This window comes from Microbacterium sp. LWH3-1.2 (assembly GCF_040675855.1).
Classification (GTDB): domain Bacteria; phylum Actinomycetota; class Actinomycetes; order Actinomycetales; family Microbacteriaceae; genus Microbacterium.
The window spans coordinates 786015-843685 of sequence record NZ_JBEGIK010000001.1 but is presented as its reverse complement, the minus strand read 5'-3'; the positions used below and the strand labels follow the sequence as shown (position 1 = coordinate 843685).

The window sequence follows — 57671 nt, the reverse complement described above, 5'->3', positions numbered from 1 at the left end:
TTGTCGGGGTTGACCTGGTACGGCAGCTCGGTGATGACGAGGCAGGTACGGCCCTGGAGCTCCTCGATGGAGACGACGGCGCGCATCGTGATCGAGCCGCGGCCGGTGCGGTACGCCTCGCGGATGCCCTTGGTGCCGAGGATCTGCGCGCCGGTCGGGAAGTCCGGGCCGGGGATGCGCTCCATGAGCGCCTCGAGCAGCTCTTCGCGCGATGCCTCGGGGTGCTCGAGCGCCCACAGCGCGCCGGCGGAGACCTCGCGGAGGTTGTGTGGCGGGATGTTGGTCGCCATGCCGACCGCGATGCCGACCGAACCGTTGACGAGCAGGTTCGGGAAGCGCGCCGGCAGCACCGACGGCTCCTGGGTCTGGCCGTCGTAGTTGTCGTGGAAGTCGACGGTCTCTTCCTCGATGTCTCGCACCATCTCGAGCGCGAGCTGGGCCATCTTGGTCTCGGTGTACCGCGGGGCGGCTGCGCCCATGTTGCCGGGCGAGCCGAAGTTGCCCTGACCCTGCGCGAGCGGGTAGCGCAGCGACCACGGCTGCACGAGCCGGACGAGGGCGTCGTAGATCGCGGTGTCGCCGTGCGGGTGGTACTGACCCATGACCTCGCCGACGACGCGCGCGCACTTCGAGAACGACTTGTCGGGACGGAACCCGCCGTCGTACATGCCGTAGATGACGCGGCGGTGGACCGGCTTGAGGCCGTCGCGCACGTCGGGGAGCGCGCGGCCGATGATGACGGCCATCGCGTAGTCCAGGTAGCTGCGCTGCATCTCGAGCTGCAGGTCCACCTGATCGATGCGGCCGTGGTCGTGCTCGGCGTTCGGGTCGGGACGCTCTTCGTCTGCCATGTGTTCTTCGATTCTTCTGTGCGTTTCGAGATCGTCTTGTGGCGTTTCGACTCGCTGCGCTCGCTCAACGACCGGGGCAGCTCGCTGCGCTCGCCTGTGCTAAATGTCGAGGAAGCGGACGTCCTTGGCGTTGCGCTGGATGAATGTGCGGCGCGACTCGACGTCCTCGCCCATCAGCACCGAGAAGATCTCGTCCGCGGCCGCCGCGTCGTCGATGGTCACCTGGCGGAGCGTCCGCGTGCTGTGGTCCATCGTGGTCTCCCACAGCTCCTTGGCGTTCATCTCGCCGAGACCCTTGTAGCGCTGGATTCCCTCCTTCGGGATCCGCTTGCCGTTCGCGAGGCCGTCGGCGAGCAGCGCGTCCCGCTCCTTGTCGGAGTAGACGTACTCGTGCGGGGAGTTGGTCCACTTGAGGCGGTACAGGGGCGGCATCGCGAGGTACACGAAGCCGGCCTCGATGAGTCCCCTCATGTAGCGGAACAGCATGGTGAGCAGCAGCGTGGTGATGTGCTGGCCGTCGACGTCGGCATCCGCCATCAGCACGATCTTGTGGTAGCGCGCCTTGTCGATGTCGAAGTCCTCGCCGATGCCCGTGCCGAAGGCCTGGATCATGGCTTGAACTTCGCGGTTGCCCAGCGCCTTGTCGAGGCGCGCGCGCTCGACGTTGAGGATCTTGCCGCGCAGGGCCAGGATCGCCTGGGTGTGCGGGTCGCGGCCCTGCACCGCCGAACCGCCGGCCGAGTCGCCCTCGACGAGGAAGATCTCGCTGATCGACGGGTCCTTGCTGGTGCAGTCCTTGAGCTTGTCGGGCATCGCGGCCGACTCGAAGACACTCTTGCGACGCGCGGTCTCGCGCGCCTTGCGGGCCGCCATGCGGGCGGTCGCGGCATCGATCGCCTTGGTGATGACGCGCTTGGCCTGCACCGGGTTGCGGTCGAGCCAGTCCGCGAGCTGATCGCCGACGACCTTCTGCACGAAGGCCTTCGCCTCGGTGTTGCCGAGCTTGGTCTTGGTCTGCCCCTCGAACTGCGGCTCGGAGAGCTTGACCGAGATCACGGCGGTGAGACCCTCGCGGATGTCGTCGCCGGTGAGGTTGTCGTCCTTCTCCTTGAGAAGGTTCTTGTCGCGCGCGTAGGCGTTGATCCGCGTGGTCAGCGCGGCGCGAAAGCCCTCCTCGTGCGTGCCGCCCTCGTGCGTGTTGATCGTGTTCGCGAAGGTGAAGACGTTCTCGGTGTAACTCGACGTCCACTGCATCGCGAGCTCGAGCGAGATGTGTCGAACGGTGTCCTCCGACTCGATCTCGATGATCTCCTCGTTCACGACGTCGGCGTGACGCACCTTGTTGAGGTACTCGACGTAGTCGACGAGTCCTCGCTCGTAGTAGAAGTCGTCGAACGGCTGGCGCTCCTCGGAGCCTCCGCCCTCGGCATCCGTCACATACGTGGACTCGGGGCGCTCGTCGGAGAGCGTGATGCGCAGCCCCTTGTTGAGGAACGCCGTCTGCTGGAAGCGCGTGCGCAGCGTGTCGAAGTCGAAGTTCACCGACTCGAAGATGGTGTCGTCGGGCCAGAACTGGATGATCGTTCCGGTCTCTTCGGTCGGCTCTCCCTTGGCGAGGGGCGCCTGCGGCTGCCCGCCGTCGCGGTAGGACTGACGCCAGACGTGACCCTGGCGCCTGACCTCCACCTCGAGGCGCGTCGAGAGCGCGTTCACGACCGACGAGCCCACGCCGTGCAGGCCCCCCGAGACCGCGTACCCGCCGCCGCCGAACTTGCCGCCGGCGTGGAGCACGGTCAGCACGACCTCGACGGTCGACTTGCCCTCTGTCCGATGGATGTCGACCGGGATGCCGCGACCGTTGTCGACACAGCGGATGCCGCCGTCGGGCAGGATCGTGACGTTGATCGTGTCGCAGAAGCCGGCGAGAGCCTCGTCGACGGAGTTGTCGACGATCTCGTACACCAGGTGGTGGAGGCCGCGCTCACCGGTCGAGCCGATGTACATGCCGGGGCGTTTGCGGACGGCCTCGAGGCCCTCGAGCACCTGGATGGCGTCTGCCCCGTAGTCGTTGGGTGATCCGTGGGGAGCCGGAGTGGGCGTTTCGGGTTCCTCGGAAACGTTATCGGGGTTGTCAGACGTCATCTTCGCGAGGGCTCCAAATCCTTCGACACGGGCCCTGACAGTCTATCGGGTAACGGCCCGATCACAGCGCTCTACGCCCCTGTAAGGGGATGAAACTCGCTTGGATGTCTCCCGACGTGGCTTATCCGTAGGTATCGCGCGGACCCCGCCCTGGAATCGTTCTGGGACCCCATTTCCAGGAGGGGACGTCCGGCCCGATGAAACGGACCGCGTCCACCCCCGCCTCGGGGTACCGCCGGACGATCTCCGAGAGGATCTGCGCGCGCATCAGCTGGAGCTGCTTCGCCCATGCCGTCGAGTCGGCCTGGATGGTGAGCGTCCCGTTCGAGAACGCGACGGGCCGGGTGTGCTTCGCGGTGTCCTCGCCGGCCACCTGATCCCACGCGCGCACCACGTCCTCCCGTGCGAGCTGAGGGTCCCAGCCTGCCTCGCGGGTGAGGTCTGCCAGCACGTCGCCGACGCCGCGAGGGTCGCGCCCCGGGGCGAACGGGATGTTCTCGTCGTCCTCGGTGCGACGGCGGCGCTTGCGGTACGACCGTGCGGAGGGCTCCAGCCCGCGCAGGCGCAGGTAGGTCGAGATCGTCTCCGGGACGGCTGTGCGATCGAGGGGAGCAGGCTTCGCGGGCACGGATGCTGCGTCCCGCGGCGGCTCGGGCCCCGAGCTTGTCGAAGCGTCAGCCATCCATCTCCTCCGACTGGACGGGGCCGAGGATGCGGCCGGCCTCGACGCGCACCATCCGCGCGCGGAGCTCTCCGGGCACGTCGCCCTCGACCGCGGCGGTCACCACCACCTGCTCGTAGTCGGCGGCCAGGTGCGCCAGGCGGGCGCGGCGATCGGTGTCGAGCTCGGCGAAGACGTCGTCGAGGATGAGGACGGGGTCGCCGAGGCGCGAATCCGCACGGAGGAGTTCGGCCGAAGCCAGCCGCAGCGAGAGTGCGACCGACCAGGACTCGCCGTGGGACGCGTATCCCTTCACCGGAAGACCGCGGATCCGCAGGAGCAGGTCGTCACGGTGCGGTCCCACCAGCGTGATGCCGCGCTCGAGCTCGGACGCGCGCTTCGCCGCGAGCGCCTGACGGAAGAGCTCCGCGATCCGGGTGGTCGAGGTATCCGTCCGTCCTGACTCCACGGTCGGCCCGGCGGCCGCGGGATGAGCCGAACCGCTGTCGCCGTCTTCGCCGGTGTCGGCCCCGGCGATCGAGAGAGCCCACTCGATCTCGGGGCTGTGATCGGCGCCGGCGATCGCCATGTATGCGGCCGCGAGGGGGGTCGCCAGATCAGTGGCGAGGGCGAGGCGCGCGGCGATGAGCTGCGTGCCGAGCGAGACGAGCTTGTCGTCCCACACGTCGAGGGTCGACAGGGCGTCGCCGCGGATGCCGCGGGCCTTTGCGGACTTCAGCAGAGCGGTGCGCTGCTTGAGCACGCGGTCGTAGTCCGCGATCACACCCGCCATCCGCGGCGCACGCTGCACCAGGAGCTGGTCTGCGAACCGGCGGCGCGCGGACGGATCGCCGCGCACGATCTGCAGGTCCTCCGGGGCGAAGAGCACGACCTGCGCGTAGCGAGGGAGTTCTGCCGGCTTCACCGGTGCGCCGTTGACCCGTGCCTTGTTGGAACCCTGCCGGTTCACCTGCACCTCGAGCTGCACGCGACGCTCGCCGTGGGCCAATCGAGCACGGATGATCGCGGCATCGGCTCCGTCCCGCACCATGGGTGCGTCGTTCGAGACCCGGTGCGAGCCCAGCGTGGCGAAGAAGCCGATGGCCTCGGCAAGATTCGTCTTGCCCTGGCCGTTGCGGCCGACGAAGACGTTCGGACCGGGGCCGAGCTCGACGTCGGCGGCCGCATAGTTGCGGAAGTCGACGAGACTCAGGTGCTCCACGATCACCGGACAAGCCTAATGACCGGCTCCGACGAAGGTCTGGTCAGCGCCAGACCGGTCAGCGCAGCAGCAGGTTCGGCTGCAGAAGGTAGCGGAACGAGTCCGAACCGGCGCGGTCGACCGAGGTCTGCGGCGTGATGAGCACGGGGCTGAGCTTGTTCGCGTTCTCACTCGAGGTGAACGTGATTCGCACGAACTCGCTCTTCACCGCGCCGAGGGACTCGAGCAGATACTGAGGGTTGAGACCCAGCGTGACTTCGTCGCCGCCGAGCAGCGTCGCGTCGACGGACTCGGTGGCGCGAGCCTGCTCGGTGCCCGAGGCATCCATCGACACGCTGTCGGCCGTGAAGGTGAACCTCAGCGGGGCGGAACGGTCGAGCACGAGCGACACACGGCGCACGGCCTCGGCGAGCTCGGCGGTGTTGACGACGGCGTGATGCTCGGTCTGCTCGGGGAACAGGCGACGCACCGGGGGGAAGTTTCCCTTGATGAGCAACGACGTCACCGTCTTGTTGCCGGCGGTGAAGGCGATGATCTCGCGATCGCCCGAGCCGGAGAACGCGATCGAGATGTCGCCGCCGTGTGCGAACGTCTTGCCGACCTCGGTGAGGGTGCGCGCGGGAACGAGAGCCGTGGTCGACTCGTCGCTCGCAGTGGACCCGCCGTCCCACGGGATCTCGCGGAGCGCGACGCGGTAGCGGTCGGTGGCGACGAGGCTGAGGCTCGTTCCCGAGACCTCGAGCTGCACGCCCGTGAGCACGGGGGTGACGTCGTCGCGCGACGCGGCGAAGGCGACCTGAGCGATGGCGGTGGCGAAGTCCTCGGAAGGCACGAGCCCGGAGTCGCCGGTGACCTCGGGGATCGCGGGGTACTCCTGCACGGGCATGGAGGCCAGGGTGAACCGGGCCGAGCCGCACGTGAGAAGAATTCCGCCGTCCTCGTCGACCTCGATCTGGATCGGGGCGTTGGGCAGACGGCTGGCGATGTCGGAGAGCAGCCGGCCGTGGACGAGGATCGTGCCCGGTTCGTCGACAGTGGCCTCGATCGTGGTGCGCGCAGACGCTTCGTAGTCGAATGCGGCGAGCGAGAGACCTTCAGCGGATGCCTCGATCAGCACGCCGGCGAGGATCGGCTGAGGGTTGCGCTGCGGAAGGAGTTTGACGACGAACGATACGGCTTCGCTGAACACATCGCGATTGACGTGGAACTTCACGAACGCTCCCTCTGCAGCGGGCCCTTCGACTGCGGGCTCGGGGTTCTCATGCTAGTGCCAGCCTCCGAGATTGCCAGTCCGCTTCCGGTGACGGGGGTTGTCCACCGCAAAGGTGATCGGACGGGGTTCATCTCAAAGATTTCTTGTCATGGTGTTAACGGCTGTGGAAACTGTGGACAACCGTCGCCTCACCAGTCGGGAGACGGAAACCACACGCGTGTGAGTTGTGGAGACGCTCAGGAGAGCAGTCGGAAAGACGAATGACAAGACCTGTGGATTCCGCAATCCATCCACAGGTCTCCCCCGCTCGTTCACAGCGGTTTCCGCAGCTTGGGAGAGTTATCCACAGGTTTTCCACACTGTGAAGAACCGAAATGATGGCCCTGCTCCCCGCGCGTGTCAAGAACTTCTTCAGGCATATGCGCCGAAGGGCCCGCGCGCGTCGCGCACGGGCCCCTCGAGGGTTGTGGAGGACGCTTCAGCGACCGTTGCGGCCGAGCTGAGCGGTGATCTCCGTCACCTGGTTGTAGATCGACCGGCGCTCCTTCATGAGCTCGCTGATCTTCTTGTACGCGTACATCACGGTCGTGTGGTCGCGGTTGCCGAACAGCTGGCCGATCTTGGGCAGGGACAGGCTCGTGCGCTCGCGGCACAGGTACATGGCGATCTGACGGGCGGTGGCGACGGACTGCGACCGACTCGATCCGTAGAGGTCATCGACGGTGAGCTTGAAGTAGGCCGCGGTCGCCGTGATGATGTCGGTCGGCGAGATGACGTTGGCGTCGTCCTGATCGACGATGTCGCGCAGCACGGTCTGGGCCAGCGACATGTCGAGCGTCGAGCGGTTGAGGCTCGCGAACGCGGAGACACGGATGAGGGCGCCCTCGAGTTCGCGGATGTTGCTCGACACCACGGTCGCGATGTACTCCATCACCTCGTCGGGGATATGGAGTCGCTCGGACTGAGCCTTCTTTCGGAGGATCGCGATGCGCGTCTCGAGGTCGGGCGCCTGCACATCGGTGATGAGGCCCCACTCGAAGCGGCTGCGCATGCGGTCTTCGAAGCCGGTGAGGTGCTTCGGGGGCACATCGCTCGTGATCACGACCTGCTTGTCGTGGTCGTGCAGCTGGTTGAACGTGTGGAAGAAGGCTTCCTGCGTCTCGGCCCGGCCCTGGAGGAACTGGATGTCGTCGATCAGCAGGATGTCGACATCCCGGTATCGGGCCTGGAACGCCGAGCCGCGGTTGTTGGCGATCGAGTTGATGAAGTCGTTGGTGAATTCCTCGCTCGACACGTAACGCACGCGAATGCCGGCATAGAGGCTCAGCGCGTAGTCGCCGATCGCGTGAAGAAGGTGCGTCTTGCCGAGACCCGAGTCGCCGTAGATGAAGAGCGGGTTGTACGCCTTCGCCGGCGCCTCGGCCACAGCGACCGCCGCGGCATGGGCGAACCGGTTGGACTGCCCGATGACGAAGTTGTCGAACGTGTACTTCGGGTTCAGTCGCGTATCGCTGCGCGAGACGGATGCCGCGTCCCCCGGGTCGTCGAGGTGCGGGCGTCCGACAGGCGTGTTCTGGAGTCCGATCGGCGGCGCGACGGATGCCGCGACCGACTGGACCGGGATCGGCGCCGTGAGATGCACGTCGGCGAGATCCGGGTTGACGACGACGCGGAAGTTCGACGCGGGATCCTGGACGTCCTGGGCGACGCGCGTGAGCGCCTCCAAGATCGGCGCGCGCATGCGCTTGGTGAACTGGGCGGCGGTCAGATCGTTGGGAACGTCGAGATAGAGCGTTCCGCCCATGACACCCTGCGGAACGGCCAGACTGATGAAGCCGTGCAGCTGCGGGGTGATGCGATCGTCTCGCACGAGTTCGTCCAGAACGGCCGTCCAGACCGGTACATCTGGAACTTCGTGCGGTGTCATGGCCCCCCCGGGTTGTCGATGATTCCACGGGAGGCGCGGAACGTCGGTTCAGGCCTGTGGATAACTGCCGGAGCCACGCTAGTCAGGAGGCGTCGCGTGAGCAAACTCCACTGTAGGACCGGCCTGCGTGTCGGTGCCAGGGTCGGTCGCATCGCCGGTGCATAATGACACGTTCTGCGCTCGGTTTGAGTTCTCGGGCAACTCGACGTAGCCTTAATCGGTTGACTTATGCCTTCGTGGCAGTCGCCCCTGTACACACGTCCCCGGTCTCGAGCGTCCCGGTGACACCTGATCGGAAGTAGTTCCTATGAGCAAGCGCACCTTCCAGCCCAACAACCGTCGCCGCGCCAAGAAGCACGGCTTCCGCGCCCGCATGCGCACGCGCGCCGGCCGCAGCATCCTCTCGGCTCGCCGCGCCAAGGGGCGCACCGAGCTCTCGGCCTGAGCCGAGCGGTGCTCGCGAGGCCGAACCGACTCACCCGCGGATCGGAGTACAAGGCCGTCGTCCGTCGGGGTCGCCGGTGTGCCGGAGCGCACACCATCACCTACGTGAACCGCGTCGTGACCGATGGTCCGACGCGGTTCGGCTTCATCGTGAGCAAGCAGGTCGGCGGTGCCGTCGTGCGCAATACTGTTCGACGCCGGCTCAAGGCGCTGTGCTTCGAGTCGATCGAAGCGGTCGCACCGGGCAGCGAGGTCGTGATCCGCGCACTTCCCAGTTCTGCATCCGCTTCTTTCGATGATCTGCGCAGCGACATCGTGAAGTGTCTTGCGCCGAGGGCCGCATGAGCGTTCTTCCCGCCTACGCGTTCGGAGACGCCGAGTTCTCGGCATCCGATTCCCTGCGCAGCATCCCTCTGCTCCCCCGCAACGCGGTTCTCGTTCTGCTGCACGGCTACCGTGCCACGATCTCGCACACCTACGGCGACGTCTGCAAGTACTACCCGTCGTGCTCGGCGTACGCCGTCGGGGCGGTGCAGCAGCACGGGGCCGTCGTCGGATCGGCGCTGACTGCGGCCCGGATCGCCCGGTGCCACCCCTGGGCGGCCGGCGGCGTCGATGACGTGCCGCCCCGCAAGAACTTCCGGCACGCGCTGACCCGCCACGGGTTCGTCGTGCCCGCCCCCACCGGAAAGGACTGATCCTCCGCATGGATCTCTTGTCAGCCCTCGCCTCGACGCCGTCGCCGTCCGCTCCGGCGACGAACGGCGGATTCGATCTCTTCGGGATCATCCTCTGGCCGCTCAAGTGGGCGGTCGAGGCGGTGCTCGTCTTCTGGCACTGGCTCTTCACCGCGATCGGGCTTCCGCCGGCAGACGGCATCACGTGGGTGCTGGCGATCGTGGGTCTCGTGATCGTCGTGCGCTCCGCGATGATCCCTCTGTTCGTTCGGCAGATCAAGAGCCAGCGCAAGATGATGGAAATCGCTCCTGAACTGCGGAAAGTCCAGGAGAAGTACAAGGGCAAGAAGGACCAGCTCTCTCGCGAGGCCATGAGCCGCGAGACGATGGCGCTGTACAAGAAGCACGGCACGACTCCCGTGTCGAGCTGCTTGCCACTGCTCGTGCAGATGCCCGTCTTCTTCGCGCTGTTCAGCGTGCTCAACGATGTCACCAAGCACTACGCCGCCGGAACCGGCGGTGTGGGACTGCTCAACGCCGAGCTGACCGCGGAGTTCTACAACGCCAAGCTGTTCGGCGTCGCGTCGCTGCACGAGACCCTGATCCAGGCGGTCCAGACCGGCAACACTCCTGCGATCATCATCCTGGTCACCCTCGTCGTGCTGATGATCGCGTCGCAGTTCTTCACGCAGCTGCAGATCATCTCGAAGAACCTGTCCCCCGAGGCCAAGACCGGTCAGGCCTACCAGATGCAGCGCATCATGCTCTACATCCTTCCGTTGGGCTTCATCTTCTCCGGCATCTTCTTCCCGCTCGGTGTCGTCATCTACTGGTTCGTGTCGAACCTGTGGACGATGGGCCAGCAGTTCCTCGTCATCCGCGAGATGCCGACTCCCGGCTCCGATGCGGCCAAGGCACGTGAGGAGCGCCTCGCGAAGAAGGGCAAGGCGATCGACGCGTCCGGCAAGGTCGTCCCGATGGAGAAGTACCTCGCCGAGCAGCAGCGCCTGTACGAAGAGGCCGAGCGCGCCAAGGCCGCCGCACCGAAGCGTCAGCAGCCGGTGAGCAAGCAGCGTGCGAAGAAGCAGGGACAGAAGCAGCCAGGGTCCGGGCAGAAGCAGGGCGGGCAAGTCTCCGGTGGGACAGACCCCGGTGCGTCCGGAACCGGCACCGGCACCGCTTCCTGACCGCACCCGACCGACGTCACACACGAGGATCACGCCATGACCACGTCCCCTGAGTACGCCCCTGCCGATGCGCGCGAGGAGCGGATCCCCGCGACCGTCGCCCAGCTCGAGGAGGAAGGCGACGTCGCCGCCGACTTCATCGAGGGTCTGCTCGACATCGCCGACATCGACGGCGACCTCGATCTCGACGTACGCGCCGGCCGCGCCTATGTCTCGGTCGAGGCACCCTCCGGCGGATCGGTCGCCCTGATCGCGGCTCCCGACACCGTTCAGGCGCTTCAGGAGCTCACGCGCATCGCGGTGCAGAACCGCACCGGCCGCTTCTCCCGCCTGATCCTCGACATCGGTGGCTCGCGCGACGCGCGCCAGGGCGAGCTGACTGCTCTCGTCGACCGCGCGATCGCGCGTCTGGATGACGGCGCCTCGCAGGCGTCACTGCCCGCGATGTCGAGCTACGAGCGCAAGGTCGTCCACGACATCGTGGCCGAGCGCGGCTTCGTGTCCGAGTCCTACGGCGAGGGCGCCGACCGTCACACGGTGATCCGCCGCGGCTGAGCCGCTCGTTTCACGTGAAACAGTCGTGCTGAGCCACCGGAAATGTCGATGATCGAGATCGAGCAGGAACCCGCGGCCGCCGCCGAGATCTTCGGCGACCGCATCGAGGTCGCACGGAGGTTCGCGGACGCGCTCGGCCAGCACGGTGAAGAGCGCGGTCTGATCGGTCCCCTCGAGCCGCCGCGTCTGTGGTCGCGTCATATCCTGAACAGCGCGATCATCGCGCCCCTGTTCTCGGGCCGTGTCGGAGATGTGGGCTCGGGCGCCGGCCTTCCCGGGCTGGTGCTCGCGATCGCCCGTCCCGATGTCGAGTGGGTGCTGATCGAGCCGATGGAACGCCGTGTGGCGTGGCTCTCGGAACAGGTCGAGGCGCTCGAGCTCGACAATGTCGAGGTGGTTCGCGCGCGGGCGGAGGACTGGAAGCGTGGCCCCGTTCTCGACGCGGTGACTGCGCGCGCCGTCAGCGCTCTTCGCACGTTGGTCCCGATCACTGCTCCCCTGGTCCGTGACGGCGGTGAGCTCATCCTCCTCAAGGGAACGAGCGCCACCAACGAGATCGAAGCTGCACAGAAACAGCTTCGCACCTTCAAGGTGACGAACGCCCGAGTTGAGATCGTCGGCGACGGTCTGCTCCCCGAACCGTCGCGGGTCATCCGAGCCACCGTCCGCTGAAGCCGCCGGTGACCGAGGCGGCCAGGCGGCCACGCACGGGTGGGGTGATCCGGCCCCGGGTCGGGCTTCGGTGCCGGGTGGCCGGCATGCGGTCCACTGCGAGATCCGGCCGGGTGGGTCGGTGTTCCGGGTGGACTCGGCACTCGCGTGCGTAATGGGTGAAGCAGGATGGCGGCTTCGCCTGTGCACACGGGTCGTGGCGAATCAAGTCAGGGCGATGGAGCCGGCATGTTTCACGTGAAACGGAGCCGTGCCCATCCTCGATTTCGCCCCCGTCGGACGAGCGCTTCGACTTGCATGTTCATGCATGGGGCGCGCTCCGCGCCCTCACGGCGTTCTCGCTGTTGTTCCGCCGCATCAGCGCAGGCCGACCCAGGGTGCGCACGCGGCCCCTCCTTCCCCGGCTTCGCCACCGGACGCCGACGCCCTTCCCCATGATTGCCGGACACGACACGCACCGTCGGGCCGGACAGGGGCTCCGGATTTGATCTCTTGTCCCCCGTGCCCGGATGGGCGAGCGCGGGAGATGCCGATCGCCCGGAATTCGGGCTGCGGGCCGTTCGCATCACCGCTGACTGCCCAGCCTGCCAAGGCGGGCTCTCCCGGGTCCAGGAATCGGCGACGCAGACGAGCACGCATCACGGACCGCGGGGTGGCCTCGACGCGATGAGTTCTCAGCCAGGTGACGCCCAAGACGAGCTCGGGCCGCGGATAGCTCGGGCGTCTCGGATCCGCCGTGAAAGTGTTTCACGTGAAACGCTCGAGCGGTCGATCGCTCACGTCCGATAGCCACGAAGATCTTCACAGAAGCGTTGGTGTGATCCGAATTCCATCGGCCCTCGCCTCGTGTGCGCTCAGCCGCGACGCGTGGAGTGCTGAACCACTCGCCTTTGTACCGCTCTGGGAACCATACGTTTGACTCGCCGTCGCGGTTCGACCCGGGTCGCAATGCGCATCGCCGTGACATGTGTGAGGGTGAGAAGTCGGTCGGCATGCGGCGCAGATCGGGGACTCACCGCCTCACCGCCCCGGACGGCCCGCCGGGTGGCTTCGCATCCAACCGGGCGAGCGAAACTGCCGCGTCTATCGATCTCCGCTGCTCGTTGCGCCGCGATCCGACTGGTCGTGGGAACGATCGACTGCTGGTGGAGAGCTCCACGCTGGTGCAGGTTGCTCGTTCGCAGGGCTGATCTTCGCGCATGCACGCTGGCTGGGCGAGCATCGCCCTGCACCGCGACGACATCCTCGTGCGTGAGGCTGTGGCGTCTGGTGCACGCCGTCGAAAAGTTCCGTGAAGCCGCGGATAGGTGTGGGGTTCGTTTCACGTGAAACACAGCTCAGCCCCCCGTGATGTCGTGAGCGTCCATCGACGGGCGGGTGGTCGATCGCGCCGGACGACGTGAGCTCGACGGCCGGTCACGGCGGGTGGTCCAGGTCTCCAGGGTGACGTCCCCTGTGGTGGTGGAGATTCCGACGGGGCTCTCGGTGTCGTCGACGCTGGTGTGCCATCGTTCCGGCCCCTACGAACGCAGCATCGACCGGGTCGCCCTGCGCAACGGGTCCCGACCGAAGACCGTGTCAACGACCGCCGGGGACCTGGGGTTGCGGATCCCGAAGCTGCGCCACGGGTCGTTCGTCCCGTCGCTGCGGGAACGACGCCGCCGGGTCGACCAGGCGTTGTTCGCGGTGGTGACGGAGGCATATGTCCATGGCGTCTCAACCCGCAAAGTCGACGACCTCGTGGAGGCGCTCGGCGCCGACACGCGCATCTGGAAGTCCGAGGTGTCCAGGATCTGCGCGCATCTGGACGAGGACGTTGCCGCGTTTCGGGACCGGCCGCTGCCCGATTCGGCTTACCCTTATGTGTTCCTGGATGCGACCTACTGCAAAGCCCGCGTCTGCCATCGGGTGGCGTCGCAGGCGGTGGTGGTCACGGTCGGCGTCGCCGCCGACGGGCGCCGGGAAGTGCTCGGCTCCGCGGTCGGCGAGACCGAGTCGCAGCCGTTCTCCACCACGTTCCTGCGCTCCTTGAAAGCCCGCTGGCTGGGTGGCGTGAAGCTCGTGATCAGCGACGCGCACACCGGGCTGACCGCCGCAATCCAGAACGTCCTCGCCGGCGCCAGCTGGCAAAGATGCAGGGTCCATTTCATGAGGAACGTGCTCATCGCCGCGGTCCCGAGAGCGGTCGTCCCGATCGTCGCGTCCATCATCCGCACGATCTTCGCGCAGCCCGACACCGAGTACGTGTTCACCCAGTTCCACGAAGTGGTGCGCATGCTCATGAAGTCGCCCCCGACGGTCGCGGACATGCTCGAGGATGCCAAGGACGACCTACTCGCGTTCTGCGGGTTCCCGCAGGAGCACTGGCGGCAGATCTGGTCCACGAACCCGCTGGAACGGGTGAACACGAAGATCAAACGCCGCACCGACGTCGTCGGCACGTTCCCGAACCCGGCGGCGCTGCTACGCCTGGCCGGCCACGTCCTCATCGAGCAGCACGACGAATGGAACGGCGCCGACCGCCGCTACTTCAGCGAACACTCCATGGCACTGCTCGTCGCTGAGGCCGAGGAGGTGAGCATCCTCGAACTGACCGCGGCATAATCAAACAGGCTGACCCGCACGGTGTCGAGAAACTCCACCATTCCGCGGCACCTCACCGTCTCCGGGCATAAACGCATCCTGGGCGCCGGCTCAAGCACTGGCGCCCGCGGAACCGATGGTCAACGAACGGAAGACATCACCCCGACAGGAAGCGGTCGCGAGGTGAAGTCCAGCGCAGGCATCCGACGAGGAGCAACCTGATCGTCGGCGCGATCCGCCGCTCTCTGCGGCGCCGAACGTCAGAGCGGACAGCAACAGCGATTGGGATCGGGTCGCAGAGCCATCCTCTCTTTCAGTTTTGGACATTCTTGAAGCCGCAGCCCCGATCACGAGAGGTCGGTCGGCTTGGCCCTCCCGCGTCCATGAGAGTGCCGAGAGGATCCAGGAAGCGGCCGACGCTTCATCGTGGTTCCGAGAGACAGCATGTTTCACGTGAAACGGGGCGAGCAGGCCATGCGATAGGCGGCGATCGTCGACTGGCGCCGGCTCGCCAGTTCCGGCCGCTCCCCCGTCGAGGTTGCAGCAGAATCTTGTGGCCCCGGCTGAGCTCGGGGGCTCCTCAGGTCCACGCGCTGCTGCCGGCGAGAGAGACGAGCGGCGGAATGGGTGCAGCGAGCGGCCGGGTGTGCCCCGTCGGAGGTGCGACTTGCGCCCAGGTGTCGCGAGGTGCGGGAAACGGAGTGCACGATGACGCGTGGGGCACGTTCAGCAGTTCCGTTTCACGTGAAACATCGACGAAGCGGCTGGCACAGCGAACGGTTCAACGGCCGGCTGGGCGGTGCCGTCTCGCGCTCGTGATCGCGCTCCGGCGGGAATCGAACTCGCGCGCTTCGAGTCGGTGGGGTGCTGCGCCACGCCTGACTCTCCTGGTCATGTGACGAGATGCGCCCGGCGTTGGTGAGCGGGGCTGGCGGGTTGCGCAGTGCGGAGGTCGCACATCCCCGTACGCCGGCATGGTCTCCCTGGCACACACCGTGCAACTGGCGTGCCGACGCCCGGACGGGTGATCCGTTTCCCGTGAAACAAGCGAGACGTGGTCGTCTTGGCTGCCGCGCGAGTCGCACGTTGCCCACTTCGGGCTACGTCTCTCCGGCGCGGGCCGGCCGCCCGCACAATGCTGCTACGGGGCTACTCCGCAAACCAGTCGGTTCAGGTGGAACCTGAGAAACGATGGCAGCTGCTCGAGGGAAGTCGCACTTGCGGTGTGCGCTCGTGACAAGGACCCGTAGACGACCACGTGATCGCGTCCCGTACCGACGTTTCACGTGAAACGTGCTCCTGTTCACGCGGGCCATCGCCAGTGCTCGCGTGCTGACACGCGCCACATCGAGCGGGGACAACGGGGGATCGAACAGCCGAGCTCCTCTCACCTAGCGGGCAAGACGGCGGAGGCGGTGTGAACCGAACCGTCGCGGCCGATGGCGGCGTAGCAGAGTAATCGCTGGGCTCGGGAGAGGCGTTGTGCATGGCCGGTGACAGTCCGGAAGACGGCGGTCGACATCGTGCCGCCGCATCAACGAGCCGACAGGTATGCGTCGAGGGATGACCCTCACCTTCACGGTCAACTGCCCGTGGAGCGGTGGAGAGGGAGGAGCATCGTGGGAGCGGACCGGTCGCGGGAAAAGCGAGCACTCGGACGCGATTCGGCGTCACGAAAGGAAAGGCGTAGGCAGCTTCGCTCCCAGGCACCTCCGCTCTGGTTGCTGGTCCGCAGAGTGGGCCTCGATCAGGACGCGTCGTCGGGGGCGGTGGTTCGGGCGAAGTCGGGGATCTCGCAGATCCTCCGCGTCGCGGGCACGCCGCCCGGCATGGCCGGCAAACACGAGGACCCCGCATACGCGTCGACTCCAGGGCACAGGCAGAATCCGCGTGGTTCCGCTTCGTGTTCAGGCGGCGGGTTGGCGTGCCCGAACGGGCCGCCCGAGGTTGACTAGGGAGGGTGGATCATCCACGCGGAACAGTAGGGAACGCATGAATAAGTGGCTCCGACGGCTAGGGATGGGGGTAAGGCGGGATAGGGTGGAAGACGATGTTGAGCGGCTCGGGTACGGGGGAGAGTTTCACGTGAAACAACCCGACGAGATTGAGGCTCACGCATCCTTCTCGTCCGATGAGCCGCCGACGGTCTGGACGCCGGAGTCTCCCGTCACGGAGGACACCGTCACCGACGAGAACGCCGGTGACGGTGACACCACCTCGAACAGCGAACTCCCCGGGCCCGACGAGATCCTTCCCGAAGAGCCCTCGGTGCGGGGCGACGAGGACGAATTGCCAGACTCCGACGGCGATGTCGCACCGGATGAGTACAGTGACTCCATCCCCGAAGACATTGCACCGCCCGAGGGTGACACTGTCACGCAGGAAGAGGAATCCCCCATCGTGCAGCAAGACGGCGCCGCACTCGCGCAGGACGAAGACGACTCCCCCATCGCGCGAGAGCTTGCAGACCTCTCCGCCCGTCGCAAAGCCCTCGAAGAAGCCGACGTCGAACTCACCGGGCGCACTCGAGTGCTCACTGTCTCGAATCAGAAGGGCGGCGTCGGCAAGACGACCACGACCGTCAACCTGGCCGCTGCCATGGCTGAGCGCGGCGCTCGGGTGCTCGTGATCGATCTCGACCCGCAGGGCAACGCCTCGACGGCGCTGGGAGTGCCGCACACCGCTGATACGCCGAGCGTGTACGACGTGCTCATCGACGAGTTTCCCCTCGCAGACATCATCCAGGTGAGCCCCGAGTCGCCCAATCTTCTGTGCGCGCCGAGCACCATCCACCTCGCCGGGGCCGAGATCGAGCTGGTGTCACAAGTCGCCCGCGAGCACCGCCTCCGTGTCGCCGTCGACGAGTACCTCACCACAAATGCCGGAGAGCTCGACTTCATCCTCATCGACTGCCCGCCGTCGCTCGGATTGCTCACCATCAACGCGTTCACCGCCGCGAGCGAGCTTCTGATCCCCATCCAGTGCGAGTACTACGCGCTCGAGGGGCTGAGCCAGCTGCTTGGGACGGTGCGGATGATCCAGAAGCATCTGAACCCGCGCCTGGAGCTGTCGACCATCATGCTGACGATGTACGACGGGCGCACGAGACTCGCGCAGCAGGTCGCCGACGAGGTGCGTGCCCACTTCCCCACCGAAGTGCTCGACACGATCATCCCGCGGTCCGTGCGCGTCTCGGAGGCGCCGAGTTTCGGGCAGTCCGTTCTCGCTTACGATGGACAGTCGGCCGGCGCCATCGCATACCGCGAAGCGGCTGTCGAGATGATCCGGCGCGACAGCGCCTCGAATGAAAGGGGCGCGTGATGGCAGCGAAGCGCACAGGACTCGGCCGCGGAATCGGCGCACTGATCCCGACCAGCGAGCAGGTCGACGAGCGACCCGCCGATGTCTTCTTCCCTCGTGCCGTCGCCGTGGCCGAAGCGGAGCCGCCCGTCGAGGTCGTCGAGCCGGACGGACACGAGGACCTCGTCGATGTGCCCGGCGCCCGACTGGCGCACATCGACCCGCACGACATCGTGCCGAACCCGCGTCAGCCGCGAACGAACTTCGACCCCGAGCACTTCGCAGAACTCGTTCACAGTGTCCGTGAGTTCGGCGTCCTGCAGCCCGTTGTGGTCCGGCTCAACGAGAAGGGCGACTACGAGCTCATCATGGGTGAGCGGCGTACCCGCGCCGCCCGCGAGGCGGGCCTCTCCTCGATCCCCGCGATCGTGCGCGACACCGCCGACGAGCACCTGCTCCGTGATGCCCTCCTCGAGAACCTGCACCGCTCGGAACTGAACCCCCTGGAGGAGGCCTCGGCGTACCAGCAGCTGCTCGAGGACTTCGGCATCACGCAGGAGGAGCTCGCCACCCGCATCGGCCGCTCGCGCCCGCAGATCAGCAACACGATCCGCCTCCTCAAGCTGCCTATGCCGGTGCAGCAGCGGGTGGCCGCGGGGGTGCTCACCGCCGGGCACGCCCGTGCGATCCTGTCGCTCGAAGACGCGGCGGCCATGCAGCGATTCGCCGACAAGATCGTCAACGAGGATCTCTCGGTCCGTGCCGCGGAGGCGGCGGCAAAGCTTCCGGATGCCTCCCCCACCCGTTCGGTGAAGCCGCAAGCCGGTTCGCGCCGCGCACACCTCGACGATGTCGCGGGACGCCTGGGCGACCGGCTCAACACCCGCGTGAAGATCTCGTTGACTGCAAGAAAAGGCCAGATCAGCATCGACTTCGCTACAATTCAGGACCTCAACCGGATCCTCGCTGAGCTCGGTGAGACGGAATACGGGGCTCTCGAGGCCTCATAGCGTCCGGAGTGCCTCGGCGCGCCGGCGCAGGGCCTCGGCCTCGGCCGCATTGCCCGGCAGCGCTGCCGCCGCGAGGAACTCCGCGGCTGCAGCATCCGTTCGTCCGAGCCGCTCCAGAAGCTCCGCACGGACCGCGGGCAACGGGCGGAAGCCCGACAATTCGGGTGCGAGCGCATCCACCACCGCGAGAGCGGGCTCGGGGCCGCGCGCCATGGAGAGCGCGACGGCGCGATTGAGGCGAACGACGGCCGACGGTGCGAGCGATTCCAGAGCGTCGTAGAGCCGAAGGATCTGCTCCCAGTCCGTCTCGGCGAACGTGGGGGCCACCGCATGGCATTGCGCGATCGCTGCCTGCAGGCCGTAGTAGCCCAGGCCGCGGGTCGAGGCATCCGCTCGTCTCATCGCGTCGCTGCCTCGGGTGATTGCGGAGCGATCCCATCGGCGGCGGTCCTGGTCTTCGAGGGTGAGCGGCAGACCCTCGGCATCGATGCGGGCCGCGAAGCGCGACGACTGAAACTCCATGAGCGCGATGAGCGACCAGATCTCAGGCTCGCGTGGCATGAGCGCAACCAGCTGTCGACCGAGCCGCACCGCCTCGCGAGCGACGTCGGGACGAATGAGACCCTCCCCCTCGGTGGCCGAGTATCCCTCGGTGAAGAGCAGGTAGATCACCTGCAGTACGCTCGCAAGCCGCGCCGGGCGCTCGGCGCGGCCCGGCACCTCGAAGGGCACGCCTTCCGCAGCGAGTGTGCGCTTGGCCCGGACGATCCGCTGCTGCACGCTGGGCACCGTCATGAGCAGGGCCCGCGCGATCTGGTCGGTGGTGAGGCCCGCCACGGTGCGCAGCGTCAGGGCGAGGCGTGTCTGGGCGGGAAGCACGGGGTGGCACGCGACGAAGACGAGACGCAGCACATCGTCGTCGATGCGGTCGGGGTCGGCGTCGTCGGGCACCGAGTCGATCGCCTCGATCGCGAGGGCCTCCGACACGAAGAGCGGCTCGCGCTGCGACATCCGTTCGCGTCGCCGCCACCCGTCGATCGCGCGCCGCTTGGCCACGGACATGAGCCATGCCCCGGGATTGTCGGGGATGCCGCTGCCCGGCCACGCGGCGAGGGCCTCGACGAGCGCCTCCTGGGCGAGATCCTCGGCCCAGGCGAAGTCGCCGGTGTGCCGAGCCAGCGCCGAGACGATGCGGGGGGACTGGTCGCGCCATACGGCCTCGACCGCCCGGCGCGCGTGGCCAGCGTCGTCGAGAGTCATGCTGTCAGCGTAAACGGGTGGCCCACGGTGTCGGGATCGCCACGTACCCTGGATTGATGGCGAACGACGAGCAGACCCCGCGGCGACGTGCGAGCCTCGAGCTGCTCCGTGCCGAAGCCGCCGACGAGCTCTCGGTGCTGGTGCACGAGCGTCTTCGTGCCGGCGAGGATCCGTGGGAGTTCATGGACGATCTGCCGTCCGTCGACGAACTCGTCGTCTACCTGCTTCGTGCCGAGAACATCGCGGCCGACGGCGGGTCGCGTCCGAACGCCAGCCGCCATTACCGGGTGCTGAGGCAGATCGCGCTTGACTATCCCCCGCTGACTCGTGCCGTATGGTCGCTGCTCGGCGACGCCAACACGCACCGCCGGTGGGATCCGACGGTGCGTGCCGAAGCCAGCCGATGAACGCGGCCTGAGAACCCGGGTCACGTGTTGGCGGCGCGCCACTCCTTCTCCTTGGCGATCCACTCGTCGTTCTGGTCGAAGTCGCTGAGCTCGTTGACCCGACGCACCTCGAGCGCAGTGCCCGGGCCGAGCGGGCACTTGCGCGCCCAGTGCTCGGCTTCTTCCCGCGACGCGACCTCGAGGATCCAGTAGCCGGTGAAGACCTCGCGCGCCTCGGCGAACGGTCCGTCGGTCACGGCGGGGGGGACGGAGTCGAAATCGACGCGGAATCCTTCGGACGCATCCGACAGGCCCTCGGCGCTGAGGAACACGCCGGCCTTCTGCAGTTCCTCGTTGTAGCGGCCCATGGCGGCGTACGCCTCCGCCATGTCGAAGGTCTCGGGGTCGAAAGCCGCAGCAGCCTCCGAGCCGACCTGCATGATGAGCATGTAACGCATGGGATTCCCTTTCGTCGGGGCGATGTGGCCCGGTCGGAGGGCCGTTCGGCCCCTTCACCATGTCCGTCGAACAAGCCTCGCGCAGATCGACACGGGCCACGAAAGAATGTGAGGGAATCGCGGATGCTGCGGCAGGCGTGGTCCGATTATGCCCGGTAGATGCCCAAAACCCCCGCCGAACCGGTCGGCGGGGGTTTCGTGAAGAGGTGAGGCGCTCAGCCGATGTAGGCAGCGAGGTCCTGCTCGAGGGCGAACTTCGGCTTCGCGCCGATGATCGTCGTCTCGACGGCACCCTTGTTGAACACCTTCATCGCGGGGATCGAGGTGATCTGGTACTTCATCGCGAGGTCGGGGTTCTCATCCACGTTGAGCTTGAGGATCGTGATCTTGTCGGGGTGCTCCGTCTGGATCTGGTCGAGGACGGGCGAGACCATGCGACACGGGCCGCACCACTCCGCCCAGAAGTCCACGAGCACCGGACCCTCGGCCTGGAGCACGTCCTGCTCGAACGTGGCGGAAGTCGTCGCCTTGGCGGTCATCTGTGTTTCTCCTTCGGTGGGAAGTCTGTCCACGCTCATACAACGCGACACGCGCGAGAAGTGTTCCCGGCTTGCGCGACGCCGGTCCTCGCGCTACGCGGCCTCGACCTTCGCGACCGGCTCGGCACCGGGAAGCCCGTCGATCTCGGCGGCGTCCGGGGCCGGGGCGCCCGCCTCGCCGAGGGCGGCGAGGAAGTGCTCGACGTCGAGTGCCGCGACGGTTCCGCTGCCGGCGGCGGTGACCGCCTGACGGTAGGTGGGGTCGATGACGTCACCGGCGGCGAACACACCGGGCACCGACGTGCGCGACGAGCGCCCGTCGACCCAGACGGTGCCCTCGGGGGTGAGCTCGAGCTTGTCGTGCACGAGGTGGGTGCGCGGGTCGTTGCCGATCGCGACGAACACGCCGTCCAGCGCCAGCTCGCGGCGCGAGCCGTCGACGGTGTCCTCCAGGACGACACCGGTGACCGCGTCGTCGCCGAGGATGTCGACGACCTCGCTGTTCCACACGAACTCGATCTTCTCGTTCTTGAACGCGCGCTCCTGCATGATCTTCGAGGCGCGCAGCTCGTCGCGGCGGTGGATGATGTACACCTTCGACGCGAACTTGGTGAGGAACGTCGCCTCCTCCATCGCGGAGTCGCCGCCGCCGACGACCGCGATCACGCGCTCGCGGAAGAAGAACCCGTCGCACGTCGCGCAGTACGAGACGCCGCGACCGGAGAGGCGCGACTCGCCCTCGATGCCGATCTTGCGGGGCGCGGAGCCGGTGGCGAACACCAGCGCGTCCGCCTCGTGCGAGGCGCCGCTGCCGAGGGTCACCTTCTTCACGGGGCCGTCGATGTCGAGCGACACGACGTCGTCGTACAGCACCTCGGCACCGAACCGCTCGGCCTGCTCCTGCATCTTCGCCATGAGGTCGGGACCCATGATCGCCTCGGGGAAACCGGGGAAGTTCTCGACCTCGGTGGTGTTCATCAGCTCGCCGCCGGCCTCGACCGAGCTCGCCACGACGAGCGGGCTGAGGTTGGCGCGCGCGGCATAGATGGCCGCGGTGTAACCCGCCGGACCCGAACCGATGATGATGACCTGACGCACGTGCGCACCTTTCCTCGTGAAGCCTGCGAAGCGTCTGACGACACACGCGATGACTCCGGATGCCTCAACACATGGTAACCGCGTCGCATTCCGTGATCCGTCCCCCGCGCCCCACCCGGACACCTGGGCGAGCGGCCTCAGCGGCGGCCCGGCAGGAGACGGCGCACCAGGCCGGTGGCGACGGAGAGTTCCGGCGCGCGCAGCAGCGCGAGGAATCCGACGTAGATGGCGATCGCCACGACGCCTATGACAGCGGCCCCCACAGCTCCCAGCAGCTGGCTCGACGTGGTCCATCCGCCGGGGCCGCCGGACCACAGGAAGACGAGCCAGCCGACCACGGCGGCCGGGATGGCCGCCAGAACGAAACGACCGAGTGACAGCACCCATGATCCCGTCCGCAGCCCGCCGATCCGCCTTTCAAGGAGCCAGGTCGCAAGGAGCACCTGCACGATGCTCGCGACCGACTGGCCGATCGCGACGAGCGCAGCGAGGTACTCCAACCCGACCACCTGTGCATCGACGAGAGCGCGCGACCCGAGCGCCGTCGCGACGACGATCGTGCACTGCAGCAGCGTGAAGAAGAACGGTGTGCGGGTGTCGTTGTAGGCGTAGAACGTTCGTTGGATGACGAACAGCACGGCGAGTGGGATCAACCCGACGAGGAAGGCCAGCAGGACCCATGCCGCTTGCACCGCCTCGCTCGCGGTGTTGGTGAAGATGCGGGAAGCCGGCACCGCTGCGGCGGCGAGCGCGAACGTGGCGATGACGATGAAGACCCCGAGGGTGCGGATGCTGCGGCCGATGTCAGCGCGGACGTCATCGTCGCGGCCCGCGTGGGCGTGTTCGCTCAGCTGCGTGAAGTACGGGGTGCCGATCGACAGGACGATGATCGAGTACGGGAGCATGAAGAGCAGCCAGGCATAGCCCGACGCGGCGGCGGCGGGGCCTTCGCCGGAGGCGTCCGACAGGACACGGGATTGGAGCAGGCCGGCGAGCTGACCTGCGACGACCATCAGGAAGGTCCAGCCTGCCAGCCGCCCAATCTGGCCGAGACCGACGCCCCGCCAGCCGAAGTCGGGCCGCACATGCAGGCCTGTTCGGCGCCAGAAGAAGAAGAGGATGAACGCCTGCACGACGATGCCGAAGGTCGCGGTTCCCGCGAGGATCGCGATCATCGCCGGGGTCCAGGGATCCACGTCGGTGATCGGGCCGCCGAACAACGCGAGGAAGAGGAGGAACCCGGTGATGGACACGACGTTGTTGACGATGGGCGCCCACGTGTAAGGGCCATAGATGCGGCGTGCGTTGAGGGCCTCGCCGACGAGTGCGTACAGACCGTAGAACAAGATCTGCGGCAGGCACCAGTACGCGAACGCGGTGGTGAGCGCAAGCTGCTCGGGCGTGTACCCGGGAGCGTAGAGCTGAACCAGCCACGGCGCGCCGAGGGTGGCCAAGGCCGTGGCGCCGAGCAGCACGACGGTGCCGAGGGTGAACACCTTGGAGATGAAGGCGCGTCCGCCGTCCTCGTGCGACGCGGCCCGCACGATCTGCGGCACGATCACCGCCGTGAGCAGGCCGGTGGAGATGATCGCGTAGATGTTGTTCGGAAGTTGATTCGCCGTCCCGAACGCGTCGCCCGCGCGGCTGTTGACCGAACCGACAACGGCGACGAGCACGATCCCCCGGAGGAATCCGGTGAGGCGCGACACGATCGTGCCCGCGCCGATGAGCGCGCTCGCGCGTCCGATCCCGCTCACCGCTCATCCCCGTCGGTCGCTGCGGGAACCCCGGCTTCGGCGACACCAGCGCCATCCTCATCGTCGTCGGCCTCGTCCTCGGCCCGACCCTTCCCTCCGGTGCCGAGCACGCCCGCCTCGGCACCGGCGACCGTCCCGCCATCGGCACCACCCGGGGCGGCAGCATCCGTCGCCTTCCGTCGGCGGCGCACGCGCAGGACGGTACGCGCGATGCCGAACAGCAGGAGGATGCCGACGAGCGCGGCGAGGGCGGCGATGCCGACGGCCTCCCAGTCGGCGTACACGTTGACCTCGACGGATTGCGGATCGCCGATGGCGACGAACGCGGGGCTGCGCAGCTGCAGGGTCAGGGTGACGTCGCCGCGGCCGACGCGCGCCTGCACGGGCACCTCGACGCGCGTGTTGCTCTGCGGCGTCGCGACGATGGGGGTCTCGCCCTGCACGTCGAGGCGGAGGTTGTCGCGTGTCGTGTAGAGCACGAGGTTGACGGGGTACGGCAGGTCGTTGCGCACCCAGAACCGCAGTGCGGCGCTCGAGCCGTAGAGGTCGCTCGGGCTCGTGGGGAGCAGGGCGACGGAGTCGAGCGTGCCGGCAGTCGCGGCGCGGTGCTCGGCCAACACGGTCGGCCAGGTGGTGTCACCGATCCACGCGACGCCGAGGACCTGCAGGATGTCGGCGCGCTCCGGTCCGGTCAGCAGGGATGGCTGGTCGAGGATGGTCGCGAACCGCGCGAGCTCGCCTTCGTCTGCGACGAGAGCGGATGCTGCGGCCGCGCGCTCCGGCGAGGACTCGACGCCGGTCAGCTCCACATCCAACGCCTCCCCCGCCGCGACCGTCGCGATCGTCCGGGGGGTCACGTCGGGTGCGGAGAAGGCGGCGGAGATCGCCGCGCCGAGCTCGACGCGGGAGCGCCCGTCGCCGCGGCCGACGGTGACGAGGAGCGGGCCGTTCGTCTCGGCCGCCGCGAAGGCGAGATAGGCGGTCGCGGCGGTGAGCGGTGCGCCGCGCAGCCAGGAGACCTCCTGCTGCGATGCGTCGTCGAGGGCGGCGGAGACGTCGCTGTCGTAGACGAGAACCTCTCCGGCGCCGACGCGGCCGTGCGCCGAGACGGTGCGGCCGTCGGAGCCGGCGTCCGTCGTCGAGGAAGGGATGAGAGTCGCCGGAGCGGTGCCGTCGGTGGTGGCGATGTCGGTGAGGCGCGAGATGATCTCAGCATCCGCGGTGCCCTCGGCGGGCCAGTACACGCCCTGGCGCGTGGCGGGGCCGACCGTGAGCAGCTCGTCCGTGCTCGGCAGGGCGGAGTCGGGCTGCGGGGTGGGCGCGGTCGTGGGGGCGTCCGACGGGGCCGGGGTGGGCGTCGGAGTCGGCGTCGGGGTCGCGAAGTTGGACTCCGACATGTAGGCGGTGAAGGACGTGGGCTGCAGCGGCCGTGGCAGGCCCGCCTGCAGCTGCGCGGTGACGTCGGCGTCTCCGAACTGCAGCGCGAATCGCGAGTTCTGGATGCTCTCGAGGCGCGCGAGCCACTCGAGCGCGGACTCCGGCGCCGACGTGCCCAGCACCCGGATCGAAGCGGGCACAGCCGGGTCGACAGCGAGGATCGCGGCGGTTCCGGTCACGCCGTCGAGCTGGTTGGTGAGGTCGCCGTCGGGCGCGGTGAGCTCCGCGAGCTGCTCCGCGGTGAGGAGGCCGTCGCTGAGAGCGCCCGCGGTGATCGGGACGATCACGCCGATGCCGACGTCTGTCGCCTCGGCAGGAGGGACGATCATCGTGCTCGTCGACGTCACGGTGCCGTCCGTGCCGGGATACGACGCGGCGAGCGGGTAGACGCCGGGAGCGAGACCCGCGAGCGCCGGATCGTCGGCGGCGATCGTGATGCCGCGCACCTGGAACCCGCCCGGCTCGACCGCTGCGATCTCATCGGTGGCGACCGCCTCGAGAGCGACGTCGGTCGGTGTGCCGTCGAGCCAGTCGCCCAGGTCCTCGCGGTCGGCGATCGGCGTGCGCCCGAGCGACAGCGTGACGGTGGTGGGCGCCATCTCGGCGTCCGTGCCGTTCTGGATCGAGATCGACGCGCTCAGCGCGTCGCCCGGGTTCACGATGCCGTTCGCCACGGGTGACAGGGTGAACACGGTGGTCCCGGCGGGAATGGCGGAGGTCGCAGTCGGCGAGGGCGTCGGCGTGGAGTCCGCCGCGATCGCCGGGGCCGGCAGCACAAGCCCGGCGAGCAACGCCACGGCCGCCAAGCCGGCGGTCACGAGGCGCGGTGCGTGGCGCGGGGCACGCCGCGGGGCTCGCGGTGAAATCACGATCATCCTGTCGGGGGGTTCGCTCCTGTGCGATGTCCTGACCGCACGATCGAGGAGAGTCTACGGTCCGCGGCTCCGAGCCCGCCTGAGGACAGGCGGCGCGGTTGAATGGTCCCGTGCTTCCCGAACCGGATACCGACCTCTGCCGTGACCTCGCCGCCGACCTCCAGGGCGCGGGGTTCACCGCCGAAGCCCTGCGCGACGCGTGGGGCGGCGCGGCCGACGACGCGATCGCGCGAGGCCTCCGGTCGCCGGCGTCGCGCGCCCTCGGCAGTCGCGACGACGCCCTCGCCGTGCTGGGGAGACTTCTGGTGCTCGGGATGCCGCAGGCCGCGGCATCCGTTGACCAGGCGCTCTCGCGAGCCGGCGCAGCGGGACTCGTGCGGCTGGGGCTCGCCGACGTCGACGGCGGCGAGGTGCGCCCGCTCGCCGTGGTGCGGCCGCAGTCGTACGCCGACGCCTCCCGGCCCGGCCAAGATGAGATCACGGCGCAGTGGTGGATCGCGAGCGACCTCGACGAGGCGGCGCTCGGCGGGCCGCTGCCCGAGGATCACGTGCTGGGCGTCGGCGGCGCCTCGCTGACGCTCGCGGGGCTGCAACTGCCGACCCGCGCCGAGCGCGCCCTCGACATCGGGGCGGGTTGCGGAATCCAGGCGCTCCGCGCCCGCGCGCACGTCGAGCACGTGGTGGCGACCGACATCTCGCCGCGCGCTCTCTCCTTCACGCGCCTGAACGCGCTCCTCAACGGCATCGAGGGCATCGAGGTGCGCCTCGGCAGCCTCTTCGAGCCGGTCGCCGGCCAGCAGTTCGACCGGGTCGTGTCGAACCCGCCGTTCGTCATCACGCCCCGGGTCGCGGACGTTCCCGCCTACGAGTACCGCGACGGCGGCATGGTCGGCGACGACGTCGTGGCCGCCTTCGTGACGGGCGTCGGCGCCCACCTGGCGCCAGGCGGCATCGCGCAGCTGCTGGGCAACTGGGAGACCAGGGACGGCGCGCCCGGGCTCGAGCGGGTGCGCGGGTGGGTCGAGTCGTCGCCCGTGCCGATCGATGCCTGGGTGGTCGAGCGCGAGAGCCTCGACCCGCTGTCGTACGCCGAGCTGTGGGTGCGAGACGGCGGCACACTCCCCGGCACGCCCGGCTTCGCACGACTCGTCGACGCCTGGCTCGACGACTTCGCGGATCGCGCCGTGACCGAGGTGGGCTTCGGCTACCTTCTGCTGCGGCGTCCGGCCGACGGCAGCCCCACGCTCGCCCGGTACGAGACTCTCCACACGGCGCTCGCGGGCGAGGCCCTCGGCACGCACCTCGCCGCCGCTCTCGAGGCGCACGACCGCCTGAGCGTGCTCGACGACGCAGGGCTCGCAGCATCCGTGCTCCTCGTCGCCCCTGATGTCACCGAGGCGCGGCACCACCTGCCCGGCGCCGAGGATCCGACGGTCATCGAGCTGCGCCAGGGCGGCGGCTTCGGCCGGGCGCTCGGCGTCGATCCGGGCCTCGCCGCGCTCGTCGGGGCGTGCGACGGCGACCTCCCGGTGGGGGTGCTGGTCGACGCGATCGCCGATCTGCTCGACGTCGACGCGACAGCGCTGCGCGCGGACCTGCTGCCCCGCGTGCGCGAGCTGACGTTCGCCGGGTTCCTGCGATTCGCGTGAACAGCGCTCGGTAGGCTGGAGGCCATGCTCAACATGGCCGAGGGCATCGCGCGCCTCGGCGCGCTCGCCGAGTCCCCCGTCGTCGCCGCGCTCGCCCGCGCGTTCGCCGACGCCGGCTTCGACCTCGCGATCGTGGGCGGTCCCGTCCGCGACGCCCTGCTCGGCCGGCCGACCAACGACCTCGACTTCACGACGAACGCGCGCCCCGACGACATCCTGCGGATCGTGAAGCCCATCTCGTCCGCGCAGTGGGACATCGGCCGCGCGTTCGGCACGATCGGCGCGCGCGTCCTCGGCGAGCAGGTCGAGATCACCACGTATCGGGCCGACAGCTACGACGGCGTCACGCGAAAGCCCACCGTCGACTTCGGCGACACCATCGAGGGTGACCTCGTGCGCCGCGACTTCACCGTGAACGCGATGGCGCTCCGGGTTCCCGGCCAGACGCTCGTCGACCCGACCGGGGGTGTCGAGGATCTCGTCCGCGGCGTGCTGCGCACCCCCGCCGACCCCACCGTGAGCTTCGGCGATGACCCGCTCCGGATGCTGCGGGCCGCCCGTTTCGTGTCGCAGCTCGGCTTCGCCGTCGACCCCGACACCGAGGCCGCGATCCAGGAGCTGCGCCGCACGCTCGAGATCGTGAGCCCCGAGCGCATCCAGGCCGAGCTCGTGAAGCTGCTCGCGACGGACGACCCGGTGCGCGGCATCCGTCTGCTGGTCGAGACGGGACTCATGGCCGAGTTCCTGCCTGAGATCCCCGCGCTGCAGCTCGAGGTCGACGAGCACCACCACCACAAGGACGTCTACGAGCACTCCCTCACGGTGCTGCGGCAGGCCATCGAGCTGGAGAAGACCCGCAACCCGGGTGCCGCACCCGACGTCGCGCTCCGGCTCGCGTCCCTGCTGCACGACATCGGCAAGCCCGCGACCCGCCGGCTGGAGCCGGGCGGGGGCGTGACGTTCTACCACCACGACCTCAAGGGCGCGCGGATGGCCCGCAAGCGCCTGCAGGAGCTGCGCTTCGACTCCGCGACGATCACCACCGTGATCCGGCTCATCGAGCTGCACCTGCGCTTCTTCGGGTACTCCGAGGGTGCATGGACCGACTCGGCGGTGCGCCGCTACGTGCGCGATGCCGATGCCGAGCTCGACCGCCTGCACATCCTGACTCGCGCAGACGTGACGACCCGCAACGTCAAGAAGGCCGCGCGTCTCGCCCGCGCCTACGACGACATCGAGCGCCGCATCGCCGAGCTCGCCGCGCAGGAGCAGCTCGACGCGATGCGCCCCGAGCTCGACGGCAACCGCATCCAGGAGGTGCTGGGCCTCAAGCCCGGCCGCGAGGTGGGCGAGGCGTACCGGTTCCTCCTCGACCTGCGCCTCGACGAGGGCATGGTCGGCGAAGAGGAGGCCGAGCGCCGCCTGCGGGAGTGGTGGGCCGCGCGCGCGTGACCCCTCGCTGCCTCAGGGTCGGCTGTGCCCATCGAGGGCGGCGCGCACCAGGTGGGTGATGTCGATGCTCACGATGCGCGGCGGGCTGAACCAGGCGACGGATGCCGCCGCTTCGATCGCCGCGGCATCAGCAAGCTCGGCCGCCCCGGACTTCGGTCTCCCCGGGAGACCGGCATCCGTTCGCACGGTCACCTCTCCGCCCCCACAGTGTCGTTCGCGATGGGCGCCGTGGCGCCCTCCGGCGTGGGCGTCGGCGTCGGATCGGGCACCGCGTCGGTCGCCGCCCCGGGACTCGGCGTCGCGGTGGGGACGGGGTTCGTCAGCCCGTCGACAGCCGGAACGTCGGGGAACGGCGCAGCCGGCAGGATCGCGGCGGCCTGGTCGGGCTCGATCGCGTCGAACGGGAGCTCGCGCAGCGGGTAGACGTTCCACACCGGCGAGCGGCCGTTGATCACGAGCGGCACCGGGACGGGTCCGCCGCCGTAGGCGAAGTACTCGTCCCACTGCCAGGTGCTCGCGTCCTGCCCTGAGACTGTGGTGAGGGGTCTGCCATCCTGATCGAACAGCTGCACCTGCTCGATCGGGTTGCCGGCGGCGTCGTATACGAAGATGTTGCGCACCCGCGTGCCGTCGACCGCCAGGCCGGGTGTCGGCTCGTCGACGGTCGTCCAGGAGTAGTAGGCGGCGCCGACGGCGTTCTGGGCCGAGGTGACCGTCGCAGGGATCGCGAACAGCAGCGTGACGGCCGCGACAACGCTCGCCGCGGTGCGCAGCACGTGCAGAGCCCGCCCAGGCACCCACTGGCCGCGACCCCACTCGATGCTGAGCAGCATGAGGGCGCCGAGCAGCAGCCAGCCGCCGGTGTTGCGCCCGGGGAAGCCGATGATCGTGTCCCACGTTCCGAGCGGCAACGCGAGCAGAACGAACAACGCCCATCCCCGGGCGATCCACCACACCGGGCGCAGGCTCACGAAGAGTTCGATCACCCAGGTGGCCGCCTTCGACGAGTGCAGGGCACGTGCGATGCGGGCGTACAGAGCGTTCAGCCGCTCGCGCGGCGAACGACGAGAGGTCGATGCATCCGTCGTCCTCTCGGGCAGTCCGGCCGCAGACCGGAGTTCCGCGGCGTAGGCGACCGGGTCGGGAAGCTCGAAGTCGTCGCTCTCGGACGCCTGCTCGGCGAGATCGGCGTCGAGTCCGTCGACGAGGTCGTCGACGTCTTCGGCGGGGAGGTCGGAGAGCTCGGCACGCACGGCGGCGGCGAACTCGGCGATGCGGGAGTCGAGGGCGGGAGCTGTGACGTTCACCGGTTCTCTCCGATCTTTCGCAGCGGGGTGGCGGCGGGGCGTTCGTCGAGCAGTCCCGACATCGCGGAGGCGAACTGCGACCAGTCGGCGCGCTGGGCCCTGAGCAGTTCGCGGCCCTGCGGGTTGATCGCGTAGTACTTGCGGTGAGGGCCGCCGTCGGACGGAACGACGTAGCTCGACAGTGCGCCCGCCGCGTAAAGGCGTCGGAGCGTTCCGTAGACCGAGGCGTCGCCGACATCGCCCAGCCCCGCCTCCCGCAGTCGTCGCACGATGTCGTACCCGTATCCGTCGTCGTGCTGCACGACCGCCAGCACGGCGGCGTCGAGCACCCCCTTGAGCAGCTGCGTCGTATCCACGGTGGTCCCTTCTGCGGTCACCGGCCAATGGTGTTGACGGCACGGTACCACGGACTGCGCAGTAGTGCGCAAGATGCGATTGGTATGCACAACGGATGCTGGGTGCCCGCGGCTCGCGCCTACACTGGAGGCACGCTCCACCGATGTCGATCGGAGCCGCCGTGTCATCATCCTGGTCGCAGCGGCGCGAGGTCTCGCCAGAGACCTCCCGCCTGCTCATCGAGCGCGCCCATGAGGAGCTCGTGGCCGGCAACACGGCCGACGAGCGCCTGCGTGACGTCCGCCTGCTGGTTCGCGACTCCTGGCGCCGCTCGCTCGACAGCCTCGTCGGCGCCGAGGCGCTCCCACCGCTCGACCTGACGGCCGAGGAGCTCGACGCGTACCGCCGTGCGCATCCGCTGTCCGCGGTCATGGACATGGTGCGCGGGCTGCTGCTTCCGGGCGAGGCGTCCGAGTCCGGCGTCGTCGTCGCCGTGGGCGACGCCGCCGGGCGTCTGCTGTGGGTCGAGGGCGACCGCAACGTGCGGCATCTCACCGGCGACATGGGCTTCGTCGAGGGCGCGAACTGGTCGGAGGACGCCGTCGGCACGGCGGCCCCGGGCACCGCGCTCGCCCTCGACCGATCGGTGCAGATCGCCGGTGCCGAGCACTTCAACCGGCTCGTGCAGCCGTGGTCGTGCAGCGCCGCGCCCGTGCACGACCCCGAGACGCGGCGCATCCTCGGCGTCATCGACGTGACCGGCGGTGTCGAGGCCGTCACACCTCAGGCGCAGCTGCTGGTGGATGCCACGGCCCGGGCGATCGAAGGCGAGCTGCTGGTCGCGCGGCTCCGGGCGCGCGCCGAGCCGCCGCGACCCGCGCGCCGCGCGCCCGCACGGCGCGTCGAGCCCACGCGCGCGACGCTGCGGGTGCTCGGCCGCGACCGCGCGCAGCTCGAGGTGACCGGCGAGGGCTTCGAGACGGTGTCCGAGCTCGGTCCGCGTCATGCCGAGCTGCTGCTCATGCTCGCCGTGCACCGGCAGGGGCTGTCGGCAGAGCGGCTCGGCGACCTCGTATACGGAGAGTCGGCCGGGGATGCGGCATCCGTCACCCTCCGTGCCGAGATGGTGCGCCTGCGCAAGGCGCTCACGTCGGCCGCCCCCGCGCTCGTGCCGGAGTCGCGGCCGTACCGACTCGGCGTCGAGGTCGAGACCGATGCGCACCAGGTGCTGTCGCTGCTCGACCGCGGCGCGCACCGCGTCGCCCTCGCGGCCTACCGCGGCGACGTGCTCCCCGACTCGGTTGCGCCCGGGGTGGAGGAGTTCCGCGGCACCGTGCGCGTCGCGCTTCGCGAAGCACTCATGGCCGAGGCATCCGTCGACGTCCTCCTCGCGTTCGCGGATACGGACGCCGCCGCCGACGATGCCGAGCTGCTCCGGCTGTGCCTGTCGATGCTGCCCGCGCGCTCGCCCCGCCGCGCCGGCCTCGTCGCCCGCATCGAGAGGCTCGAGGCGGACGTCTGAACCACCTCGCAACGTTGTGCAACGTCGCACGGCCTACCTTCGACGCATCGCGACGACGACCGTCGCGGAACGCGTCGAAGGAGACCAGCAATGACCATCGTCGAAGAGGGCGTCTCGAGCGTCTACGCCGCACCCGGGCAGCGAGGATCGATCGCCGACTACCGCCCCCGCTATGGCCACTACATCGGCGGCGAGTTCGTCGAGCCCATCAAGGGGCAGTACTTCGAGAACATCACGCCCGTCACCGGCAAACCCTTCACCGAGGTCGGCCGCGGCACCGTGGAAGACGTCGACCGGGCGGTGGATGTCGCGTGGAAGGCGTTCGAGTCGTGGAAGCGCACGACACCCGCCGAGCGGGCGGTGATCCTCAACAAGATCGCCGACCGCATCGAGCAGAATCTCGAACGGATCGCCGTCGCCGAGACGTGGGAGAACGGCAAGCCCGTCCGCGAGACGCTGGCTGCCGACATCCCGCTCGCCGTCGACCACTTCCGCTACTTCGCGGGCGTGCTGAGGGGCCAGGAGGGTTCGCTCAGCCAACTCGACGAGGACACGGTGGCGTACCACTTCCACGAGCCGCTGGGGGTGGTGGGGCAGATCATCCCGTGGAACTTCCCGATCCTCATGGCCACGTGGAAGCTCGCCCCGGCACTCGCCGCCGGCAACTGCGTGGTGCTGAAGCCCGCGGAGCAGACGCCGGCGTCGATCCTCTTCCTCTTCGAGATCATCGGCGACCTGCTGCCGGCCGGCGTGGTCAACATCGTCAACGGCTTCGGCATCGAGGCCGGCGCGCCGTTGGCGCAGCACAAGCGCATCCGGAAGGTCGCGTTCACCGGTGAGACGACGACCGGCCGCCTCATCATGCAGTACGCGTCGCAGAACCTCATCCCGGTGACGCTCGAGCTCGGGGGCAAGAGCGCCAACGTCTTCTTCGAGGATGTCGCGCGCTCCACCGACGACGCCTACTACGACAAGGCGCTCGAGGGCTTCACCCTCTTCGCCCTCAATCAAGGCGAGGTCTGCACGTGCCCCTCGCGCGCGCTCATCCAGCGCTCGATCTACGACGGGTTCCTCGGCGACGCCCTCGGCCGCGTCGGCAAGATCGTGCAGGGCAATCCGCTCGACCCGGCGACGATGATCGGGGCGCAGGCGTCCAACGACCAGCTCGAGAAGATCCTGTCATACATCGAGATCGGCAAGGCGGGCGGGGCGAGGCTGCTCGCGGGCGGTGAGCGCGTCGACCTCGGCGGCGAGCTGTCGGGCGGCTACTACGTGGCGCCGACCGTCTTCGAGGGCACGAACGACATGCGCATCTTCCAGGAGGAGATCTTCGGGCCGGTCGTCTCGGTCACGTCGTTCGACGACTTCGACGACGCCATCTCGATCGCGAACGACACGCTGTACGGGCTGGGCGCCGGCGTCTGGAGCCGCTCCGGGGACACCGCATACCGCGCCGGCCGTGCCATCGAAGCGGGTCGCGTCTGGACGAACACCTACCACCAGTACCCTGCGCACGCGGCGTTCGGCGGGTACAAGCAGTCCGGCATCGGTCGCGAGAACCACCTCAAGATGCTCGACCACTACCAGCAGACGAAGAACCTGCTGGTGTCGTACGCCGATGGAGCCATGGGCTTCTTCTAGACCGATCAGCGAACCCCAGCGCGCATAACTCAGGCAGAATCGAGCCGCCGGTCCCCAGAGGACGCTCCGAACCCTCGTCTGCCTGAGTTATGCGCGATCTCTTCGAGGAGACACCGATGGCCCAGACCCAGATCCCCTCGCGCGTGGCCGTGACGGATGCCGCGGCCGCCCTGCTGCGGCAGCTCACGGCGGAGCACGGCACGCTCATGTTCCATCAGTCGGGTGGTTGCTGCGACGGCAGCGCACCCATGTGCTACCCGGTCGGGATGTTCCAGACCGGGCCATCGGATGTGCGACTCGGCGAACTCGACGTCGGCCTGCCCGACCCCATCGAGGTCTTCATCTCGGAGGCCCAGTTCGAGTACTGGAAGTACACGCACCTCACGATCGACGTGGTGCCCGGTCGGGGTGCGGGGTTCAGTGTGGAGGGTCCGACAGGCAGCCGGTTCATCATCCGCAGCCGCATGCTCGACGATCGGGAGCTCGTGCATTTCGGCCTCGGGACGGAGGTGTCAGAGCGCACTTCGCCCACCTGAACGGGCGTCGGCGGGGCATCCAGCTCGATCGCGGGCGGGTTTCGTTCTGGTTACGAATCGTTTACTGGATTGCCGTAACGCCTTCGCGGGGTGAAGATAGCCTCTGGCCGCGACCATCTGACGCGACTGACACCACTACGCAGAGGTAGCACTTCATGTCACTGCACCACAGCACGCGGGGCCGCATGGGCATCGCGATCGGCGCCTTCGGCGCCTCGGCTCTTCTCCTCGCCGGCTGCGCCGGCGGTGGCGGCGGAAACGACGACGACGGCGGCGCCTCGGGCGAGCCCATCATCGTCGGCACCACCGACAAGGTCACCACGCTCGACCCGGCGGGCTCGTACGACAACGGCTCGCTGGCGGTGCAGACCCAGGTCTTCCCGTACCTCCTCAACACCGACTACAACAGCACCGAGGTCGTGCCCGACCTCGCCGAGTCGGCCGAGTTCACGTCGCCGACCGAGTACACGGTGACCCTGCCCGAGGGTCTCAAGTGGGCGAACGGCAACGACCTGACGTCCTCCGACGTCAAGTTCTCGTTCGACCGCAACATCAAGATCGCCGACCCGAACGGCGCGTCGAGCCTGCTCTACAACCTCGACAGCGTCGAGACGCCGGACGACACCACGGTCGTGTTCCACCTCAAGACCGCGAACGACCAGGTCTTCCCGTACATCCTCACGAGCTTCCCGGGCGCCATCGTCGACGACGAGGTGTTCTCCGCCGACGCAGTCACGCCCGACCAGGACATCGTCGACGCCAACGCCTTCGGCGGCCCGTACGCGATCACGTCGTGGGACTTCAACAAGACCGTCGAGTTCTCTCCGAACGAGAACTACCAGGGCCTCCTCGATGCGCCGGTCAACAGTGCCGTGATCCTCAGCTACTTCGCCGAGTCGTCGAACCTGAAGCTCGCCGTGCAGGAAGGCGACATCGACGTGGCGTACCGCGCACTGTCGTCGACCGACGTCGAGGACCTCAGCAAGAACGAGGACGTCCAGATCGTCAACGGCCCGGGCGGCGAGATCCGCTACATCGTGTTCAACTTCAACACGCAGCCGTACGGTGCGACGACCCCCGAGGCCGACGCGGCCAAGGCCCTCGCCGTACGCCAGGCCGTGGCCGACCTCGTCGACCGCGAGGCGCTGTCGTCGCAGGTCTACAAGGGCACGTACACGCCGCTCTACTCGTTCGTCCCCGAGGGTTTCACCGGCGCCATCGAGCCTCTCAAGGAGATGTACGGCGACGGCGCCGGCGGCCCCGATGCCGAGAAGGCGAAGGCCACCCTCGAGGCCGCGGGCGTCGAGACGCCCGTCGCCCTCAGCCTGCAGTACAGCCCCGACCACTACGGCCCGTCGTCGGGTGACGAGTACGCCCTGGTGAAGTCGCAGCTCGAGGAGAGCGGCCTGTTCTCCGTCGACCTCAAGTCGACCGAGTGGGTGCAGTACTCGAAGGACCGCACGTCGGACGTCTACCCCGCCTACCAGCTGGGCTGGTACCCGGACTACTCCGACGCCGACAACTACCTCACCCCGTTCTTCCTGACGAAGAACTTCCTGGGCAACCACTTCAGCGACCAGCAGACCGAGGACCTCATCCTCCAGCAGGCCGTCGAGACCGATCCGGCGAAGCGCACGCAGGAGATCGAGGACATCCAGACGCGCGTGGCCGAGCTGCTCTCGACCGTGCCGCTCCTGCAGGGTGCACAGGTGGCCGTGGCCGGAACCGGTGTGGAGGGCGTCACGCTCGACGCATCGTTCAAGTTCCGCTTCGCGCCGCTCACGAAGTAACGCGGCTTCCATCGATGGGGCGGCCCGCTCACCCGGGCCGCCCCATCGGCATTCGCCCTCCGGCAGCACACACAGTTAGGCCACCACGATGACGAGCGACATCGCCGCATCCGTTGACCAGCCGCCCGCGATGCTGGCGCGCCGCAGACCCGCCACAGGCGGGACCCTGGGCCGCTACCTCCTGGTGCGGTTCCTTCTGATCTTCCCGACCGTTCTCATCCTGGTGACGCTGGTCTTCTTCCTCATCCGTCTCACCGGCGATCCGATCACCGCGGCCCTCGGCGGCCGCCTCCCCGCCGACCAGCTGCAGGAGCGCATCCATGAGGCCGGCTACGACCGGCCGATTCTCGTCCAGTACCTCGAGTACATCGGGCAGGTGTTCACCGGCAACTTCGGCACCACGATCACCGACAACCAACCCGTGACGGAGGTGCTCCTGACGTACGGTGCGGCGACGCTCGAGCTCGTCTGCTACGCCCTGCTCATCGCCCTCATCGTCGGCATTCCCCTCGGCATGGTCGCGGCCGCAAAGCGCGAGAAGGCGACGGATGCCGGACTCCGCGTCAGCGCGATCCTCTTCTATGCGACGCCCGTGTTCTTCTCCGGCCTGCTGGCCAAGCTCGTCTTCTCGGTGTGGCTGGGCTGGTTCCCGGTCAGCGGCCGGGCGAGCGTGCGGACCGAGATCGCGCTCAACCGCGAGGGCGGCACCGGCATCTACCTCATCGATGCGATCGCCTCGGGCAACCCGGCCTACGTTCAGGACGTGCTGCTGCACGCCTTCCTCCCGTCGATGGTGCTGGGCCTGTTGACCGCGAGCATCTTCCTGCGGCTGGTACGCACGAACGTCATCGGCACGCACAACATGCCCTACATCGACGCGGCCCGCTCCCGCGGCGTGAGCGAGTACCGTCTCGTGCGCCGGCACGCCTACAAGCCGGCGCTGATCCCGATCGTCACCGTGATCGGCCTGCAGATCGCGTTGCTGCTCGGCGGCGCGGTGCTGACCGAGACGACGTTCGAGTGGCAGGGCATCGGATTCCAGCTCGCCGAGTATCTGAAGGCCCGCGACTTCGTCGCGATCCAGGGCATCGTCGCGATGATCGCGATCCTCGTCGCGGTGACGAACTTCGTCGTCGACGTCATAGCCGCCTTCCTCGACCCGAGGGTGAGGTACTGACATGGCCACGCGCCGCTTCTCCGATCGGATCCCGGTCGTCCACCAGCTCCGCCAGAGCGTCGGCCTCCAGCGCGGCATGCTCATCGCGGGTCTGGTGCTCACCGCCCTGTTCCTGATCTTCGCGATCTTCGCGCCGTGGATCGCGCCGTACGGCTACAACCAGCTCCGCGACGCGCAGGGCAACTTCGGCTCGACCCAGCCGCCGAGCGCCGAGCACTGGCTCGGCACCACGGTCGGCGGGTACGACGTGCTGTCTCGCACGATCTGGGGCGCCCAGACCGCGATCCTCGTGGTCATCGTCGCACTCCTGCTGGCGGTGTTCGTCGGCATCCTGCTCGGTCTCGTCTCGGGCTACCTCGGCGGCTGGGTCGACCGCACGCTCGTCGTGATCGCCGACGCGATCTACGCCTTCCCCACGCTGCTGCTGGCGATCGTCGTCGCGATCGCGATCAGCGGCGGTCAGTCCGGACTGTGGCCGGGCATCATGGCGGCCGCGATCTCGATCACCGTCGTGTTCGTGCCGCAGTACTTCCGCGTCGTGCGCGCCGAGGTGGTGCGTATCAAGGCGGAGGCGTTCGTCGAGTCGGCGAAGGTCATCGGCGCGCCGACGAGCCGGATCATGTTCGTGCACGTGCTGCGCAATGCGACCCGCACGCTGCCCCTCATCGTGACCCTCAACGCATCGGAGGCGATCGCGACCCTCGCCGCGCTCGGCTTCCTCGGCTTCGGCATCGAGCCGTCGGCCGCCGCGGAATGGGGCTACGACCTCCAGCGCTCCATCAGCGACGTCGCCGCGGGCATCTGGTGGACGGCGATCCCGCCGGGCGTCGCCATCGTGCTGACGATCCTCGGCATGACCCTCATCGGCGAGAGCCTCAACGACCTCGCCGACCCCCGTCTGCGCGCCCGCCGCCGGGCGACCAATCAGACGCCGGCCGACGCGGTCGCCGCGAGCCAGCCGGCATCGCGCGAGTTCATGGGAGAGGTGGAGTGATGGCCTCGGCAGCCCCCGCATCCGACGACCTCGCGGTCGACATCCGCGATCTGACCGTCACCTTCGCCAGCGACGGCGGCGATGTGCATGCCGTGCGCGGCGTGACGCTCGACGTCCGCCGCGGCGAGGTGCTCGCGATCGTCGGCGAGTCCGGCAGCGGCAAGACGGTCACCGCCCGCACGATCCTCGGACTCCTGCCCGAGACGGCGGTCATGAACGGTGTCGTCGTGCTCGACGGCACCGAGATCGTCGGCCTCGACAAGAAGGAGCTCCGGGAGGTGCGCGGCTCGAAGGCCGCGATGATCTTCCAGGAGCCCTCGACCGCGCTCAACCCCGTGTACACGGTCGGCTGGCAGCTCGCCGAGGGCCTGCGGGCTCACGGCAGCTACAGCAAGGCCGAAGCCAGGGCGAAGGCGATCGAGATGCTCGGCCGTGTCGGCATCCCGGATCCTGAGCACCGCGTCGACGACTACCCGCACCAGTTCTCCGGCGGCCAGAAGCAGCGCATCGTCATCGCGATGGCCCTGGCGCTCGAGCCGACCGTCATCATCGCCGACGAGCCGACGACGGCGCTCGACGTGACGGTGCAGGCGGAGATCCTCGACCTGCTGCGGGAGCTCCGCGACCAGGACGGCACCGCGATCGCGCTCATCACCCACAACATGGGCGTGGTGGCCGATCTCGCCGACCGCGTCGCCGTGATGTTCAACGGTGAGATCGTCGAGACGGCCACCGCGCGCGACCTGTTCGCCGCGCCGCAGCACGAGTACACGAAGAAGCTCCTGGCTGCGGTGCCGCGCCTCGAGATCGTCGACCGGCAGCTTCCCGTGAGCGCGACGCCCGTCGAGCCCGTCGTCGAGGCGAAGGAGCTCGTCATCGAGTACGGCGGCCGGTTCGGTCGCGCCCCGTTCCGCGCCGTCGATCGTGTGAGCTTCTCGATCGCCCCGGGCGAGGTGCTCGGCCTCGTGGGTGAGAGCGGCTCGGGCAAGACGACGATCGGTCGCGCCATCGCCGGCCTGACGCCGGTGGCCGGCGGCTCGCTGCGGGTGCTCGGCACCGAGATGCTCGGGGTGAGGGAGCGGGAGTTCCGCCGCCGCCGCAGCGAGCTCGGGTTCGTGTTCCAGGACCCCGCGACGAGCTTCAACCCGCTCTTGACCATCGCCCGCAACGTCGCCGAGCCGCTCATCGTGCACGGCGCCGCGAAGGGCGCCGCCCAGGTGCAGGCGAAGGTCGACGAGCTGCTCGAGGCTGTGCAGCTGCCGAAGTCGTACGGCGAGCGGTACCCGCACGAGCTGTCGGGCGGCCAGCGCCAGCGGGCCTCGCTCGCCCGTGCCCTCGCGCTCAACCCGAAGCTGCTGATCGCTGACGAGCCGACGAGCGCGCTCGACGTGTCGGTGCAGGCGCGCGTGCTCGAGCTGTTCGGCGAGCTGCAGAGCCAGTTCGGGTTCGCGACGCTGTTCATCACGCACGACCTCGCGGTCGTCGACCTGCTCGCGCACAAGGTCGTGGTGCTGCACCACGGCACGATCGCCGAGGCCGGCCCGACGGCGCAGGTGCTGGGCGACCCGCAGGACGCGTATACGCGGCGCCTGATCGCCTCGCTCCCGGTGCCCGACCCCGAGGAGCAGGCCGCGCGCCGCGCCGTCTGGCAGGCCACCCGCGACCAGTGAAGTGACCCGGCGCCGGTGTGATCTCGGCGAGAGCATGTGATCCGAACGCACCTCCGTCGATAGCATGCGCAGAGCGGGCGGATGCTGTGACCCCGACCCGCGGGCGGAGGTGCGGTGAGCGGCGAGCTGATCCTGGTGCTGGTACTGCTGGCGATCACGATCGCGCTGTTCGCGATCGGACGGCCCCGCATGGATGTCGTGGCGGTGCTCGTGATCGTCGCCCTGCCGCTCACCGGCGTGCTGACGGTGCCCGAGACCCTGGCCGGCTTCGCCGATCCGAACGTGATCCTCATCGCCGCGCTCTTCGTTGTGGGCGAGGGCCTCTCACGCACGGGCGTCACCTACCGCCTCGGCGACTGGCTCTCCGCCCGGGCCGGGAAGAACACCCCGCGACTCGTCGTGCTGCTCATGCTCTCGGTCGCTGCGCTCGGCGCGGTGATGAGCTCGACCGGCGTGGTCGCGATCTTCATCCCCGTGGTGCTCAGCATCGCGGCGCGGACGGGGCTCTCGCCGCGGCAGCTCATGATGCCGCTCAGCATGGCCGGCCTCTTGAGCGGTATGCTCACGCTCATCGCGACGGCGCCGAACCTCGTCGTCGACGCGGAGCTGCGCCGCATGGGCCTCGAGGGCTTCGGCTTCTTCAGCGTGACCCCGTTCGGCATCGTCATCCTGGCGCTCGGCATCGGCTACGTCCTCCTGGCGCGCCGGCTCCTCGGCGACGATCACGGCGCCTCCGGCAGCGAACGCCGCACCTTCCGCAGCCTCCTCGCGCACTATGCGGTCGACAGCAGGACGGGGCGTTACCGTGTCGGCGCGGCGTCGCCCCTCATCGGCCGGACCCTCGCCGCCGCCGACCTCGCCCCGTCGCTCAGCTCGGTGCTGGGCCTCGAGCGCACACGCTTCCTGCGCGGGACCGCGCTCATCACTGCCGGCGAGACGATGGTGCAGCGTGGCGACACCCTCATCCTCGACATCTCGCCGTCCCCGGCCGAGCGGCGGCGGCTCGACCTCGAGCGCCTCGACGTCGTGGGCGACTTCTTCGACTCGTACGCGCGGCAGGTCGGCATGGCGGAGGTGATCGTCACCCCCGACTCGGCGGCCTCGGGGCGCAGCATCCGTGAACTGCGCTTCCGTACGGAGCACGAGGTGACCGTCCTCGGTGTGCGCCATGCGGGGCACGCCGCGGGCGAGGACTTCGGTGACCGCCGGCTGCGTCCGGGTGACACGCTTCTGGTCACGGGCGGTTGGAATCAGATCCATCGACTCCGCGAGGAGGCGCGGGACTTCGCCCCGATGGACCTGCCGACCGAGGGCGACGAGGTCGCGCCGGCAGCCGACCGCGCGCCGTTGGCCCTGCTCAGCGTCGCCGTCATGATCGTGCTGATGGTGACCGGCATCGTTCCGAATGTCATCGCGGGCCTGATCGCCGCGCTGATGATGGGCCTCTTCCGCGTGATCGACATGCCGTCGGCCTACCGTTCGATCCACTGGCCGACCCTGCTCCTCATCGCGGGCATGCTGCCGTTCGCCCAGGCGCTAGAGGTGACGGGCGGCATCGATCTCGCCGCGGACGCCCTCCTGAACGCGTTCGGCGGCGCGGGTCCGGCGATCATCCTCGCAGCCCTGTTCACGACGACCGCCGTCATCGGTCTCTTCGTCTCCAACACCGCGACGGCGGTGCTGATGGCCCCGATCGCGATCACCGCCGCCGAGCATCTCGGCGCGTCGCCGTATCCGTTCGCGATGATCGTGATGCTCGCGGCATCCTCCGCGTTCATGACGCCGGTGTCGTCGCCGGTCAACACCCTCGTCGTCGAGCCCGGACGCTACCGCTTCGGCGACTTCGTGCGGGTGGGCGTGCCGTTCACCGTGCTCGTGCTGATCGTGAGCGTCGTGATGGTGCCGCTGCTCCTGCCGCTGTAGCAGCGCAGGAGCAGCGGGTGAGCGGTCGGGCGCTGTCGCGGATGTCGCGCGCGAAGCCGTCCGCGTGCGCGCGCAGCGCCTCGATGCGCCTCTGACGGGCGGCCGCCTCATCGAAGCCGGGCTACGCCGGCGGCATCGGCCGGCGTGCGCGGGCCGGGCACTCGAACCGCTCGCACAGCAGCGTGCCCACGGTGGCGCCGTCTCGACCGGCCTTCTGTGCGCGTGATCGTGCTCAACGCAGGAACGCCGGGCCGATCTGGGTGAAGATCCAGAACAGCACCATGACGCCGCCCACGATGATCGGCACCCACGGCACGCCGCGCTGCAGGCGGCGGCCCTCCGCAGCGACGCCGGGCGGGGGGCGCAGCGCGTCGAGCGGCGGACTGAAGGGAACGGATGCTGCGCCCGCGTGGCGTGTGCCGACGCCGGCCGCGACTGCCGCCAGCCGCTCGTCGCGCCACCGCGCCCACTGCGCGAACTTCTCGAGGAGGGCGCCGATGACGGAGAAGAGCCACGCCCAGGTGGCGGGATCGAGGGTCGAGAAGTCGCGCTTGGCGTAGAGGAAGAGCCAGTCGTCGACGATCTCGACGTCGAGCGCGGCGGCGTTGTCGATGAAGCGCGCCATGATGTCGGGCGTGAAGAGATACAGTGCGTCGCGCTCGTAGTCGGCGGGGCAGTACAGCGAGAAGTACTCGTCGAAGTCGCCCTCGAGGCTGAGTCGCTGGTCCTTGTCGAAGGTGAGCGGCAGGTTCGAGCCGAACAGGCCGTTGTTGCTCGTCGCGTCGAGCACGATGTGAGGCAGCGGCGTGTCGAGCTTCACCGCGACGTAGCCCCAGTGGTGGGTCTGCTGGTTCTTGCCGGAGCCGGTCGTGTACCGGTAGTTGGCGAACTCCACGAAGCGCGGGCGGTCGCCGCGGACGAGGTCGCTGGAGTGGCGGCTGCTGCCGATGGCGAAGATCATCCCCGGGAGCCCGGGATCGTCGAGCCGGGGCTCGTACCGCATCGCGTTCGCTCGCGCGAAGCGGTCGAGGCGGTACATGCGCTCGCTGCTGCTGCGCGCGCCCCGCACGAAGAGCGTGATCCCGACGGCCGCGATGATGCCGATGACGACCAGCGGCAGGATCCCGAACAGAACGGCGATTCCCCCACCGTCGACCCCGGCGGTCGCAGCGGCGACGGCACTCGTGACCAGCGTGACGGTGACGGCGCCGAACAGCACGATCACCACGAACGAGATCAGGACGACGACGAGCGCCCCGAACACGGGCGAACCCTTGAGTCGCCCGGCGCGGCGCAGCTCCTGCACGAATGCGCGCGCGGCGCCGGGGTGCACCGGTTCGACCAGCGGGCCCGCGTCGAACGGGTACGAAACCGACGCTGCGGGAGGAAGACTCACCCGACCACGCTACCGGCGCGCGGCGTGGAGTCCACGACGTTGCCGCTGCCCTCGATGACGCCGCGGTGGAATGCGAAGTTCCCGCGACATACCGCCTGCGGGGGCTCACGAGGCGAGATCGGCTGTGCGCACGTACGAGGGCACCGACGAGGTGGACACGCTGATCCTCGGCCGGCACCTCACCGGCCTGGCGCGTTCCGCTGACGGAGGCGGGGCGCCGGTACAATCCTCGCGTGGAGTCCAGGTCGCTCGCCCCGATGGCGTGGGCGTGGCGCGACTCCGCCGTGGTGCGGGTGCTCGGCTCCTTCGTCTCGTGGGCCGGATTCGTGCTGTGCTTCTCGCTGCTCTACCACGTCTCGTACGCGGTCCTGGCGCTCGGCGGATCGTGCGCGAGCGGCGGCCCGTACGCCATCGAGGTCGAGTGTCCCGCCGCCGTGGCACTGTTCGCCCCGCTCAGCATCTTCGGCGGCCTTCTCTTCGGCGGTGTCGCGTTCCTCTTCGCCCAAGGCTTCGGCACTCCCCTCCTGGTCTGGGCGTGGCCCATCCTCTTCGTCGGCCTGAGCGTGCCCTTCTTCGTCTCCGCGGTCTCGGGCTCGATCTCGGGCATCGTCGTGGGCCTGCTGTTCCTCGCCATGGGCGCGGCTCCGGTCTGGCTTCTGCTGCGTCAGCCCGACCCGTGGCTCCTCTTGCTGGGCGGGCGCAACGCGGGTGGCCGGTCGTTCGCCGCGGCCGGCGAGGGCCCGACGACTCGCCTCATCGGCCGACGGCCCGGTGCGGTCACCGATCCGGTCGCCCCGACGGCGGCGGACTGGATGCTGTCGCTCGGCGTCCTCGGCATCGCCGTGGCGTCGGGCGTGGTCGGCGCGCAGGGGCTGTGGGACCTCGCCTCCTGACGCCCACCCGAAGCGACGACGAGGGCGGGTCGATCGTTCAGAGTGAGGCCACGTCCCACTGAGACCGCCGATTCGGCGGAGGTTGCCGCATCCGGTACCATAGGAGGGTTGTCCGCACGCGCAACCTTGCGCGGCGATTCGGACGACGTGCAACACACCCTCCTGCTGCCGGGAAATGCCCGACAGCCGTTCTAGTCCGAAGGAGGTGGGTTAGTGACGCACCAGTACGAACTCATGGTCATCCTGAACCCCGAGATCGACGAGCGCCAGGTCGGCGCCAACCTCGACAAGTTCCTGAAGGTCATCACGACCGACGGCGGCACCATCGAGAACATCGACATCTGGGGCAAGCGTCGTCTTGCTTACGAGATCCAGAAGAAGACCGAGGGCATCTACGCCGTCGTCAACTTCACCGCGACGGCTGAGACCACGCAGGAACTCGACCGCCAGCTGAACCTGAGCGAGCAGATCATGCGCACCAAGGTCCTCCGCGCCGAGGAAGCGATCGCCATGATCGCCTCGGAGAAGCAGCGTGCCGACGAGCGCGCCGCCCGCAAGACCGCCAAGGCTGCGAAGGCGTAAGGACGATGGCCGGCGAGACGATCATCACCGTCGTGGGCAACCTCACGGCTGATCCCGAGCTGCGGTACACGCAGAACGGCCTCCCCGTCGCGAACTTCACGATCGCGTCGACGCCTCGCAACTTCGACCGTCAGGCGAACGAGTGGAAAGACGGCGAAGCGCTGTTCCTCCGTGCGAGCGTGTGGCGCGAGTTCGCCGAGCACGTGGCCGGCTCGCTGACCAAGGGCATGCGGGTCATCGCGACCGGCCGCCTCAAGCAGCGCAGCTACCAGGACCGCGAAGGCAACAACCGCACCGCGATCGAGCTCGAGGTCGACGAGATCGGCCCGTCGCTGCGCTACGCGACCGCGCAGGTCACCCGCGCCGCGGGCGGCTCCGGTGGCGGTGGCGGCAGCTTCGGCGGTGGTGGCGGTCAGTCGCGTCCGCAGGTTGCCGACGAGCCGTGGTCGACTCCCGGTTCGCAGAACGCGGGCGGTGCCGGCGGCGACGCATGGGCAGCCCCTGGCGCCTACGGCGACGACACCCCGTTCTGATCGGTCAGATCTCACAACAAGTTCCGGACGCCTCGTGACGAGGCATCCGATCAAGAAAACGTAAAGGAAACACCATGGCTGGAAAGGCAACCGGCGACCGCCGGAAGCCGCGGAAGGGCGCGAAGAACGCGGCCCCCGCGAAGGCGATCCGTGTCGGTCTCATCGACTACAAGGACGTCGCGACGCTTCGCAAGTTCATCTCGGAGCGCGGGAAGATCCGCGCCCGTCGTATCACCGGTGTCTCGGTGCAGGAGCAGCGTCTGATCGCCAAGGCGATCAAGAACGCGCGCGAAATGGCGCTCCTGCCTTACGCCGGCGCTGGCCGCTAAGGAGTACCCACATGGCAAAGCTCATTCTCACGAACGAGGTCGCCGGGCTCGGTAGCGCCGGTGACGTGGTCGAGGTCAAGAACGGGTTCGCCCGCAACTACCTCATCCCCCAGGGCTTCGCGGTCGCATGGACCCGCGGTGGCGAGAAGCAGGTGGCATCCATCCGTGCCGCTCGCGAGGCGCGCGCGATCCACGACCACGAAGAGGCTGTGGCGCTCAAGAACTCCCTCGAGACCAACAAGGTCCGCCTCGCCGTCAAGGCCGGCGCCGAGGGTCGCCTGTTCGGTGCGGTCAAGACCGTCGACGTGGCGGAGGCCGTCAAGGCCGCCGGGCTCGGCGAGCTCGACAAGCGCAAGATCCACATCACCTCCCCGATCAAGTCGGTGGGCGAGCACGAGGCGACCGTTCGCCTCCGCGACGACCTCACCGCCGTGATCACCCTGCAGGTGGTCGCCGCCAAGTAATACCTGGCGCACGAACGGATGCCGCGAACCCCCAACGGGTTCGCGGCATCCGTCGTCTGCGAGGTCAGAAGGTCCGGTTCGCGCCGGCCGCGACCGGGCAGGACCACGCCGCCGAGGCTCGGCGCAGCGGTCTCGGCGGCCATCAGGCCCGAGATCGCCTCGCCGTCCGCCAGGCAGTCGGCGAAGCGGTGCTCGATCATGCCGCGGAGGATGCCGCGGCGCCGGTGCCCCGGATGCACGCCGACCCAGGTGAGCCAGCCGCTCGAGACCTCGGCTCCGGGGGACGGGATAGGCGCACGGGAGCGCAACGCGCGGGCACGACGAGGCGGATGCCGCGAGCCCCCGGGTCGCGGCATCCGCTCGTGGCATCTCCGGGCGCGGCGACCCGATCCGGGCAGTGCCCGGACACCGCACGCCGGAGATGGTGGGGAACCCCCGATCGCGGCATGCGGTCCAGGCAAGGCCGGTGCCGCGATCGGAGGCGTTCAGGGCGGGAGGGCCGCTGGGGTCGGCCCTCCCGCGTGCTCACGCGGGTCGATGTGTGGAGCACCCGGGGAACGCCGGGGTGCCCCGCCGACTCACGCGGAGCGCCGCCGCGACGCGCGTGCGATGGCGCCCGCTGCGAACAGCGAGAGCCCGAGCAGCAGGAACGGCATCACACCCGTCCCTCCCGTCGCGGCGAGCTGAGTGGCGGTGCCGGCCGAAGCCGCCGACCCGGTCGTCGCGACCGCCGAGGGAGTCGGTGCGTCGGTGCCGGTGCCACCGGGCGTGCCGTTGTCCCCCGGGGTGGTGGGGTCCGTGGGGTCGGTCGGGTCCGTGGGGTCCGTCGGGTCGGTCGGGTCGGTCGGGCCGGACGGCACCGCGTTCCCCGTGGTGCTGTCGCCGATCACCGAGATCGCATTGCCGCCGAGGGTGATGGGCAGCGAGATCGGCGCGAGGATCTGCGTCCCGCCGAGGATCGAGCCCGAGCCGACCGTGCTCCCGACGGTCCCGCCCGTGCCGGATCCCGGCGAAGCGACGACACCGGCCGATCCGCTGTCACCGACGCCCGAGATCGCGTTGCCGACCACCGTGACGGGCACAGCGATCGGTGCGAGCACCTGGGTACCGCCGAGGACCGAGTCCCCGCCGTGGGTCCAGGCGTCGTCGCCGGCGGACCCGGTCGCGGGAGCCGTGGCGGCGCCGTCGCTCGAGCTGTCGCCGATCACGGAGACGGCGTTGCCGACCGCGGTGATCGGGGCGGCGACGGGGGCGAGCACCTGGGTGCCGCCGAGGACCGAGTCCCCGCCGTCCGTCGTGCCCGTCGTGCCGCCGATCGTCGAGCCGGCCGCGGGAGCGGTGGTGTCAGCGTCCGTGGACGCACTGTCTCCGATGACGGAGATCGCGCTGCCCGAGACGGTGACCGGCGCGGTGACGGGCGCGAGCACCTGGGTGCCGCCGAGGAGCGAGTCCTCGCCGCCCGTCCAGGCGTCGGCCGCCGGGGAGGAGCCCGTGCCCGCGGGTGCGGTGGTCGCGCCCTCGCTCGAGCTGTCGCCGACGACCGAGATCGCGTTGTTCGACACGGTCACCGGTGCGGCGGCCGAGACGACCCCCTGCGTGCCGGAGAGCAGGCCGTCCTGACCCGATGTCTCAGCGCCAGGAGCCGGGGCGGGTGCCGGTGCGGCGGTCGCAGCATCCGTCGACGAACTGTCGCCGACGACCGCGACGGAGTTGCCGCTGACCGTGATCGGGACGTTCACCGATACGAGAGCCTGCGAGCCCGAGCCGACGCCGCCGGCGCCCGACGTGGACGCGGCCGGAGCCGGTGCCGGAGCGGCGGCGGCCGTGGTCGGGCCGCTCGACGAGGAGTCGCCGAGGACGGAGAGCGACGTCCCGCTGGCCGTGACCGGGACGGTGACGTCGATGACGGCCTGGCTGCCCGAGAGCAGCCCGTCGTCACCGGTGGTCTCGGCCGCGTTGGCGACCGTCGCGCCGAGCAGAGTGATGCCGCCGGCCAAGAGCGTGCCCCAGAGGGCGCGCTTGTAGAAAGTGCGCATGATGTTCCCCTTTATGGATTGATCGGTTCTCAGCGCGGGAAGGAGTCGCGCTGTTCAGCGCGAACGCGCTGATGCTCTGCCGCCCGAGCTCGGGTGAGCTGGGTGGCGGCGAGCCGATCAGTCGGGGGAGACGTCGGTGGATCCGGCGGGCGCCGGCGGGGCGTGCTCGTCCTCCGGCCCGCGGCGCCGCACCCAGGCACGGTGCGCGGCGAGCGGAAGGAGGGCAGCGAGCGCCCAGGCGCCGGGACCCGCACCACCGGGTCCCGCGGAAGAGATCGACAGGCAGAGTGCGCCTGCAGAACCGAGGAGCCCGCCAGCGACGAGCGCGGCGGACGAGACGACGAGGGCGGCACGCGTGGCCGCTTCGGAGAAGGATGCTGCGGCCCAGGGGCCGAACCCACGCGCGGTCGTCGAGAAGAGCGTGGCGGCAGCATCCGTCCGCGCTGCGAGAAGGGCGATCGCGGTCGGCGCCGACGCATCGGCGGAGCTGCCCGGAAGGTCGGGACGCTGCGGGATCCCCGGAAGAGCGGGGATGCCCGGGCCTGTTGCCGGCGGCTGACCGATGGTCGCGCCCGTCTCGTCGACAGCTCCGACGAGCCCGCCGAGCGTGTCGTCGACGGTGCCGCCGAGGTCGGTCACGGCGTCATCGAGGCCGGTGCCCGAGACGATCCCGCCGACGACCGGCACCTCGGTGACGATGTCGACGACCGGCGCAGCGATGTGGCTCACGACACCGCCCGAGGCGACCTCAGTGACCGGCCGGGTCACCGTCGTGACGACGGTGCCGACGGTCTGCACGACCTGGCTCACCGGCTGCTGCACGGGAGCGGGAGTCGCGGCGACGACTGTGTTCACGGCGCCGCCGGCGCCGGTCGTGACGGTCGAGACCGTACCGGTGACGGTCGATGCGGTCGCGTCGACCATCGAGGTCACCACCCCGAGGGCACCCCCGAGCGCTCCTGAGTCGTCTGCTTCTTCGGCGTGCGCCTGTCCGAGACCGAGGCCGAGGATCAGCGAGACGACGATCCAGGCGAACGCGGTACCGACCCCGATGAGGGTCAGCCGCACGATCCTCGGCAGCTGCGAGGTTGCGATCTCCACGTTCACCTCCCACGACGAAAGAGCCGCACGTTCCGGACGGATCGTGCGTGAGGGTGCCTGGAGTTGAGAGGCTACTCCCTCCCGTTTCGCTCTGTCCAGACCTCTTTGGACGGTGAGTTCCTTTGTCTCGGCCCGGCGAGCGCCCGGCGAGGCGGGCGACGCGCAATTGTGCACAGGACGGGGCCCGCATCCAAACCTTCAACCCTGACTTCAACCACATCTCTCTCCACAGCCTGTGAAAAACGCAAGGCCTGGCCAGGCCGATTTTCGTCGACGTAACCCCCAGAAATGGGGCGAGTTCTCCACAGGGGTTGTTCACAGGCGTGACGGCGTTTCTCCCCGACTCTCCACAAAGTTATCCACAGGGTGTGTTGCGACTGTCGGAGCCCATCCTTAGCGTGGGGTGCGGCCCATTCGGGCGGCGCGCCCCGGTGCTGGGTCCGGTGACGCGACGGCGGCCGGAATCGAACGACGAAAGCAAGTGGGGGGTGGGATGCCGAGGCATCCCTCTCTTCGCCCGTGCCCGGGCGCGCCGACTCGGCGAGCCGTCCCGATGCCGCCGACAGAGCTCGGATGATGTGAACAACGGTAGGGAGGACGCGCAGCCTATGTCGATCGCCGACATCTCTGAAGAGCGCTTGGGGGGCCCTCGCGACTTCGAGCGCACTCCCCCGCACGACCTGCTCGCCGAACAGAGCGCCCTGGGTGGAATGCTGCTGTCCAAGGACGCCGTCGCCGACGTCATCGAGACGCTGCGGGGAACGGACTTCTATGTGCCCAAGCACGAGCTGATCTTCGAGGCGATCCTCACCCTCTACTCGCACGGCGAGCCGACGGACGTCGTCGCCGTCACCGACGAACTCATCAAGACGGGCGAGCTGCAGCGCGCCGGCGGCGCCGACTACCTGCACACGCTCACCTCGATCGTGCCGACGGCCGCGAACGCCGGCTACTACGCCTCGATCGTGTCGGAGCGCGCGCTGCTGCGCCGCCTCGTCGACGCCGGCACCCGCATCGTGCAGATGGGTTACTCCGGTCAGGGTGAGGCGCTCGACCTCGTCAACAACGCGCAGGCGGAGATCTACTCGGTCACCGGTGCGGAGCAGGCCGAGGACTACGTGCCGCTCACGATCGCGGTCGACGCCGCGGTGGAAGAGATCGAAGCTGCGCGCGGTCGCGACGGCCAGATGACCGGCATCCCGACCGGCTTCTCGGGTCTCGACTCGCTGACCAACGGCCTGCATCCCGGTCAGATGATCATCATCGCCGCGCGACCCGCGATGGGTAAGTCGACGCTCGCTCTCGACTTCGCGCGATCCGCGGCGATCAAGGCGAACATGCCGACGATCTTCTTCTCGCTCGAGATGGGCCGCAGCGAGATCGCGATGCGTCTGCTCAGTGCCGAGGGCGCGATCCCCCTGCAGTCGATGCGGAAGGGCACACTCGACTCGCGCGACTGGACCACCGTCGCCGCGACCCGCGGCCGCATCAACGACGCGCCGCTGTACATCGACGACAGCCCCAACATGACGCTCGTCGAGATCCGTGCGAAGTGCCGCCGCCTCAAGCAGCGGGCCGGCCTCAAGCTCGTCGTCATCGACTATCTGCAGCTCATGACCTCGGGCAAGCGCGTCGAGTCGCGTCAGCAGGAGGTCTCGGAGTTCTCACGTGCGCTCAAGCTGCTCGCGAAGGAGCTCGGCGTTCCGGTCATCGCGCTGTCGCAGCTGAACCGCGGTGCCGAGCAGCGCGCCGACAAGAAGCCGGCGCTGAGCGATCTGCGTGAGTCGGGCTCGATCGAGCAGGACGCCGACATGGTGGTGCTCCTGCACCGCGAGGCCGCCTACGAGAAGGACTCCCCGCGCGCAGGCGAGGCCGACCTCATCGTCGCCAAGCATCGCAACGGGCCCACCGACACGATCACGGTCGCATTCCAGGGCCACTTCTCCCGCTTCACCGACATGGCCCCGGGCGACTTCGGGTAATAAGAGTTGCACTGGTCATCCTCGGTGGTCCCGGGCTGGTCTTGAGCGCGACGGCAGTCGGGATCGATGTCGCAGGGAGTGCCTTGCACACCTTGACCGTCGTTGGTCAGGATCGCGGTACTCTTCCAGGATGGTCATCGGTACGGGAGGGTCCGGAGGGGGCTCGGCGTTGCCAGTGCTGTCCGATGTCGCCGATCTTGCTGGCGTGAGCGTTTCGACGGTCTCTCGGGTGCTCACCGGAAGGACGCCGGTCAGCATCGCTCTGCGCGCGCGCGTCTTGGATGCCGTCGCCGAACTCGGCTACCGGCCCAACGCAGCCGCGCAAGCGTTGGTGAGTGGCCGCCGTTCCACTGTGGCGGTGCTCGCACGCAACACCTTTCGATTCGGCTACGCAGCGACCCTCCACGGGATCGAGGAGGCAGCGCGCGCAGCGGGCATGGTGGTGAACATCGCGGTGGTCGAGACCGACAGCCCTGCGGAGATCAGCCGCACGGTCGACCTCGTGATGGGACAGCCGCTCGTCGGAGCGATCGTCATCGAGTTCGACTCGGTGGGGGTGAGCACCGTGGAGGCGTTCCCAGAGTCGTTGCCCGTGGTGGCTGCGGCGGGTGCGCGCCGCCGACGAGGCAGTCGCCCCCACGCCTTTCTCGACGACGCGGAAGGCGGGCGCCTCGCTACCGAGTACCTCCTGTCTCTGGGGCATCGCACGGTGCATCATCTGGCCATCCCGAGCACCCGCGTGCGCAGCGGTCGCACGCAGGGCTGGCGGAAGGCGCTTCAGGATGCCGGCGCACCGGTGCCCGAGATCACACAGGCGGGATACTCGCCGACGTCGGGCTATGACGCCGCGCAGGCGCTGCTCGATCGACCGGACGTCACCGCGATCCTGTGCGGTAACGACGAGATCGCCATCGGCGCGGCACGCGCTCTCCAGGAGCGGGGGATCCGCGTTCCGGAAGACGTCAGCCTCGTCGGATTCGACGATCAGCCGTTCGCTCAGATGTGGGTTCCCGCTTTGACGACGGTGGCGCAGGACTTCGCCGACCTGGGTCGCCGCACGTTCGGATTGCTTGATCGGTGGGTGCGCACGGGCGAGCGGCCCGATGATTCCGCGGCCGCCCCCACGCTCGTCATCCGCGACAGCGCGGCGCCCCCTCGCGCGAGGAGACTGCTGAACGAGTGAGGGTGGGCGCGGACCGACAGCCACGGATCGCGGTCTCGCGGCCTGTTCAGGTCACCACTCGAAGTGCGACACGGGGGTTACTCCGCCCGCTCTGGTCATCTGCGACGAGTCGGGTCCGGTGTCCGGGGACGCCAGCGCACGTGCGGGTTCCGGCGGGGGTCAGGTCAGCGCCTGGCTCAGGATCGTGGAGTCCGCCGCCGCCGCTGCTTCCGTGATCGCGCGCCCTTCGACACACGATTTCTGACCAACGTTTGCAGATTGTCAGATTCCCGGCTATGGTTTGACCAACGTTTGCAGAGTCCGCGCCGTTGCGGGGAGAGCTTGGTTTTCGGGTGAGAACAACACTGGTCGACGTCGACGGTCGTCAGGGCAGCACCGCGCATCACGTAGGTCGCGTGCGCCTCGCTGCATCGGGGGTGGCCCTGATCATCGAGGTGCCCGAGGATGCTCTTCCCACCGTCGTGCACTGGGGAGCCGACCCCGGCCCGCTGAGCGGCGAGGACCTGTCGGCTGCCACGAGGTCGACCCGGCCGCCCTTCGCCTCCAACGGCGTCGATGCCCCGCTTCCCGTCGCCCTTCTTCCCGAGGGATGGACCGGGTGGACCGGCACTCCCGGGATCTCCGGCCACCGCCGGGGAGCCGACTGGTCGCCGCGCTTCCAACCCACGTCCGTGATCGTCGAAACGAGGGAGGACGTGCCCGGTGGTCACCTCGAGATCCACGCGGCCGACGCGCTCACCTGCCTCAAGCTGTCGGTGCGCATCGAGATGCTTCCGTCCGGTCTCGTGCGGCTGCGGGCCACTCTCGAGAACACCGGTGCCACCCCGTACATGCTCGATGCGTTACAGCTCGCCCTTCCTGTTCCCACCCGCGCCGATGAGGTGCTGGACCTCGCGGGCCGCTGGTCGAAGGAACGGGTGCCGCAGCGCCGAGCGTTCACCGTCGGTGCGCATACGAGGGAGGGACGACATGGACGAACCGGTGCCGACGCGGCGACGCTGCTGATCGCAGCCGAGGCGGGGGTCGACTTCGACCGCGGCGACGCATGGGGCATGCATGTCGCCTTCAGCGGCAACCACCGCAGCATCGCCGAGCGGGCTTTCACGGGCGAGCGGCTGCTCTACGGCGGCGAGCTGCTGCTGCCCGGCGAGGTGGAGCTCGAACCGAGTGAGTCCTACGAGAGCCCGTGGGTGTACGGCGCGTATGGCCACGGCCTGGACGAGGTGGCCGTCCGGTTCCACGACTACCTTCGCGCACGCCCCGCGCATCCCCGCACGGCCCGACCCGTCGTGATGAACGTGTGGGAGGCGCTGTACTTCGAGCACGATCTTGCCCGTGTCGTCCCACTGGTCGAACTGGCCTCGCGCGTGGGTGTCGAGCGCTTCGTCCTCGACGACGGCTGGTTCGGATCCCGGCGTGACGATCGCAGCGGCCTCGGCGACTGGACGATCGCCGAGGAGATCTGGGGTGATGGACGCTTCGAGCGACTCGTCTCGGCTGTGAAAGACCACGGGATGGAGTTCGGTCTGTGGTTCGAACCCGAGATGGTCAATCTCGACTCCGACATCGCACGTGCCCATCCCGAATGGCTGCTGCAGGTGCCGGGACGCCTCCCCGTCGAGGCGCGGCACCAACAGGTCCTCGATCTCGCCCATCCCGAGGCATTCGAGCACATCCGCAGCAGCATCGTGGCGCTGGTGCAGCGATACGACATCGACTTCATCAAGTGGGACCACAATCGCGATCTCGTCGACGCGGGATCCACCCGCACGGGCCGTGCCGGCGTGCATGCGCAGACCATGGCGGCGTACCGGCTCCTCGACGAGATCAGACTCGCATGCCCGGGGTTGGAGATCGAATCGTGCTCGTCGGGCGGTGCACGTGTGGATCTCGGCATCCTCGAACGCACCGACCGGGTCTGGGCGTCGGACTGCATCGACCCGCATGAACGTCAGCAGATCCAGCGGTGGACGGCGCAACTGCTTCCGCCGGAGCTCGTCGGCAGTCACATCGGCGCCGAACGTGCGCACACGACCGGACGCAAGAACGATCTGAGCTTCCGCGCAGCGACCGCACTGTTCGGCAGTCTCGGCGTGGAGTGGGACCTGTCGAGCGCCTCCGCCGCCGAACTCGATGAGCTGAGCTCGTGGATCGCCTTCTACAAGCAGACCCGGCAACTTGTGCACACCGGCCGCGTCGTTCGCCGTTCGCTCGAGGGCGGTGACGTATGGATGACCGCGGCCATCGCCCCGGACCAGTCGGAGGCTCTCTACCAGGTGGTCTTGCGTGAGCGGCATGTGACCTGGCCACTCGGTGCTGTGCGCCTGCCGGGACTGCGCCCCACCGCGCGCTACCGCGTGCGCCCGGCGGGTCCAGACGCCGAGTCGCAGATCGACCCCCGCATCCACCCCGGTTGGTGGGGCGAGGGCCTCATCGCCACCGGCGCGATGCTCGGCGAGATCGGGGTGCAGATCCCGGCGCTGGCCGTCGACCACGCCGTGCACCTCCGCGTGGAGGAACTGTCATGACCCGGACCTCGACATCCCGACTCGCACGCCGCCCCCGGTCGGACCTGCGTGCGGCCCTCGTGTTCATCGCGCCGGCCGCGCTGGGCCTCCTCGCGTTCTACTTCGTTCCCGCGCTGCGGGGGCTCTGGTTCAGCTTCACCGATCAGAACCTCATCGGCTCGGGTGAGTTCATCGGCGCCGACAACTATGTGCGGATGGTCTCCGATCCGCTGTTCTGGAACTCGCTGGCCGTGACCGTCCAGTACGTTGCGATCAACATCGGCGTCCAGACGGTGCTCGCGTTGCTGCTGGCCGTCCTGCTCCACCGACTGACGCGCTCCGTCACCATCCGGGGCCTCATCCTGCTGCCCTACCTCGTGGCCAACGTGGTGGTCGCGCTGGTGTGGTTCTGGATGGCCGACTATTCCACGGGCATCATCAACGTCGCCCTCGATGCCTTCGGCCTCGACCGCGTCGCCTTCTTCGGTGACCCCGCCACGGCCATTCCGACCATCGCCCTGATCAACGTCTGGCGCTTCGTGGGATACACGGCGCTGCTTCTGTTCGCGGGACTGCAGGTGATACCGGGCCAGTACTACGAGGCGGCGTCGCTGGACGGAGCTTCGGAGTGGCGGATGTTCTGGACGATCACGATGCCCCTGCTGCGTCCGGTGCTGGCGCTGGTGATGGTGATCACCGTGGTCGGCAGCTTCCAGATCTTCGACACGGTCGCGGTGACGACCGAAGGCGGGCCCGTCAACGCCAGCCGCGTCATCTACTACTACATCTACCAACAGGCCTTCGAACGATTCGACCTCGGCTATGCCAGTGCCCTGTCCGTGTTCCTCGTCGTGATCCTGTCGATCATCGCCTACGCCCAACTCAAGATCATGCGGTCCAACCGCTCGGACCTGGCCTGAGGAGCAGCAGATGACTCTCATTTCGCACCGGGCACCCGTCGCCGCGCCGGCTCCGTCGGCCGCCGCACCGAACCGTCGGCGCCCACGCCGCATCCGGTGGGGGCGGATCGTCGCGTGGGCGATCCTCGGCATCGTGCTGCTGATCACCCTCTTCCCCTTCTACTGGATGCTGCGTACCGCACTGTCCAACAACAACGCTCTCTACCTCGAGCCCGGCAGCCTCCTCCCGGTCGACCCGACCCTGGGCGGCTTCCGTCGCGTGCTCGGTCTCGCCACACCCGAGGATGCAGCGGCCGAGGGTGGAACGACGGGGTCGATCGACTTCTGGCTGTACCTGCGCAACTCCGTGATCGTGTCCACGGTGATCACGGCGGGACAAGTGCTGTTCTCCTCCATGGCGGCCTATGCATTCGCGCGGCTGACCTGGAAGGGGCGCGACGTCGTGTTCTTCCTCTTCCTGACCGCGATGATGATTCCGCCGATCTTCGTCCAGTTGCCGAACTTCATCCTGATCCGCGACCTCGGCCTGCTGAACACGCTCGCGGGCATCATCCTGCCGTTCTTCTTCATGACGCCGTTCGCGATCTTCTTCATGCGTCAGTTCTTCCTGGGCATTCCTCGCGAGATCGAGGAGGCGGCGATGATCGACGGCGCCGGGCACGCGCGGATGTTCTTCCGCGTCATCCTGCCCATGTCGGCGACGCCCGTCGTGACGCTCTCACTGCTCACCTACATCACCGCGTGGGGCGAGTACTTCTGGCCGCTGCTGGTGGGGCGCGGGGAGGACTCGCGCGTGCTCACCGTCGCCCTCGGCATCTTCCGTGCTCAGACACCCCAGACCGGTCCCGACTGGGCCGGACTCATGGCGGGAACTCTCATCGCAGCTCTGCCCGTCCTCATCCTCTTCTTGATCTTCGGACGAAGGTTCATCGACAACCTCGGCTACTCCGGAATCAAGTAGGCGCGCGCCGCCGTGGCGCACAGCACCCGTACACCCGCACCACTCACACCGAAGGATCGAACTGCAATGTCGCACTCCACTCCCACCACCCGGCGTATCGTCGCCGCCCTCGCCGCGGCTTCCGTCCCGGCCCTCCTGCTCTCGTCCTGTTCGGGACAAGGAGGGGACTCCGGGGCCACGGAACCGGAGGCCATCACCTACTGGCTCTGGGACTCCAACCAACAACCCGCCTACCAGCAGTGCGCCGATGACTTCGAGGCCGAGTCCGGCATCACCGTCAAGATCGAGCAGTTCGGCTGGGCGGACTACTGGCAGGGACTCACCACGGGCTTCGCCTCGGGCACCGCGCCGGACGTCTTCGCCGATCACTTGTCGTACTACCCGGAGTTCGTCTCCCAGGGCCAGCTTCTCGACATCTCCGACCGTGTCGAGGAGGACGGCATCGATCTCTCGATCTATCAGGACGGGCTCGCAGAGCTGTGGGTCGACCAGGAGGGTGGTCGGTACGGCCTCCCCAAGGACTTCGACACCGT

48 protein-coding genes and 3 pseudogenes (2 of these 51 cut by a window edge) are annotated in these 57671 nt (G+C 68.7%); 31 read left to right on the top strand and 20 right to left on the bottom strand.

Annotated features, from left to right (window positions below):
- From gyrA to dnaA, 6 genes are all read right to left on the bottom strand, one after another.
- Positions 1-851 carry the start of a DNA gyrase subunit A gene (gene gyrA, locus MRBLWH3_RS04000; protein ID WP_363428921.1) on the bottom strand. It extends 1792 nt beyond the left edge of the window, so only the first 851 of its 2643 coding nucleotides appear in the window; its start codon is at positions 849-851; the stop codon falls past the left edge of the window.
- A gap of 99 nt (positions 852-950) precedes the next feature.
- Positions 951-2993 (bottom strand): DNA topoisomerase (ATP-hydrolyzing) subunit B, encoded by a 2043-nt coding sequence (gene gyrB / locus MRBLWH3_RS03995; protein WP_363428919.1) that lies wholly within the window; start codon positions 2991-2993, stop codon positions 951-953.
- Between the two features lie 121 nt (positions 2994-3114).
- Positions 3115-3675: a DUF721 domain-containing protein gene (locus tag MRBLWH3_RS03990; RefSeq protein ID WP_363428917.1), complete on the bottom strand. Its 561-nt coding sequence runs from the start codon at positions 3673-3675 to the stop codon at positions 3115-3117.
- The gene (gene recF / locus MRBLWH3_RS03985; RefSeq protein ID WP_363428915.1) at positions 3668-4882 is read right to left on the bottom strand and encodes a DNA replication/repair protein RecF; all 1215 of its coding nucleotides are present in this window, start codon (positions 4880-4882) and stop codon (positions 3668-3670) included. Before recF ends, MRBLWH3_RS03990 begins: the two co-directional genes overlap by 8 nt.
- Before the next feature lie 52 nt (positions 4883-4934).
- The gene (gene dnaN / locus MRBLWH3_RS03980; RefSeq protein ID WP_363428913.1) at positions 4935-6089 is read right to left on the bottom strand and encodes a DNA polymerase III subunit beta; all 1155 of its coding nucleotides are present in this window, start codon (positions 6087-6089) and stop codon (positions 4935-4937) included.
- Positions 6090-6567: 478 nt separating this feature from the next.
- The gene (gene dnaA / locus MRBLWH3_RS03975; RefSeq protein WP_363428911.1) at positions 6568-8016 is read right to left on the bottom strand and encodes a chromosomal replication initiator protein DnaA; all 1449 of its coding nucleotides are present in this window, start codon (positions 8014-8016) and stop codon (positions 6568-6570) included.
- A gap of 307 nt (positions 8017-8323) precedes the next feature.
- On the opposite strand from dnaA, the gene rpmH reads away from it, so the two are divergent.
- The 9 genes and pseudogenes from rpmH (at position 8324) to MRBLWH3_RS03930 (ending at position 18444) form a co-directional block, all read left to right on the top strand.
- Positions 8324-8461 carry a 50S ribosomal protein L34 gene (gene rpmH, locus MRBLWH3_RS03970; RefSeq protein WP_005054680.1) on the top strand — a complete coding sequence of 46 codons (138 nt, stop codon included), beginning with the start codon at positions 8324-8326 and terminating at the stop codon, positions 8459-8461.
- A gap of 8 nt (positions 8462-8469) precedes the next feature.
- Complete coding sequence (gene rnpA / locus MRBLWH3_RS03965; RefSeq protein WP_363428909.1) at positions 8470-8805, top strand: ribonuclease P protein component; 336 nt, start codon at positions 8470-8472, stop codon at positions 8803-8805.
- Complete coding sequence (gene yidD / locus MRBLWH3_RS03960; protein ID WP_363428907.1) at positions 8802-9158, top strand: membrane protein insertion efficiency factor YidD; 357 nt, start codon at positions 8802-8804, stop codon at positions 9156-9158. Before rnpA ends, yidD begins: the two co-directional genes overlap by 4 nt.
- Positions 9159-9166: 8 nt before the next feature.
- On the top strand, positions 9167-10324 hold the full coding sequence (yidC, locus tag MRBLWH3_RS03955) for a membrane protein insertase YidC (RefSeq protein WP_363428905.1): 1158 nt from the start codon (positions 9167-9169) through the stop codon (positions 10322-10324).
- A gap of 36 nt (positions 10325-10360) precedes the next feature.
- On the top strand, positions 10361-10879 hold the full coding sequence (locus MRBLWH3_RS03950) for a protein jag (RefSeq protein ID WP_363428903.1): 519 nt from the start codon (positions 10361-10363) through the stop codon (positions 10877-10879).
- Between the two features lie 48 nt (positions 10880-10927).
- Complete coding sequence (rsmG, locus tag MRBLWH3_RS03945; protein ID WP_363435279.1) at positions 10928-11551, top strand: 16S rRNA (guanine(527)-N(7))-methyltransferase RsmG; 624 nt, start codon at positions 10928-10930, stop codon at positions 11549-11551.
- Positions 11552-13063: 1512 nt separating this feature from the next.
- A pseudogene (locus MRBLWH3_RS03940) lies at positions 13064-14155 on the top strand (IS256 family transposase); the annotation flags it as partial.
- A gap of 2376 nt (positions 14156-16531) precedes the next feature.
- Positions 16532-17455, top strand: a complete 924-nt coding sequence (locus MRBLWH3_RS03935) for a ParA family protein (protein ID WP_363435277.1) — start codon at positions 16532-16534, stop codon at positions 17453-17455.
- Positions 17455-18444 (top strand): ParB/RepB/Spo0J family partition protein, encoded by a 990-nt coding sequence (locus MRBLWH3_RS03930; RefSeq protein ID WP_363428901.1) that lies wholly within the window; start codon positions 17455-17457, stop codon positions 18442-18444. The genes MRBLWH3_RS03935 and MRBLWH3_RS03930 overlap by 1 nt, the downstream gene beginning before the upstream one ends.
- Here the strand turns inward: MRBLWH3_RS03930 and MRBLWH3_RS03925 are convergent.
- The gene (locus MRBLWH3_RS03925) at positions 18439-19704 is read right to left on the bottom strand and encodes an RNA polymerase sigma factor (RefSeq protein ID WP_363428899.1); all 1266 of its coding nucleotides are present in this window, start codon (positions 19702-19704) and stop codon (positions 18439-18441) included. The two genes, MRBLWH3_RS03930 and MRBLWH3_RS03925, sit on opposite strands and share 6 nt — an antisense overlap.
- Positions 19705-19760: 56 nt before the next feature.
- Between MRBLWH3_RS03925 and MRBLWH3_RS03920 the strand changes: the two genes are divergently transcribed.
- Entirely contained in the window at positions 19761-20111 is a 351-nt protein-coding gene (locus MRBLWH3_RS03920) for a tryptophan synthase subunit alpha (RefSeq protein ID WP_363428897.1), read from the top strand.
- A 20-nt stretch (positions 20112-20131) separates the two neighbouring features.
- Here MRBLWH3_RS03920 and MRBLWH3_RS03915 read toward each other — a convergent pair whose 3' ends face one another.
- The 5 genes from MRBLWH3_RS03915 to MRBLWH3_RS03895 all read right to left on the bottom strand — a co-directional run bounded on the left by MRBLWH3_RS03915 (position 20132) and on the right by MRBLWH3_RS03895 (position 26248).
- Positions 20132-20548 (bottom strand): YciI family protein, encoded by a 417-nt coding sequence (locus tag MRBLWH3_RS03915; RefSeq protein WP_363428895.1) that lies wholly within the window; start codon positions 20546-20548, stop codon positions 20132-20134.
- 215 nt (positions 20549-20763) lie between these two features.
- Positions 20764-21087, bottom strand: coding sequence for a thioredoxin (gene trxA / locus MRBLWH3_RS03910; protein WP_363428893.1), 324 nt, complete (start codon positions 21085-21087; stop codon positions 20764-20766).
- 93 nt (positions 21088-21180) lie between these two features.
- Positions 21181-22185 (bottom strand): thioredoxin-disulfide reductase, encoded by a 1005-nt coding sequence (trxB, locus tag MRBLWH3_RS03905; protein WP_363428891.1) that lies wholly within the window; start codon positions 22183-22185, stop codon positions 21181-21183.
- A gap of 137 nt (positions 22186-22322) precedes the next feature.
- On the bottom strand, positions 22323-23942 hold the full coding sequence (gene murJ / locus MRBLWH3_RS03900; RefSeq protein ID WP_363428889.1) for a murein biosynthesis integral membrane protein MurJ: 1620 nt from the start codon (positions 23940-23942) through the stop codon (positions 22323-22325).
- Positions 23939-26248: a DUF6049 family protein gene (locus tag MRBLWH3_RS03895; RefSeq protein WP_363428887.1), complete on the bottom strand. Its 2310-nt coding sequence runs from the start codon at positions 26246-26248 to the stop codon at positions 23939-23941. The genes murJ and MRBLWH3_RS03895 overlap by 4 nt, the downstream gene beginning before the upstream one ends.
- A gap of 116 nt (positions 26249-26364) precedes the next feature.
- Here MRBLWH3_RS03895 and MRBLWH3_RS03890 point away from each other — a divergent pair, with 116 nt between their 5' ends.
- Positions 26365-27903, top strand: a complete 1539-nt coding sequence (locus MRBLWH3_RS03890; RefSeq protein WP_363428885.1) for a DUF7059 domain-containing protein — start codon at positions 26365-26367, stop codon at positions 27901-27903.
- A gap of 24 nt (positions 27904-27927) precedes the next feature.
- Complete coding sequence (locus MRBLWH3_RS03885) at positions 27928-29355, top strand: CCA tRNA nucleotidyltransferase (RefSeq protein WP_363428883.1); 1428 nt, start codon at positions 27928-27930, stop codon at positions 29353-29355.
- 12 nt (positions 29356-29367) lie between these two features.
- Here the strand turns inward: MRBLWH3_RS03885 and MRBLWH3_RS03880 are convergent, their stop codons facing one another.
- From MRBLWH3_RS03880 to MRBLWH3_RS03870, 3 genes are read right to left on the bottom strand one after another with little or no spacing between them, the layout of a single operon-like run.
- Positions 29368-29547: a hypothetical protein gene (locus MRBLWH3_RS03880; protein ID WP_363428881.1), complete on the bottom strand. Its 180-nt coding sequence runs from the start codon at positions 29545-29547 to the stop codon at positions 29368-29370.
- The gene (locus tag MRBLWH3_RS03875; protein ID WP_363428879.1) at positions 29544-30662 is read right to left on the bottom strand and encodes a hypothetical protein; all 1119 of its coding nucleotides are present in this window, start codon (positions 30660-30662) and stop codon (positions 29544-29546) included. The genes MRBLWH3_RS03880 and MRBLWH3_RS03875 overlap by 4 nt, the downstream gene beginning before the upstream one ends.
- Positions 30659-31018: a PadR family transcriptional regulator gene (locus tag MRBLWH3_RS03870; protein ID WP_363435275.1), complete on the bottom strand. Its 360-nt coding sequence runs from the start codon at positions 31016-31018 to the stop codon at positions 30659-30661. The genes MRBLWH3_RS03875 and MRBLWH3_RS03870 overlap by 4 nt, the downstream gene beginning before the upstream one ends.
- Before the next feature lie 161 nt (positions 31019-31179).
- Here MRBLWH3_RS03870 and MRBLWH3_RS03865 point away from each other — a divergent pair, with 161 nt between their 5' ends.
- From MRBLWH3_RS03865 to MRBLWH3_RS03830, 8 genes are all read left to right on the top strand, one after another.
- Positions 31180-32520, top strand: coding sequence for a transcriptional regulator (locus MRBLWH3_RS03865; protein WP_363435272.1), 1341 nt, complete (start codon positions 31180-31182; stop codon positions 32518-32520).
- A gap of 90 nt (positions 32521-32610) precedes the next feature.
- On the top strand, positions 32611-34161 hold the full coding sequence (locus tag MRBLWH3_RS03860; RefSeq protein ID WP_363428877.1) for an aldehyde dehydrogenase family protein: 1551 nt from the start codon (positions 32611-32613) through the stop codon (positions 34159-34161).
- 116 nt (positions 34162-34277) lie between these two features.
- The gene (locus MRBLWH3_RS03855; protein WP_363428875.1) at positions 34278-34697 is read left to right on the top strand and encodes a DUF779 domain-containing protein; all 420 of its coding nucleotides are present in this window, start codon (positions 34278-34280) and stop codon (positions 34695-34697) included.
- A gap of 155 nt (positions 34698-34852) precedes the next feature.
- Positions 34853-36487 carry an ABC transporter substrate-binding protein gene (locus MRBLWH3_RS03850; RefSeq protein ID WP_363428873.1) on the top strand — a complete coding sequence of 545 codons (1635 nt, stop codon included), beginning with the start codon at positions 34853-34855 and terminating at the stop codon, positions 36485-36487.
- An 88-nt stretch (positions 36488-36575) separates the two neighbouring features.
- Positions 36576-37664 (top strand): ABC transporter permease, encoded by a 1089-nt coding sequence (locus tag MRBLWH3_RS03845; RefSeq protein ID WP_414685281.1) that lies wholly within the window; start codon positions 36576-36578, stop codon positions 37662-37664.
- Between the two features lies 1 nt (position 37665).
- Entirely contained in the window at positions 37666-38658 is a 993-nt protein-coding gene (locus MRBLWH3_RS03840; RefSeq protein ID WP_363428871.1) for an ABC transporter permease, read from the top strand.
- The gene (locus MRBLWH3_RS03835) at positions 38658-40328 is read left to right on the top strand and encodes an ABC transporter ATP-binding protein (protein WP_363428869.1); all 1671 of its coding nucleotides are present in this window, start codon (positions 38658-38660) and stop codon (positions 40326-40328) included. Before MRBLWH3_RS03840 ends, MRBLWH3_RS03835 begins: the two co-directional genes overlap by 1 nt.
- Positions 40329-40442: 114 nt before the next feature.
- Positions 40443-42251 (top strand): SLC13 family permease, encoded by a 1809-nt coding sequence (locus MRBLWH3_RS03830; RefSeq protein ID WP_363428867.1) that lies wholly within the window; start codon positions 40443-40445, stop codon positions 42249-42251.
- Positions 42252-42372: 121 nt separating this feature from the next.
- On the opposite strand, the pseudogene MRBLWH3_RS03825 reads toward MRBLWH3_RS03830, so the two are convergent.
- Positions 42373-42465 (bottom strand): annotated as a pseudogene (locus tag MRBLWH3_RS03825) (FBP domain-containing protein); the annotation flags it as partial.
- 18 nt (positions 42466-42483) lie between these two features.
- Positions 42484-43647 carry a hypothetical protein gene (locus tag MRBLWH3_RS03820; RefSeq protein ID WP_363428865.1) on the bottom strand — a complete coding sequence of 388 codons (1164 nt, stop codon included), beginning with the start codon at positions 43645-43647 and terminating at the stop codon, positions 42484-42486.
- A 233-nt stretch (positions 43648-43880) separates the two neighbouring features.
- On the opposite strand from MRBLWH3_RS03820, the gene MRBLWH3_RS03815 reads away from it, so the two are divergent.
- From MRBLWH3_RS03815 to rplI, 5 genes are all read left to right on the top strand, one after another.
- A complete protein-coding gene (locus tag MRBLWH3_RS03815; protein ID WP_363428863.1) occupies positions 43881-44540 on the top strand; it encodes a hypothetical protein in 660 nt (219 codons plus the stop codon).
- Between the two features lie 213 nt (positions 44541-44753).
- On the top strand, positions 44754-45122 hold the full coding sequence (rpsF, locus tag MRBLWH3_RS03810; protein WP_116195173.1) for a 30S ribosomal protein S6: 369 nt from the start codon (positions 44754-44756) through the stop codon (positions 45120-45122).
- 5 nt (positions 45123-45127) lie between these two features.
- Positions 45128-45655 (top strand): single-stranded DNA-binding protein, encoded by a 528-nt coding sequence (locus tag MRBLWH3_RS03805; protein WP_363428859.1) that lies wholly within the window; start codon positions 45128-45130, stop codon positions 45653-45655.
- A 74-nt stretch (positions 45656-45729) separates the two neighbouring features.
- Positions 45730-45984: a 30S ribosomal protein S18 gene (gene rpsR / locus MRBLWH3_RS03800; RefSeq protein WP_045301896.1), complete on the top strand. Its 255-nt coding sequence runs from the start codon at positions 45730-45732 to the stop codon at positions 45982-45984.
- 11 nt (positions 45985-45995) lie between these two features.
- Positions 45996-46448 carry a 50S ribosomal protein L9 gene (rplI, locus tag MRBLWH3_RS03795; RefSeq protein ID WP_341995492.1) on the top strand — a complete coding sequence of 151 codons (453 nt, stop codon included), beginning with the start codon at positions 45996-45998 and terminating at the stop codon, positions 46446-46448.
- Positions 46449-46588: 140 nt separating this feature from the next.
- Here the strand turns inward: rplI and MRBLWH3_RS03790 are convergent.
- The 3 genes and pseudogenes from MRBLWH3_RS03790 to MRBLWH3_RS03780 all read right to left on the bottom strand — a co-directional run.
- Positions 46589-46804: pseudogene (locus MRBLWH3_RS03790) on the bottom strand (GNAT family N-acetyltransferase); the annotation flags it as partial.
- 222 nt (positions 46805-47026) lie between these two features.
- Complete coding sequence (locus MRBLWH3_RS03785; RefSeq protein ID WP_363428857.1) at positions 47027-48484, bottom strand: hypothetical protein; 1458 nt, start codon at positions 48482-48484, stop codon at positions 47027-47029.
- Positions 48485-48601: 117 nt separating this feature from the next.
- The gene (locus MRBLWH3_RS03780; protein ID WP_363428855.1) at positions 48602-49585 is read right to left on the bottom strand and encodes a hypothetical protein; all 984 of its coding nucleotides are present in this window, start codon (positions 49583-49585) and stop codon (positions 48602-48604) included.
- Positions 49586-50193: 608 nt separating this feature from the next.
- Here MRBLWH3_RS03780 and dnaB point away from each other — a divergent pair.
- The 6 genes from dnaB to MRBLWH3_RS03750 all read left to right on the top strand — a co-directional run.
- Positions 50194-51567 carry a replicative DNA helicase gene (gene dnaB / locus MRBLWH3_RS03775; RefSeq protein ID WP_363428854.1) on the top strand — a complete coding sequence of 458 codons (1374 nt, stop codon included), beginning with the start codon at positions 50194-50196 and terminating at the stop codon, positions 51565-51567.
- A 130-nt stretch (positions 51568-51697) separates the two neighbouring features.
- On the top strand, positions 51698-52750 hold the full coding sequence (locus tag MRBLWH3_RS03770) for a LacI family DNA-binding transcriptional regulator (RefSeq protein ID WP_363428852.1): 1053 nt from the start codon (positions 51698-51700) through the stop codon (positions 52748-52750).
- A 332-nt stretch (positions 52751-53082) separates the two neighbouring features.
- Entirely contained in the window at positions 53083-55278 is a 2196-nt protein-coding gene (locus MRBLWH3_RS03765) for an alpha-galactosidase (RefSeq protein WP_363428850.1), read from the top strand.
- Positions 55275-56177, top strand: coding sequence for a carbohydrate ABC transporter permease (locus MRBLWH3_RS03760; RefSeq protein ID WP_363428848.1), 903 nt, complete (start codon positions 55275-55277; stop codon positions 56175-56177). Before MRBLWH3_RS03765 ends, MRBLWH3_RS03760 begins: the two co-directional genes overlap by 4 nt.
- A 10-nt stretch (positions 56178-56187) precedes the next feature.
- Complete coding sequence (locus tag MRBLWH3_RS03755) at positions 56188-57138, top strand: carbohydrate ABC transporter permease (RefSeq protein WP_363428846.1); 951 nt, start codon at positions 56188-56190, stop codon at positions 57136-57138.
- A 66-nt stretch (positions 57139-57204) separates the two neighbouring features.
- On the top strand, positions 57205-57671 hold the start of the coding sequence (locus MRBLWH3_RS03750) for an ABC transporter substrate-binding protein (RefSeq protein ID WP_363428844.1). It continues 901 nt past the right edge of the window; only the first 467 of its 1368 coding nucleotides appear in the window; it begins with the start codon at positions 57205-57207; its stop codon lies beyond the right edge, outside the window.

Coding starts and splice junctions, on each gene's coding strand:
- gyrB (WP_363428919.1), bottom strand. CDS start 2,993: ATGACGTCTGACAACCCCGATAACGTTTCCGAGGAACCCGAAACGCCC.
- MRBLWH3_RS03990 (WP_363428917.1), bottom strand. CDS start 3,675: ATGGCTGACGCTTCGACAAGCTCGGGGCCCGAGCCGCCGCGGGACGCA.
- dnaA (WP_363428911.1), bottom strand. CDS start 8,016: ATGACACCGCACGAAGTTCCAGATGTACCGGTCTGGACGGCCGTTCTG.
- rpmH (WP_005054680.1), top strand. CDS start 8,324: ATGAGCAAGCGCACCTTCCAGCCCAACAACCGTCGCCGCGCCAAGAAG.
- yidD (WP_363428907.1), top strand. CDS start 8,802: ATGAGCGTTCTTCCCGCCTACGCGTTCGGAGACGCCGAGTTCTCGGCA.
- yidC (WP_363428905.1), top strand. CDS start 9,167: ATGGATCTCTTGTCAGCCCTCGCCTCGACGCCGTCGCCGTCCGCTCCG.
- MRBLWH3_RS03950 (WP_363428903.1), top strand. CDS start 10,361: ATGACCACGTCCCCTGAGTACGCCCCTGCCGATGCGCGCGAGGAGCGG.
- rsmG (WP_363435279.1), top strand. CDS start 10,928: ATGATCGAGATCGAGCAGGAACCCGCGGCCGCCGCCGAGATCTTCGGC.
- MRBLWH3_RS03930 (WP_363428901.1), top strand. CDS start 17,455: ATGGCAGCGAAGCGCACAGGACTCGGCCGCGGAATCGGCGCACTGATC.
- MRBLWH3_RS03925 (WP_363428899.1), bottom strand. CDS start 19,704: ATGACTCTCGACGACGCTGGCCACGCGCGCCGGGCGGTCGAGGCCGTA.
- MRBLWH3_RS03920 (WP_363428897.1), top strand. CDS start 19,761: ATGGCGAACGACGAGCAGACCCCGCGGCGACGTGCGAGCCTCGAGCTG.
- MRBLWH3_RS03915 (WP_363428895.1), bottom strand. CDS start 20,548: ATGCGTTACATGCTCATCATGCAGGTCGGCTCGGAGGCTGCTGCGGCT.
- trxA (WP_363428893.1), bottom strand. CDS start 21,087: ATGACCGCCAAGGCGACGACTTCCGCCACGTTCGAGCAGGACGTGCTC.
- MRBLWH3_RS03885 (WP_363428883.1), top strand. CDS start 27,928: ATGCTCAACATGGCCGAGGGCATCGCGCGCCTCGGCGCGCTCGCCGAG.
- MRBLWH3_RS03860 (WP_363428877.1), top strand. CDS start 32,611: ATGACCATCGTCGAAGAGGGCGTCTCGAGCGTCTACGCCGCACCCGGG.
- MRBLWH3_RS03855 (WP_363428875.1), top strand. CDS start 34,278: ATGGCCCAGACCCAGATCCCCTCGCGCGTGGCCGTGACGGATGCCGCG.
- MRBLWH3_RS03850 (WP_363428873.1), top strand. CDS start 34,853: ATGTCACTGCACCACAGCACGCGGGGCCGCATGGGCATCGCGATCGGC.
- MRBLWH3_RS03845 (WP_414685281.1), top strand. CDS start 36,576: ATGACGAGCGACATCGCCGCATCCGTTGACCAGCCGCCCGCGATGCTG.
- MRBLWH3_RS03840 (WP_363428871.1), top strand. CDS start 37,666: ATGGCCACGCGCCGCTTCTCCGATCGGATCCCGGTCGTCCACCAGCTC.
- MRBLWH3_RS03835 (WP_363428869.1), top strand. CDS start 38,658: ATGGCCTCGGCAGCCCCCGCATCCGACGACCTCGCGGTCGACATCCGC.
- MRBLWH3_RS03805 (WP_363428859.1), top strand. CDS start 45,128: ATGGCCGGCGAGACGATCATCACCGTCGTGGGCAACCTCACGGCTGAT.
- rpsR (WP_045301896.1), top strand. CDS start 45,730: ATGGCTGGAAAGGCAACCGGCGACCGCCGGAAGCCGCGGAAGGGCGCG.
- rplI (WP_341995492.1), top strand. CDS start 45,996: ATGGCAAAGCTCATTCTCACGAACGAGGTCGCCGGGCTCGGTAGCGCC.
- MRBLWH3_RS03785 (WP_363428857.1), bottom strand. CDS start 48,484: ATGCGCACTTTCTACAAGCGCGCCCTCTGGGGCACGCTCTTGGCCGGC.
- dnaB (WP_363428854.1), top strand. CDS start 50,194: ATGTCGATCGCCGACATCTCTGAAGAGCGCTTGGGGGGCCCTCGCGAC.
- MRBLWH3_RS03770 (WP_363428852.1), top strand. CDS start 51,698: ATGGTCATCGGTACGGGAGGGTCCGGAGGGGGCTCGGCGTTGCCAGTG.
- MRBLWH3_RS03760 (WP_363428848.1), top strand. CDS start 55,275: ATGACCCGGACCTCGACATCCCGACTCGCACGCCGCCCCCGGTCGGAC.
- MRBLWH3_RS03755 (WP_363428846.1), top strand. CDS start 56,188: ATGACTCTCATTTCGCACCGGGCACCCGTCGCCGCGCCGGCTCCGTCG.